At 64.1% G+C, this 56951-nt stretch carries 49 protein-coding genes and 1 riboswitch (2 of these 50 running past the window's edge); of the genes, 25 read left to right on the forward strand and 24 right to left on the reverse strand.

Annotation, left to right across the window (positions count from 1 at the left end; genetic code table 11):
• The 3 genes in view from DT070_RS14160 to DT070_RS14170 are tightly spaced (at most 7 nt apart) and all read right to left on the reverse strand, a layout consistent with a single transcriptional unit that may run on beyond the window.
• On the reverse strand, window positions 1–242 hold the 5' portion of the coding sequence (locus DT070_RS14160; RefSeq protein WP_122955981.1) for an FkbM family methyltransferase. It extends 643 nt beyond the left edge of the window; 242 of the gene's 885 nt are visible here — the first part of the coding sequence; its start codon is at window positions 240–242; the stop codon falls past the left edge of the window.
• 7 nt (window positions 243–249) lie between these two features.
• Window positions 250–1107 carry a 3-deoxy-8-phosphooctulonate synthase gene (kdsA, locus tag DT070_RS14165; RefSeq protein WP_122955982.1) on the reverse strand — a complete coding sequence of 286 codons (858 nt, stop codon included), beginning with the start codon at window positions 1105–1107 and terminating at the stop codon, window positions 250–252.
• Between the two features lie 2 nt (window positions 1108–1109).
• Window positions 1110–2801, reverse strand: a complete 1692-nt coding sequence (locus DT070_RS14170) for a CTP synthase (protein ID WP_122955983.1) — start codon at window positions 2799–2801, stop codon at window positions 1110–1112.
• Window positions 2802–2966: 165 nt separating this feature from the next.
• On the opposite strand from DT070_RS14170, the gene coaBC reads away from it, so the two are divergent.
• The 4 genes from coaBC (at window position 2967) to DT070_RS14190 (ending at window position 5909) form a co-directional block, all read left to right on the forward strand.
• On the forward strand, window positions 2967–4283 hold the full coding sequence (gene coaBC, locus DT070_RS14175; protein WP_122955984.1) for a bifunctional phosphopantothenoylcysteine decarboxylase/phosphopantothenate--cysteine ligase CoaBC: 1317 nt from the start codon (window positions 2967–2969) through the stop codon (window positions 4281–4283).
• Window positions 4280–4726 (forward strand): hypothetical protein, encoded by a 447-nt coding sequence (locus tag DT070_RS14180; protein ID WP_122955985.1) that lies wholly within the window; start codon window positions 4280–4282, stop codon window positions 4724–4726. Before coaBC ends, DT070_RS14180 begins: the two co-directional genes overlap by 4 nt.
• A gap of 3 nt (window positions 4727–4729) precedes the next feature.
• A complete protein-coding gene (gene dut, locus DT070_RS14185; protein WP_122955986.1) occupies window positions 4730–5176 on the forward strand; it encodes a dUTP diphosphatase in 447 nt (148 codons plus the stop codon).
• Between the two features lie 205 nt (window positions 5177–5381).
• Window positions 5382–5909 carry a glycine zipper 2TM domain-containing protein gene (locus tag DT070_RS14190; RefSeq protein ID WP_122955987.1) on the forward strand — a complete coding sequence of 176 codons (528 nt, stop codon included), beginning with the start codon at window positions 5382–5384 and terminating at the stop codon, window positions 5907–5909.
• Between the two features lie 42 nt (window positions 5910–5951).
• Here DT070_RS14190 and DT070_RS14195 read toward each other — a convergent pair whose 3' ends face one another.
• Window positions 5952–6476 (reverse strand): peptidylprolyl isomerase, encoded by a 525-nt coding sequence (locus DT070_RS14195; protein ID WP_122955988.1) that lies wholly within the window; start codon window positions 6474–6476, stop codon window positions 5952–5954.
• 14 nt (window positions 6477–6490) lie between these two features.
• Between DT070_RS14195 and DT070_RS14200 the strand changes: the two genes are divergently transcribed.
• A complete protein-coding gene (locus DT070_RS14200; protein ID WP_122955989.1) occupies window positions 6491–7711 on the forward strand; it encodes a JmjC domain-containing protein in 1221 nt (406 codons plus the stop codon).
• Between the two features lie 30 nt (window positions 7712–7741).
• Entirely contained in the window at window positions 7742–8254 is a 513-nt protein-coding gene (locus DT070_RS14205) for a hypothetical protein (RefSeq protein WP_122955990.1), read from the forward strand.
• Between the two features lie 246 nt (window positions 8255–8500).
• Here the strand turns inward: DT070_RS14205 and DT070_RS21515 are convergent, their stop codons facing one another.
• From DT070_RS21515 to DT070_RS14240, 7 genes are all read right to left on the reverse strand, one after another.
• Entirely contained in the window at window positions 8501–8728 is a 228-nt protein-coding gene (locus DT070_RS21515; protein WP_194965916.1) for a hypothetical protein, read from the reverse strand.
• Window positions 8729–8787: 59 nt separating this feature from the next.
• Entirely contained in the window at window positions 8788–9561 is a 774-nt protein-coding gene (locus DT070_RS14215; protein WP_122955992.1) for an MBL fold metallo-hydrolase, read from the reverse strand.
• A 46-nt stretch (window positions 9562–9607) separates the two neighbouring features.
• On the reverse strand, window positions 9608–10699 hold the full coding sequence (bamC, locus tag DT070_RS14220) for an outer membrane protein assembly factor BamC (RefSeq protein ID WP_122955993.1): 1092 nt from the start codon (window positions 10697–10699) through the stop codon (window positions 9608–9610).
• Between the two features lie 85 nt (window positions 10700–10784).
• Window positions 10785–11669: a 4-hydroxy-tetrahydrodipicolinate synthase gene (dapA, locus tag DT070_RS14225; protein ID WP_122957413.1), complete on the reverse strand. Its 885-nt coding sequence runs from the start codon at window positions 11667–11669 to the stop codon at window positions 10785–10787.
• Window positions 11670–11761: 92 nt separating this feature from the next.
• On the reverse strand, window positions 11762–12340 hold the full coding sequence (locus DT070_RS14230) for a bifunctional 2-polyprenyl-6-hydroxyphenol methylase/3-demethylubiquinol 3-O-methyltransferase UbiG (protein ID WP_122955994.1): 579 nt from the start codon (window positions 12338–12340) through the stop codon (window positions 11762–11764).
• Window positions 12337–13149, reverse strand: a complete 813-nt coding sequence (locus tag DT070_RS14235; protein ID WP_122955995.1) for an SDR family oxidoreductase — start codon at window positions 13147–13149, stop codon at window positions 12337–12339. Before DT070_RS14235 ends, DT070_RS14230 begins: the two co-directional genes overlap by 4 nt.
• Before the next feature lie 210 nt (window positions 13150–13359).
• A complete protein-coding gene (locus DT070_RS14240; protein WP_122955996.1) occupies window positions 13360–14589 on the reverse strand; it encodes an MFS transporter in 1230 nt (409 codons plus the stop codon).
• Window positions 14590–14802: 213 nt separating this feature from the next.
• Here DT070_RS14240 and DT070_RS14245 point away from each other — a divergent pair, with 213 nt between their 5' ends.
• The 4 genes from DT070_RS14245 to parC all read left to right on the forward strand — a co-directional run bounded on the left by DT070_RS14245 (window position 14803) and on the right by parC (window position 21379).
• Window positions 14803–16773, forward strand: coding sequence for a DNA topoisomerase IV subunit B (locus DT070_RS14245; protein WP_122955997.1), 1971 nt, complete (start codon window positions 14803–14805; stop codon window positions 16771–16773).
• Window positions 16773–17669 carry a lytic transglycosylase domain-containing protein gene (locus tag DT070_RS14250; protein ID WP_122955998.1) on the forward strand — a complete coding sequence of 299 codons (897 nt, stop codon included), beginning with the start codon at window positions 16773–16775 and terminating at the stop codon, window positions 17667–17669. Before DT070_RS14245 ends, DT070_RS14250 begins: the two co-directional genes overlap by 1 nt.
• Window positions 17670–17674: 5 nt before the next feature.
• The gene (locus tag DT070_RS14255; protein ID WP_153976361.1) at window positions 17675–18940 is read left to right on the forward strand and encodes a GGDEF domain-containing protein; all 1266 of its coding nucleotides are present in this window, start codon (window positions 17675–17677) and stop codon (window positions 18938–18940) included.
• An 84-nt stretch (window positions 18941–19024) separates the two neighbouring features.
• A complete protein-coding gene (gene parC, locus DT070_RS14260) occupies window positions 19025–21379 on the forward strand; it encodes a DNA topoisomerase IV subunit A (RefSeq protein ID WP_122956000.1) in 2355 nt (784 codons plus the stop codon).
• 103 nt (window positions 21380–21482) lie between these two features.
• Here parC and DT070_RS14265 read toward each other — a convergent pair whose 3' ends face one another.
• The 5 genes from DT070_RS14265 to DT070_RS14285 form a co-directional block, all read right to left on the reverse strand.
• Window positions 21483–21995 (reverse strand): 6,7-dimethyl-8-ribityllumazine synthase, encoded by a 513-nt coding sequence (locus DT070_RS14265; protein WP_122956001.1) that lies wholly within the window; start codon window positions 21993–21995, stop codon window positions 21483–21485.
• 128 nt (window positions 21996–22123) lie between these two features.
• Window positions 22124–22285: riboswitch (FMN riboswitch) on the reverse strand.
• Window positions 22286–22397: 112 nt separating this feature from the next.
• On the reverse strand, window positions 22398–22850 hold the full coding sequence (locus DT070_RS14270) for a RidA family protein (protein ID WP_122957414.1): 453 nt from the start codon (window positions 22848–22850) through the stop codon (window positions 22398–22400).
• Between the two features lie 182 nt (window positions 22851–23032).
• On the reverse strand, window positions 23033–23968 hold the full coding sequence (locus DT070_RS14275; RefSeq protein ID WP_122956002.1) for a transglutaminase family protein: 936 nt from the start codon (window positions 23966–23968) through the stop codon (window positions 23033–23035).
• Window positions 23969–23991: 23 nt separating this feature from the next.
• Complete coding sequence (locus DT070_RS14280) at window positions 23992–26787, reverse strand: circularly permuted type 2 ATP-grasp protein (protein ID WP_122957415.1); 2796 nt, start codon at window positions 26785–26787, stop codon at window positions 23992–23994.
• A 161-nt stretch (window positions 26788–26948) separates the two neighbouring features.
• Window positions 26949–30545 (reverse strand): DUF2126 domain-containing protein, encoded by a 3597-nt coding sequence (locus tag DT070_RS14285; protein WP_122956003.1) that lies wholly within the window; start codon window positions 30543–30545, stop codon window positions 26949–26951.
• Window positions 30546–30791: 246 nt separating this feature from the next.
• Here DT070_RS14285 and DT070_RS14290 point away from each other — a divergent pair, with 246 nt between their 5' ends.
• The 4 genes from DT070_RS14290 (at window position 30792) to DT070_RS14305 (ending at window position 36655) form a co-directional block, all read left to right on the forward strand.
• Window positions 30792–33299 (forward strand): DNA internalization-related competence protein ComEC/Rec2, encoded by a 2508-nt coding sequence (locus DT070_RS14290; RefSeq protein ID WP_122956004.1) that lies wholly within the window; start codon window positions 30792–30794, stop codon window positions 33297–33299.
• A gap of 85 nt (window positions 33300–33384) precedes the next feature.
• Entirely contained in the window at window positions 33385–34875 is a 1491-nt protein-coding gene (locus tag DT070_RS14295; RefSeq protein ID WP_122956005.1) for a circularly permuted type 2 ATP-grasp protein, read from the forward strand.
• Between the two features lie 2 nt (window positions 34876–34877).
• Window positions 34878–35840 carry an alpha-E domain-containing protein gene (locus DT070_RS14300; protein ID WP_122956006.1) on the forward strand — a complete coding sequence of 321 codons (963 nt, stop codon included), beginning with the start codon at window positions 34878–34880 and terminating at the stop codon, window positions 35838–35840.
• Entirely contained in the window at window positions 35837–36655 is an 819-nt protein-coding gene (locus DT070_RS14305; RefSeq protein ID WP_122956007.1) for a transglutaminase family protein, read from the forward strand. Before DT070_RS14300 ends, DT070_RS14305 begins: the two co-directional genes overlap by 4 nt.
• Window positions 36656–36668: 13 nt before the next feature.
• Here the strand turns inward: DT070_RS14305 and mltB are convergent, their stop codons facing one another.
• Genes mltB through DT070_RS14325 form a run of 4 tightly spaced genes read right to left on the reverse strand, consistent with a single transcriptional unit; the run spans window position 36669 to window position 41762 of the window.
• Window positions 36669–37745: a lytic murein transglycosylase B gene (gene mltB / locus DT070_RS14310; RefSeq protein WP_122956008.1), complete on the reverse strand. Its 1077-nt coding sequence runs from the start codon at window positions 37743–37745 to the stop codon at window positions 36669–36671.
• Between the two features lie 42 nt (window positions 37746–37787).
• On the reverse strand, window positions 37788–39800 hold the full coding sequence (locus tag DT070_RS14315) for a DUF3488 and transglutaminase-like domain-containing protein (RefSeq protein WP_122956009.1): 2013 nt from the start codon (window positions 39798–39800) through the stop codon (window positions 37788–37790).
• Window positions 39794–40813, reverse strand: coding sequence for a DUF58 domain-containing protein (locus tag DT070_RS14320; protein ID WP_122956010.1), 1020 nt, complete (start codon window positions 40811–40813; stop codon window positions 39794–39796). Before DT070_RS14320 ends, DT070_RS14315 begins: the two co-directional genes overlap by 7 nt.
• A gap of 28 nt (window positions 40814–40841) precedes the next feature.
• On the reverse strand, window positions 40842–41762 hold the full coding sequence (locus DT070_RS14325) for a MoxR family ATPase (RefSeq protein ID WP_122956011.1): 921 nt from the start codon (window positions 41760–41762) through the stop codon (window positions 40842–40844).
• A gap of 41 nt (window positions 41763–41803) precedes the next feature.
• Between DT070_RS14325 and DT070_RS14330 the strand changes: the two genes are divergently transcribed.
• From DT070_RS14330 to DT070_RS14365, 8 genes are all read left to right on the forward strand, one after another.
• The gene (locus DT070_RS14330) at window positions 41804–42757 is read left to right on the forward strand and encodes a histone deacetylase family protein (protein WP_122956012.1); all 954 of its coding nucleotides are present in this window, start codon (window positions 41804–41806) and stop codon (window positions 42755–42757) included.
• A gap of 10 nt (window positions 42758–42767) precedes the next feature.
• A complete protein-coding gene (locus DT070_RS14335) occupies window positions 42768–43571 on the forward strand; it encodes an enoyl-CoA hydratase (protein ID WP_122956013.1) in 804 nt (267 codons plus the stop codon).
• Window positions 43553–44917: a mechanosensitive ion channel family protein gene (locus DT070_RS14340; protein WP_228778493.1), complete on the forward strand. Its 1365-nt coding sequence runs from the start codon at window positions 43553–43555 to the stop codon at window positions 44915–44917. The genes DT070_RS14335 and DT070_RS14340 overlap by 19 nt, the downstream gene beginning before the upstream one ends.
• A 304-nt stretch (window positions 44918–45221) precedes the next feature.
• On the forward strand, window positions 45222–45971 hold the full coding sequence (locus tag DT070_RS14345; RefSeq protein WP_122956014.1) for an electron transfer flavoprotein subunit beta/FixA family protein: 750 nt from the start codon (window positions 45222–45224) through the stop codon (window positions 45969–45971).
• 11 nt (window positions 45972–45982) lie between these two features.
• Window positions 45983–46915: an electron transfer flavoprotein subunit alpha/FixB family protein gene (locus DT070_RS14350; protein ID WP_122956015.1), complete on the forward strand. Its 933-nt coding sequence runs from the start codon at window positions 45983–45985 to the stop codon at window positions 46913–46915.
• 91 nt (window positions 46916–47006) lie between these two features.
• Entirely contained in the window at window positions 47007–48797 is a 1791-nt protein-coding gene (locus DT070_RS14355) for an acyl-CoA dehydrogenase (RefSeq protein ID WP_122956016.1), read from the forward strand.
• Between the two features lie 105 nt (window positions 48798–48902).
• Window positions 48903–49865: a nitronate monooxygenase family protein gene (locus tag DT070_RS14360; protein ID WP_122956017.1), complete on the forward strand. Its 963-nt coding sequence runs from the start codon at window positions 48903–48905 to the stop codon at window positions 49863–49865.
• 211 nt (window positions 49866–50076) lie between these two features.
• Entirely contained in the window at window positions 50077–51192 is a 1116-nt protein-coding gene (locus DT070_RS14365) for an acyltransferase (protein ID WP_122956018.1), read from the forward strand.
• A gap of 80 nt (window positions 51193–51272) precedes the next feature.
• Here the strand turns inward: DT070_RS14365 and DT070_RS14370 are convergent, their stop codons facing one another.
• Entirely contained in the window at window positions 51273–51620 is a 348-nt protein-coding gene (locus tag DT070_RS14370; protein ID WP_122956019.1) for a DOPA 4,5-dioxygenase family protein, read from the reverse strand.
• Window positions 51621–51777: 157 nt separating this feature from the next.
• Here DT070_RS14370 and DT070_RS14375 point away from each other — a divergent pair, with 157 nt between their 5' ends.
• The 3 genes from DT070_RS14375 (at window position 51778) to DT070_RS14385 (ending at window position 53890) form a co-directional block, all read left to right on the forward strand.
• Window positions 51778–52875, forward strand: a complete 1098-nt coding sequence (locus tag DT070_RS14375; protein ID WP_122956020.1) for a PA0069 family radical SAM protein — start codon at window positions 51778–51780, stop codon at window positions 52873–52875.
• Window positions 52876–52943: 68 nt separating this feature from the next.
• Window positions 52944–53384 carry a GNAT family N-acetyltransferase gene (locus DT070_RS14380; protein WP_122956021.1) on the forward strand — a complete coding sequence of 147 codons (441 nt, stop codon included), beginning with the start codon at window positions 52944–52946 and terminating at the stop codon, window positions 53382–53384.
• Between the two features lie 20 nt (window positions 53385–53404).
• The gene (locus DT070_RS14385) at window positions 53405–53890 is read left to right on the forward strand and encodes a L,D-transpeptidase (RefSeq protein WP_122956022.1); all 486 of its coding nucleotides are present in this window, start codon (window positions 53405–53407) and stop codon (window positions 53888–53890) included.
• On the opposite strand, the gene DT070_RS14390 is transcribed toward DT070_RS14385, so the two are convergent.
• The 3 genes from DT070_RS14390 to DT070_RS14400 form a co-directional block, all read right to left on the reverse strand.
• Entirely contained in the window at window positions 53887–54555 is a 669-nt protein-coding gene (locus DT070_RS14390; RefSeq protein ID WP_122956023.1) for an amino acid ABC transporter permease, read from the reverse strand. The genes DT070_RS14385 and DT070_RS14390 overlap by 4 nt on opposite strands.
• A gap of 94 nt (window positions 54556–54649) precedes the next feature.
• On the reverse strand, window positions 54650–55435 hold the full coding sequence (locus DT070_RS14395) for a transporter substrate-binding domain-containing protein (RefSeq protein ID WP_122956024.1): 786 nt from the start codon (window positions 55433–55435) through the stop codon (window positions 54650–54652).
• Between the two features lie 131 nt (window positions 55436–55566).
• Window positions 55567–56951: the 3' portion of a phosphoethanolamine transferase gene (locus DT070_RS14400; protein WP_122956025.1), read on the reverse strand. 310 nt of this gene lie beyond the right edge of the window; only the last 1385 of its 1695 coding nucleotides appear in the window; its start codon lies beyond the right edge, outside the window — the gene reads right to left on this strand; it ends in the stop codon at window positions 55567–55569.

Consider the following 56951-nt stretch of genomic DNA (forward strand, 5'->3'; position numbering starts at 1 on the left):
CATCCGGTATCGCCCACCGCCTGGGAAAACCAGGTGGTGTGCGAGCCGATGTTGGAGCCGGCCTCCAGCACCGTGTCGCCGGGCCGCACGATCTGGGAAAAAAGGCTGACTTCGGCTTCCGACCATTCGCCGTAGGTTCTCAGGCTATGGCCGATATAGGTGTCGTTCACATTGGTCAGGAAGCGGCCGTGGCGGCACTCGTCCAGGCGATACAGCTGCGCTTCCTTGCTGGAACTGCTCATGGTGATGCTAGGCGGAGAAATTGTTCTCGAGGTAGCCGTTTTTCTTGGTCACGCGGTCCAGCGCCAGCAATGTTTCCAGCAGCGCCTTCATGTGTTTGAGCGGCACGGCATTGGGGCCGTCGCACAAGGCCCTGGCCGGGTCCGGGTGGGTTTCCATGAACAGGCCGGCAACGCCGACGGCCACTGCAGCACGCGCCAGCACCGGGACCATCTCGCGTACGCCGCCGCTGCTGGTGCCCTGGCCGCCGGGCAATTGCACCGAGTGGGTCGCGTCAAACACGACCGGCGCGTTGGTCTCGCGCATGATCGCCAGGCTGCGCATGTCGCTGACCAGGTTGTTGTAGCCGAAGCTGGCGCCGCGTTCGCAGGCCATGAAGTTGTCTTCCGGCAGGCCGGCCGCCTTGACGGCCGCGCGCGCCTTGAGGATGACATTCTTCATGTCGCCCGGGGCCATGAACTGGCCCTTCTTGATGTTGACCGGCAGGCCGGACAGCGCGACGGCGTGGATGAAGTCGGTCTGGCGGCACAGCAGGGCCGGTGTTTGCAGCACGTCGACGACTTTGGCGACCTGGGCGATCTGGTCTTCGGAGTGGATGTCCGTCAGCACCGGCACGCCGATGTCCTTTTTGACCTTGGCCAGAATCTCCAGTCCTTTTTCCGTGCCGAGTCCGCGAAAGGCCGTCTCGCTGGTGCGATTGGCCTTGTCGAAACTGCTTTTGAAGATAAAAGGGATGCCCAGCGAGGCGGTAATTTCCTTGAGGGTGCCGGCGGTGTCCATCTGCAATTGCTCGGACTCGACCACACAGGGGCCGGCAATCAGGAAAAACGGCTGGTCCAGGCCAATGTCGAATCCGCAAAGTTTCATGGTCAGGCTACCGCCTTCAGGGGCTTGGCGGCTGGTTTTCCGCCTTGCCCGGCGGTGGCGCGGTGCTGGAGCACGGCCGCGATATAGGCATTGAACAGCGGGTGGCCGTCCCAGGGCGTTGACTTGAATTCGGGGTGGAACTGCACGCCGACGAACCAGGGGTGGACGTCCTGGGGCAGTTCAACGATTTCGGTGAGCTGCTCGCGCTGGGTCAGCGCGGAAATGACCAGGCCCGAGGCGCGCAGGGCGTCAAGGTAGTTGACGTTGGCTTCATAGCGGTGGCGATGGCGTTCGGTCACCACGTCGCCATAAATCTTGTGGGCCAGCGAGCCCTTGGCGACGTCCGAGCTTTGCGCGCCCAGCCGCATGGTGCCGCCCAGGTCGGACTTGGCATCGCGTGTCTTGATGGTGCCGTCGGCGTCTTTCCACTCGGTGATCAGCGCGATCACGGGGTGCGGTGTGGCCGGGTCGAACTCGGTGCTGTTGGCATCTTTGAGGCCTGCAACATGGCGTGCAAATTCGATGGTGGCGACCTGCATGCCCAGGCAGATGCCGAGGTAAGGCATCTTTTGCTCACGGGCGAAACGGGCCGCGCAGATCTTGCCTTCGACACCGCGAACGCCGAAACCGCCCGGCACCAGGATGCCGTCGAAGCGCGCCAGGCGCGAGACGTTGTCGGGCGTGATGGTTTCGGAATCGACGTACTCAATGACCACCTTGGCGTGGTTTTTCATGCCGGCGTGGCGCAGGGCCTCATTGAGCGACTTGTAGCTGTCGGAAAGATCGACGTACTTGCCGACCATGGCGATATTGACTTCGGTTTGCGGATGCTCGGTCTCGTAGACAAGGTCGTCCCAGCGCCGGAGATTGGCCGGCGGGGTATTGAGACGCAGCTTGTCGCAGATCAGGCCGTCCAGGCCCTGCTCGTGCAGCATGCGGGGGACTTTGTAAATCGTGTCGACGTCCCACATCGAAATCACGCCCCATTCAGGGACGTTGGAGAACAGTGAAATCTTTTCGCGCTCTTCATTGGGGATGCGGCGGTCCGCGCGGCACAGCAGCACATCGGCCTGGATACCGATCTCGCGCAGTTGCTTGGCCGTGTGCTGCGTCGGTTTGGTCTTGAGCTCGCCGGCAGCGGCGATCCAGGGGACATAGCTCAGGTGCACAAAAGCCGTGTTGTTGGCGCCCAGGCGCAGGCTCATCTGCCGCACGGCCTCAAGGAAGGGCAGGGACTCGATGTCGCCGACGGTGCCGCCGATTTCGACGATGGCGACGTCGACCGCGTCGGGGGTTTCATAACCGGCGCCGCGTTTGACGAATTCCTGGATTTCGTTGGTGACGTGCGGGATGACCTGCACGGTCTTGCCGAGGTAGTCGCCGCGGCGTTCCTTTTCGAGGACGCTTTTGTAGATCTGGCCGGTGGTGAAGTTGTTGGCCTTGCGCATGCGCGTTTCGATGAAACGCTCATAGTGGCCAAGGTCCAGGTCGGTTTCGGCGCCGTCGTCGGTCACAAAAACCTCGCCGTGCTGGAAGGGCGACATCGTGCCGGGATCCACGTTGAGGTAGGGATCGAGCTTGATTAAAGTGACTTTGAGGCCTCGCGATTCCAGGATCGCAGCTAAGGAGGCTGAGGCGATTCCCTTGCCCAGGGAAGACACCACACCGCCGGTGACGAAGACAAATTTGGTCATGTCAGGTACGAACCGCAAGTTCGTAGAGGTGGTAAACGGAGATTATACGGGTTGAGTGCCGGCAGGCCGCCGCCAGGGCCATTGAATTTCGGCTCAAGGCCATTCCGGGCCCGCCGGGCGGCCGCGAGCGGTGTGGGGGCTTGGCTAGCTGATACATTGCGGAACATGACGAATCAAGCGAACTCCCCCGGTCCCCTCGGAAGCGGCGCAGGCCGCGATGAAGCCCTGGACCTGGCAGGAAAACACATCGTGCTGGGCCTGTCCGGCGGTATCGCCTGCTACAAGGCGGCCGAGCTGTGCCGGGCCCTGATCAAGGCTGGCGCCGCGGTGCAGGTGGTCATGACCGAAGCGGCCGAGCAGTTCATCACGCCCGTCACCATGCAGGCCCTGAGCGGCCGCCCGGTCTATACCAGCCAGTGGGACAGCCGCCCCTCCGGCGGGATGAGCAACAACATGGCACACATCAACCTGTCGCGCGAAGCGGACGCCATCCTGATTGCGCCCATGAGCGCCGACTTCATGGCCAAGCTGCTGCACGGCCGCGCGGACGACCTGCTCAGCCTGATGTGCCTGGCCCGTCCCATCGACAAGGTGCCCTTGCTGGTGGCGCCGGCCATGAACCGCGAGATGTACGCGCATCCGGCCACGCAGCGCAACTTTATCCAGCTGGACGCCGACGGCGCCACGGTGCTGGGCGTGGGAAGCGGCTTCCAGGCCTGCGGCGAAACGGGTGATGGCCGCATGCTGGAGCCGGAGCAGATCCTCGAAGACCTCATCGCTTTTTTTGCCCCTAAGGTGTTGGCCGGCCAGCGCGTGCTGATCACGGCCGGTCCCACCTATGAAGCCATCGACCCGGTGCGCGGCATCACCAACCTGTCGAGCGGCAAGATGGGTTTTGCCATTGCGCGCGCGGCCCGGGAAGCCGGCGCTGATGTGACGCTGGTCGCCGGCCCGGTGGGGCTGCCCACGCCGCGCGGTGTCACACGCGTCGACGTTAAATCAGCACAAAATATGCTTGAAGCCGTTACGGTGCATGCACATGCTGCTACTGTTTTTATAGCAACGGCGGCGGTGGCCGATTGGCGGCCGGCTGCGCCTTCGGCCCAGAAAATCAAAAAGGACGGCTCGGGCAAGACGCCGCAACTGACGTTTTCGGAGAACACGGACATCCTGGCCACAGTCGCCCAGTCAGCCGCCGCCCAGTCGGGGAAGCTGTTTTGCGTGGGCTTTGCCGCGGAAAGCCATGACCTGTTGGAGAACGCACAAGCCAAACGGCTTCGCAAAAAGGTGCCGCTGCTGGTCGGCAATATCGGCCCCGCCACGTTTGGGCAAGACCACAATGCCTTGCTGCTGATCGACGAGAAGGGCGCCACCGAGTTGCCCAGGGCCTCCAAACTCTCGCTCGCGCGGCGGCTGGTGCAGGAAATTGCCGGCAGGATGGCGCCCCGCGCGCAGCCTGGTAAAAAAGCGGCGGCGGCATGAATCACCCCTCGGACACGCCACCTGATGGCGACTTTGCGAGCTATGTCGAGCGCCTGACCGGCGCCAATGCCTCGGCGGGCGCCCGCGAAGACCTGCTCAAGCCTCAGGGGGCCAAGGAGGCCGCAACGCAGTCTTCGCCGCCATCCCGGTTTTCGGCGAGTTCGGGCACACCCTCCGTGAAACCAGCCGCGGCGCCCCTGGCCGGTATCTCGCTGCTGACGCACATCAAGTGGGTGGTCGGCCTGTGGATCGCCACCCAGGCGCTGAGCCGGCTTGTGCCGGGCGCCGGCTTCCTGTTTATTCCCGCGCTGCTGGTTTATGCCGCCTGGGTGATCTTCAAGGTCAATCGCAATTCTTCGGGCGCGCTGGTGCAGCGCTTGCGTGAGCTGGCCCGCCAGGCGGCGGAAGAAGCCCAAAAAAATCAACCATCCAGGAAAAAGTAGTTCATGCAAATCGACGTCAAGGTCCTCGACTCACGGCTTCAAGGCAACCTCCCCGCATATGCAACGCCCGGCAGCGCCGGCCTCGACTTGCGGGCCTGCCTGGATGCGCCCCTCACACTGGCGGCCAATGCCTGGCAACTGGTGCCTACCGGCATCGCCATCTACCTGCACAACCCCGGCTATGCGGCGCTCATCCTGCCGCGCTCCGGCCTGGGCCACAAGCACGGCATCGTGCTCGGCAACCTGGTCGGCCTGATCGACAGCGACTACCAGGGGCAATTGATGGTCAGCGCCTGGAACCGCAGCGACGTGCCCTTCACCATTGAGCCCATGGAGCGCATTGCGCAGTTGATGATCGTGCCCGTGGTGCAGGCGCAGTTCAATGTGGTGGCCGAATTTCCCGCGAGCGAGCGGGGCGAGGGCGGCTACGGCTCCACTGGCAAGGCTTGACCCTCGGGCTTCCTGCGATCAGTGGGGCTTCTCCTACATTCCCTGCAACAGGACTCCCACGTCCTGATGGGCGCAAACCCCACCCGGAATTCGCGGCGGTGTGTCCTTAATGAGCCATGGGAGTCCCTGGCCCCTGGTACAGCTTCTCGCAAGACAAGCAGTTGCAGGTGGCGGGATCTCATGAACTTATTAACAGGAGAGACTCATGCGAAACACATCCCGCCTTATTTCATCGACCTGTGCCGTACTGGCAATTGCCGGCCTGGCAGCGTGTGCTCCCATGAGCCCACCGGTGTCTGATGCCAACTACCCCGCCACCTACCCTAACGCCAGCTACCCGAATCCCAGCTATCCCGCTGCAAACTACCCTGCCAACCAGCAGAACCGCTATGTGGAATACGGGCGCGTCAGCAACGTCGAAGTGTTCCGCACCCAGGAACCTGCCAGGGGCTCAGGCGTAGGTGCCGTGCTCGGCGGTGTGGCCGGTGCAGTGGTCGGCCACCAGATCGGCGGCGGAACCGGCAAGGATATTGCCACGGTAGCCGGTGCAGTCGGCGGTGCGATGGCAGGCAATGCCATCGAGAAAAACCGCAACGCGACGGTCCGTGAAACCTACCGTGTATCCGTACAGCTCGACAACGGAACCGGCCGTGCTTATGACGTGCCGTCCACCGGCGACCTGCGTATCGGCGACCGCGTCAGGATTGAAAACGGCCTGCTCTACCGGATGTAAACACGCAGAGGCGAGTGGCGGGCAGAATGCGCTGCCGCCGCCTCAGTGCAGGGTGTTGTTGCCGGGCGTAATCGGTTCGAGTTTGAAGAAACCCGTGCCCAGGGAGCCTTGGCCAATTTCGTCCTCGGTGGCTTCGCGTACCGCTTCGACCTTGATGGCCAGGCGGATCGCAATGCCCGCCAGGGGATGGTTGCCGTCAAGCACAACGTGCTCTGGGTAGATTTCTGTGACTGTGTAAATATGGTCATGAGGCGCCAGTCCACTTGTGCCTTTGGGAAGGGCTGCACCGTCAAACGTCATGCCTTCTTCCAGCTCCGCCGGGAAAACCTGGCGGGGTTCCAGGAAGACCCGGTTTTCGTCATAGTCACCGAAGGCGTTTTCCGGCTCAAGGTGCAGCTCCAGCCGGTCACCGGCCTCATGTCCCTGCAAAGCCTCTTCAATTTTGGCGAGCAGGTCGTCGCCGCCCAGCAGGAACTCGATCGGCTCATCGAGTTCATCCAGCACATCGCCCAGAGTGTCTTTCAGCGTCCATGTGAGGGCTACGACGCATTGCGGGGTGATTTTCATCCGACAATTGTCCCATGGATGTAAATGAACCTCTAGCGCTTCTCGCCGGCCTGAGCCCGGCGCAATTCATGCGCCGGCACTGGCAAAAAAAGCCCTTGCTCGTGCGCCAGGCGATCCCCGGGTTCAAGCCACTGCTCAGCCGCAGCGCGCTGTTCAAGCTGGCCTCGCGTGAGCAGGTGGAGTCTCGCCTCATCACGAAGCAGCTCAAGGGCTGGCGCATGGCGCAAGGCCCCGTTGCCCCGCGCAGCCTGCCGCCGCTGAGCCAGAAAGCATGGACTTTGCTGGTGCAGGGCGTGGACCTGCATGAGCCTTCGGCGCATGCGCTTCTGCAGAAATTCCGTTTTGTCCCTGATGCGCGGCTGGACGACCTGATGATTTCATTTGCCACGGCGGGCGGCGGCGTGGGGCCGCACTTTGACAGCTACGACGTATTTTTGCTGCAGGCCAGCGGCCGGCGGCGCTGGAAGATCGGGCGGCAAAAAGACCTGAGCTTGCAGGAAGGCGTGCCGCTGAAAATTTTGCAGAACTTTGAACCCGAGGAAGAATTTGTGCTGGAAGCCGGCGACATGCTGTACCTGCCCCCGCGTTATGCGCATGACGGCATTGCAGAAACCGCGATGCAGGCGGACGGCAAGGCGGCGGATTGCATGACTTATTCCATCGGCTTCAGGTCACCGGGGCACAGCGAGCTGGCATCGGAGCTGCTGCAGCGCCTGGCCGAATTCAGCGAAGAGGGCGGCGATGACCCTGCATCCGGCGGTGGCCGTAGCGCGAAGGCGACGGTTCTCTACCGTGATCCCGGGCAAGCCGCCACGGCCACGCCGGCCGCCTTGCCGGCCAGCCTGGCCGTTTTTGCCGGACAGGCTGTCCAGGAGGCGCTCAAAGACCCCCTGGCGCTGGCTTGTGTCCTGGGCGAATACATGACCGAGCCAAAGGCTTCCGTGTGGTTTGACGAGGCCGTTCACGAGTGGGACGCCGATTCCGCGCAGGCAGGGCAGTCCGGTGTCCGGCTTGATCCCCGCACCCGGATGATGTATGACAGCGACCACGTCTTCATCAACGGCGAGAGTTATCGCGCCAAGGGAGCGGATGCAAGCCTTATGCGGCGGCTGGCCGACCAGCGCAGCCTGGCGCCGCGTGAACTGCGAAAAGCCGGCGCGGCCGCGCTGGCCTTGCTGGGTGATTGGCATGATGCCGGCTGGCTGCGGCAGGAGTTGCCGCCCGCTGAATCCTGAACTGCTGCCACTGACTCCGGGAGAAGCCTCATGGACACCGAAAAATCAGCGACCCCGCCTTTTGCCTTGCTGGAGGGCCGCTTCAGCGGCCTCACGGACTTTACAGCGCTGATCCGCCAGGCGTTCTCGGCGGCGGCCGCGCAGGGATGGCGCGAGATCATCGTCTGCGATCCTGATTTTGGCGATTGGCCCTTGGGCGAGCGCGCGGTGGTCCAGGCCTTGAATGACTGGTCCAGGACCGGGCGCAAGTTCACCATGCTGGCCAAAAACTACGACGAAGTACTTCGCCGGCACGCAAGGTTCGTTACCTGGCGGCGAACCTGGGCGCACATTGTGGAGTGCCGTGCCAACGCATCGGCGCCGGCCGACGATATGCCCAGCGCGCTGCTGGGCCCCCAATGGGTGTTCGAGCGCCTCGACCCGCAACGCTGCACCGGGGTTGCCGGCTCCGAGGTCGCCAGGCGGGTTGCGCTGAAGGAGCGCCTGAATGAACGCATGCTGAAAAGCTCACCGGCCTTTCCTGCAACGACGCTCGGGCTCTAAGCCGGGTATTGGTGCACAGGGGTCCGCCTTGCGGTAGCGATTGGCCGACTAAGGGTTTTCAGGCTTGCATTCATGTTTCTAATATCCGGCATATAATTTAAAGCTGGGTAGAAAGAGCTCGAGTCCTTTCCCCGGTCAAAAATACACTTGAATTCCGGTTCAGGTTTTTTTTTGGCAATTTCCGGAAATTGTTTTCTTAAATATCATCAAGGATCGTAAAAATGAACAAGTCACTCGTCCTGGCAGCTATCGTTGCCGCTGTTGCTCTGGCTGCTTGCGGCAAGAAGGAAGAAGCTCCTGCGCCAGCACCCGCACCAGCTGCTGCTCCAGCACCTGCCGCTGCTCCAGCACCTGCTGCTGACGCATCCGCACCAGCCGCTGCTGCTCCTGCAGCCGACGCAGCTGCTGCTGCCGCCACTGCTGCTGCCAGCGCCGCGAAGTAATTTCTTCAGCGATTCGAAAAAGCCGCCTCATGGCGGCTTTTTTTATGCCTGTTTGTTTTTTTACGCGTGTAGCGTCCGGTCTTCAGGCCTTCAGACGCTGAGCCAGGGGGTGCCGGTGTCGGGTTTTGCCACGACGATGTCTTCCGCACCGCAAGACAGGGTTTCAGCCATCAGGCTTTGAACCAGCGCCGGCCGGTTGTTCTGCGCGCTCAGGTGCGCTGCTACCACGTGCTTCAAGCCCTTATGGGTGACCAGGCGTGCGATGTCCGCCGCCGCCACATTCGAAAGATGGCCGTACTGGCCGCCTACCCGGCGTTTCAGGAAGGGCGGATAAGAGGATTGGGCCAGCATGTCCGTGTCGTGGTTGCACTCCAGCAGCAAGGCATCACAAGCGGCAAGATGCGCCATCACGTGGGCGGTGGCGTGGCCAAGATCCGTCAGGATGCCCAGCTTGGCCGAACCGTCGGTGCAACTGAGCTGCAGTGGTTCACGCGCGTCGTGGGGCACGGTAAAGGGTGTGAGCTGCATGCCGCCCAGGTCGATGACCTGGTTATCGCGTGCCGTGCGAAGCAAGCCGTCAAAATCCGGCGACCCAATGGCGGCGTGGGTGCCGCGGCTCATCCAGACCGGGATGCGGTAGCGCAAGGCCAGTGACCGCGCGCAGCCAATGTGGTCGCCGTGCTCATGTGTCACAAATACGGCGTGGATGTCTTGCGGCTGCAGGCCGGCTTCACCCAGGCGATAGAGCAGGTGCTTGAGGCCCAGCCCGCAATCGATGAGGACACGCAAGGGAGCGGTCCCCACCGCTTCGACCACTGTGGCATTGCCCGAACTGCCGCTGCCCAGGCTTTTGAACCTTAACACCGCGGTGGAAGACCTCTGTCTGGGGAGCCGGGCCGCGAGCGGGTTCTTATTTCAGGTCGTCGGCGATCACCTGCACAATGCGCTGCGCATTGGCAGACGCTTCAGGCGCGCCCTGGGCGTTAAGGACCGCCACCGTGGTGCTTTCACCCTGGCTCTTGACGGTGATCTGGTACTTCAAAGGTGGTACGGCAGCAGGGGAGCCGCTGAACAGCTTGCTGAAGAAACCAGGTTCGGTCTTGTTTGCGACGGGCTCGACATAACGCACGAAGTAAGTACCTTTGCTGCGGTCGCGGTCTTCGACGGTGAAGCCGGTGCGGTCCAGGGCCAGGCCGACCCGGCGCCAGGCGCGCTCAAAACCTTCGTCGATCTGGACGACAGGCTGGTTGTTGACGGTGGCGATGCGGGAGGTCTGCCTTGGCGTGCCGGCCGCCACCAGGGCTTTTGATTGCTCTTGCGTCACGCCCAGTTTGACCATCAGGCGGCGCAGGAATTCGGCCTCAAGTTCAGGGTCTGCGGGGCGGGGCTGCCATACCGTGCTGTCGCCGGTAGACGCGCCGCTTTTTGCGCCGGTGATGACTTCCACCATGCCGCGGTGGCTGACATAAATTTCGGTGCCGCCGTCGGTGCGGCGCTCCAGCCGGGTGCGGAACTTGTCGCGCTCGCCGGTCGAGTAAAGGCCGTCAAGCACTTTGCCCAGGGCGCTGCGGATGAAGTCTTGCGGGAGCTTGGCGCGGTTCTCGGCGTAATCTGTTTCCATGATGCCGAGGTTTTCCTGGTCTTGCGACAGCAGGAAGCCGCTCTCCAGCCAGAAATCACGGACAGGGCCCCAGAGCTTGTCGGCGGGACGGTTCACGACCAGCCAGCGCTGGCTGCCCGCGCGTTCAATGCGCACGTCGCCCACGCTCACCGCTGCGGTTTGCACCGCCTGGGCGGGTTGCCCCACCTGGTAGTTGCTGGCGGACACCGCCGTGCCGGGCACCACGTAACGGGTTTCACGGCTGAGCTGCGTGAGGTCGGGAGGAACATCCAGGGATGGGCCCTTCGCGCCGCTCGTCTTGTAGTCGACGCGCTCGCCGTCCATGACATCCCTGAGGGTGGAGCAGCCGGCGAGCAGGCTGAGGGCAACCAGTGCAGACACGGTTGCGGTGCTCCGGGCTTTTGAAAATGCAGGACGTGTTGACGATATCTTCACTTGGGTTCCCTTAAAAATCAGATCAGGCAAGTCAAATCAGGCCGCAGGCGCGCAGCGCGCCTTCGACGGCAGCTTCGTTCGAAGTTTCCAGCGGCGTCATCGGCAGGCGCAGCGTGCCACCGCAAAGGCGCATGCGGGCCATGGCCCACTTGACGGGAATCGGGTTGGCTTCGACAAAGAGGTTTCGATGCAGCGGCAGCAGCTTTAGTTGCAGTTCCATGGCGCGCCGGGCGTCGCCTGCCACGGCGGCAACGCACAGTTCGTGCATGAGGCGCGGCGCGACGTTGGCCGTCACGCTGACATTGCCCTGGCCGCCGCACAACATCAGCGCCACGGCGGTCGGGTCGTCGCCGGAATACACGGCAAAGCCCTTGGGCACTTCCTTGATCAGCCACTGCGCACGTTCGATGTTGCCGGTGGCTTCCTTGATGCCGACAATGCCGGGCACCTGGGCCAGGCGCAGCACGGTGGCATGCGCCATATCGGCCACGGTGCGGCCGGGGACGTTGTAAAGCACGGTCGGCAGGTCGCCCACGGCCTCGGCGATCGCCTTGAAGTGGCGGTACTGGCCTTCCTGGGTGGGCTTGTTGTAGTAGGGGACGACCTGCAACTGGCAGTCGGCGCCGACCCCTTTGGCGAATTTGGCGAGCTCGATGGCTTCGGCGGTGGAGTTCGCGCCGCAGCCGGCCATGATGGGCACGCGCTTTTTGGCCTGCTCGACCGACACCCGGATGATTTCGCAGTGCTCTTCGACATTAACGGTAGGGGACTCGCCAGTGGTTCCCACCACGCCAATGCAGTCGGTTCCCTCGGCGATGTGCCAGTCGACCAGCTTGCGCAATGTGGGGTAATCAACGCTGCCGTCTTCGTGCAAGGGCGTTGCCAGTGCAACGATGCTGCCAGTAATGGGTTTCATGCTTTGCTTGTAATCGTTCGCGGCCTGGGGAGGGTCTGGCCGCATGACTGCCGGCCGGCTCCAGAAAGCCAATCCTGCATTCTACCCAGAGCCTAGGGCAGTAAATACCGGGCCGGGGCGGGCAAACCCGCAGTCGCGGGGGCGTCACGCACGGCGGCGATGCGCTGGATGAAGCGCGGCGGGGTTTCATGGAAACCTTCTTCGAAAGCCACCACCCGCAAGCCTTGGCAAACCTCGAGCAATTCACCGGGCCGCAGCAAAAAGTCGGGCCGCGACGGCTTGCCGACCGTTTCATTGCCCTGCGTAAAAGTTTCGTAAATCAGCACGCCGCCCGGCGCGAGGCTGGCCACGAGGGTAGGCAGCAGCGGGCGCCAGAGGTAATTGGTGACGATGACGGCGTCAAACTGGCGGCCCGCAAAAGGCCAGGGGCCGCCTTCGATATCCGCCACCACGGCTTCAAAGGCCGTGGCGGGAAGCTGGTTTGCTATGAAATCGATAGCGTCTTGTGCACGATCCACAAGGGCCAGAGGGTGATTTCGTTCATAAAACCAGCGTGCGTGGCGTCCGTGGCCGCAGGCGACGTCCAGCACGACGCCGCGCTTGGGCACCAGGTGTGACCAACGTTGCACCCAGGCGGAGGGCGGCTCCGTTCCGTGCAAAGCTCCCGTCATGTTGGTTTGACGTCGTCTTTCAGCGCCGCCAGCGCCATCGCTTCCACCCGGCCGGGCGCAATCAGCTTGAGCCAGCGGCCCAGCTTGCCCTTGGCCGTCATGACGACTTCGCGGTCCCGGCTCGCCATGCCCTGCAGGATGAGGCGGGCGCATTCTTCGACGCTCATGGCGCCGTCTTCTTTCAGGCCGCTGGATCCCGCCGGCACGCCGGCCGCATTGAAGCCGCGGTGCCGGATGTTGGTGGCGACCACGCCCGGGTAGGCCGTGGTCACGCTGACGCCGGCACCCTTCATTTCGGCGCGCAGCGCCTCAAAAAAGCCCACCATGGCAAATTTGGTGGCGCTATAGGCTGTGCGGCCCGGCACGCCGATCAGCCCGGCCAGGCTGGACACGGCCACGATGCTGCCGCGGCGCAGTTTCAGGTGCGGCAAGGCGGCATGGGTGCACCACACGCTGCCCCACAAATTGATGCGCATCAGCTGCTCATACCAGGCAAGATCTTCGGCTTTGACGTCTTCCAGCAGGGCCTGCGCCGACATGCCGGCGTTGTTGATGAGCGCGTCGATGTGGCCGAAGCGCCCGGCGGCGGCGTCGATCAGGTGGCGGCATTGGGCCTCGATGGAGACATCGGTTTTGACGACCAGTGTTTGTGCGCCGCGCGCGGCGCATTGGCCAGCGACCTCCTGGAGCAGCGCTTCGTTGCGCGCGGCCAGCACCAGCGCCACGCCGGCGCCGTGGGTTTGGGCGAGTTGCCGCGCCATCTCGGCGCCTATGCCGTCGGAAGCCCCTGTAATTACTATCGTTTTCATAGCAGCTAGTGCACGTGTTTATTGGGCTGGAGCCCGAAATAACTTAAAAATTCCGGGCCGGCCTTACTTGGAACGCAAGAGTGCAAAGGCTAGAAGCAGGCCCAGATCTGGTTGGCGAGTGTGACCAGGAAATCGGGCCGTGTGTAGAGGGCAAACACCCCCAGCGACGCGATGATCGCGAGCGCCCACAGGCCGATGGTTTTGGCCATGTCAGGCCCCTTGCGGCAGTTTGCCGAGCCCGCCGCGAACAATCGGCGTCTCGCGTACCGGCAGGTTCACCAGCGCGGCAAACACGCCCAGCGCAATGGCGATGTACCAGACGATGTCGTAGCTGCCGGTGCGGTCATATAGATAGCCGCCCAGCCAGACACCCATGAAGGAGCCGATCTGGTGGCTGAAGAAGATAAAGCCGCCCAGCATCGACAAATGCTGGATGCCGAAGATCTGCGCCACCACCGCATTCGTCGGCGGAATCGTCGACAGCCACAAGAGGCCCATCAGGCTGGCAAAGATATACACGCTCAGCGGGCTGAGCGGCGCGGCCAGGAACACGGCGATCACCACGGCGCGCGCGAGGTAGATAAATGCCAGGATCTTGCGCTTGGCGATTTTTTGGCCCAGCGAGCCGGCAATGTAGGTGCCAAAAACATTGAAGAGGCCGATCAGCGCCAGCGCGTAGCTGGCCACCTGGGGCGACAGGCCCTTGTCTTTCAGGTAGCTGGGCATGTGCACGCCGATAAACACCACCTGGAAGCCGCAGACAAAGTAGCCCGCCATCAGCAATTGAAAGCTCGGGTATTTGAAGGCTTCGCGCAGCGCCTGGGCGATGGTTTGCTCACGCTTGGCGGGCTGGCCGCCGGTAAAGCCGCCTTCACGCAGGCCCAGCGCCAGCGGCGCGATCAGCAGCACGGCGCCGCTGAGCACCAGCAGGGCTTCCTTCCAGCCCAGGCCGCTGATCAGGAAACCTTCGACCGGCACCATCAGGAACTGGCCGAAGGAGCCCGCCGCCGCGGCCACGCCCATGGCCCAGGAGCGTTTTTCAGCCGGGATATTGCGCCCGATCACGCCGTAAATGACGGCGTAAGTCGTTCCGGCCTGTGCCGCGCCGATCAGCACGCCGGCCGTCAGGGTAAACAGCAAGCCGGTCGGCGACAAGGCCATGCCGACCAGGCCCAGTGCATAGAGCAGGGCCCCGACCACGATCACACGGAAGGCGCCGAAACGGTCGGCCGCCATGCCGGCAAAGATGCCGAAAATGCCCCAGGAGAGGTTTTGCACCGCCAGCGCAAAGGCAAATGTCTCGCGCGTCCAGCCCTGCGCCTGGGTGATGGGCTGCAGCCAGAGGCCGAAGCCGTGGCGTATGCCCATGGAGAGCGTGACGATGGTGGCGCCGCAGATCAGCACCTGGAGCATCGAGAGTTTTTTGGTGTCGGAGGTCATGGGTGGGTCGCCGGACGGCGCAAAAGAAAGCGAAAAGTAGCTATCCGCCGACTGTAACGAAAATGGCAAAACGCTGCCGCCGGGCTCGCTGTTCGTGCGCAGCGAAGGCCTAGGACCGATCCCGCGAAAACGATCAGCAATAGCGTGGAGCTGTACGTCCATACAGTGACTTTCGCAGCCCCGACTACAATTGCGGCAATTCTTTCATCTGCCATGGCTGACAAACTACCCACCGACTATTCCGAAGGCTCGATCCGCGTGCTCAAGGGCCTGGAGCCCGTCAAGCAGCGCCCGGGCATGTACACCCGCACCGACAACCCCCTGCACATCATCCAGGAAGTGCTGGACAACTCGGCCGACGAAGCGCTGGCCGGCCAGGGCAAAAAAATCAAGGTCACCCTGCACACCGACGGCTCGGTGAGCGTGGAAGACGACGGCCGCGGCATCCCGTTCGGGCTGCACCCGGAAGAAAAAGTGCCGGTCATCGAGATCGTCTACACCCGGCTGCATGCCGGCGGCAAGTTCGACAAGGGCAAGGGCGGCGCCTACAGCTTCTCGGGCGGCCTGCACGGCGTGGGCGTCAGCGTGACGAATGCGCTGTCCAAGCGGCTCGAAGTCACGTCCTACCGTGAAGGCATGGTCGCCCACCTGGTGTTCTCGGGCGGCGACGTGATCGAGAAGCTGCACCTGCGCAAAAACGGCGAGGGCGACCGCAAGACCGGCACCACCGTGCGCGCCTGGCCCGATGCCAAATACTTTGAGTCGGCCACGCTGCCCATGGCCGAGCTCACGCACCTGCTGCGCAGCAAGGCCGTGCTGATGCCCGGCGTCACGGTGACGCTGACCAACGAGAAAACCAAAGACGTCCAGACCTGGCTTTACAAGGGCGGCCTGCGCGACTACCTGATGCAGACGCTGACCGGCGACCCGGTGATCCCGATGTTCGAGGGCGAAGGGTTTGCCGACGCCTCGCACGAAAGTTTTGCCGAAGGCGAGGGCGCGCAGTGGTGCGTGGCCTTCACCGAAGAAGGCCAGCCGGTGCGCGAAAGTTATGTCAACCTGATCCCGACCAGCGCCGGCGGCACGCATGAAAGCGGCCTGCGCGACGGCCTCTTCAATGCCGTCAAGAGTTTTGTCGACCTGCATTCGCTGCTGCCCAAGGGCGTCAAGCTCCTGCCCGAAGACGTTTTTGCCCGCGCCAGCTATGTCCTGAGCGCCAAGGTGCTGGATCCGCAGTTTCAGGGCCAGATCAAGGAGCGCCTCAATTCACGCGATGCGGTGCGGCTGGTGTCCAGCTTTGTGCGCCCCACGCTGGAGCTCTGGCTTAACCAGCACGTCGACTACGGCCGCAAACTGGCCGAACTGGCCATCAAGGCCGCCCAAACCCGCCAGAAAGCCGGCCAGAAGGTCGAAAAGCGCAAGGGATCCGGCGTGGCCGTGCTGCCCGGCAAGCTGACCGACTGCGAAAGCCGGGACCTGGCGCACAACGAAGTCTTCCTGGTCGAGGGCGACTCCGCTGGCGGCAGCGCCAAGATGGGCCGCGACAAGGAAAGCCAGGCCATCCTGCCCCTGCGCGGCAAGGTGCTCAATACCTGGGAGGTCGAGCGCGACCGCCTCTTTGCCAACACCGAAATCCACGACATCGCGGTCGCCATCGGGGTCGACCCGCACGGCCCGAACGACACGCCCGACCTTTCGGGCCTGCGTTACGGCAAGGTTTGCATCCTGAGCGACGCCGATGTGGACGGCTCGCACATCCAGGTATTGCTGCTGACCCTGTTTTTCCGCCATTTCCCCAAATTGATCGAATCGGGTAATGTCTATGTCGCCCGGCCGCCGCTGTTCCGGGTGGACGCGCCGGCGCGCGGCAAAAAGCCGGCCTCCAAGGTCTACGCCCTTGATGAAGGCGAATTGACCGCCATATTGGACAAGTTACGCAAAGATGGCGTAAAAGAGGGGGCCTGGAGCATCAGCCGCTTCAAGGGGCTGGGCGAAATGAGTGCGGAACAATTATGGGAAACCACACTCAATCCTGATACCCGCCGCTTGTTGCCCGTGCAACTGGGCAACCAGGATTTCCTGCAAACCGAGACGCTCATCACCAAACTGATGGGCAAAGGCGAAGCTGCGGCGCGCCGCGAACTGATGGAGCTGCACGGCGACGCCGTGGAAATTGACATTTGATGAAACTGCCTTTGGCCTTGCGCCTCCCATTTCCCGCATTTATTTCGCTGCTGCGCAGGCCTTTGCGCACCGCCGGCCTGCCCGCCATGGTGTTGGGGCTGGCCGCACTGTTTTCCGCCCCGGCCCATGCCGACATCTGGGGCTATGTCGACAAGGACGGCATTGCGCATTTCTCCGCCGCGCGGCTGGACGACCGCTATGAGCTCTTTTTCCGCGGCGCCGAAAGCTTCAGCGCGGGCGGCAGCAACGCCGGGCGCAGCGGCAAGGCCGTGGGCAGCGGCGCCAACCGTGCCACGGGTGTGGCCGCCGCGCCGCCCAAGCTGCTGGCCTACTTTGATGTGTCGCCCAATTACAAGGCCGTCAAGCACCTGCTGCGCGAGGCCTCGGCCACGCACGGCATCGACTACGAACTGCTGCAGGCGCTGATTGCCACCGAGTCGGGCTTCAATACCCAGGCGGTATCGCCCAAGGGCGCGGTCGGGCTGATGCAGCTGATCCCGCCCACGGCGGAGCGTTATGGCGTTCGGGCCACCAAGGACTCCACCGTCCACAAAAGGCTGACCGACCCCAAGACCAACATCCGCGCCGGCTCCAGTTACCTCAGCGACCTGATCGCCATGTTCCCGGGCCAGCTCGAGCTGGCCATCGCCGCCTACAACGCGGGCGAGGGCGCCGTCCAACGTGCGGGCAACAAGATTCCGAACTACCCGGAAACCAAAAACTACGTCAAGACCGTGATGCAGCTCTACAACCACCTCAAGCCGCCCAGCATGATGGCGTCTTCCGGTGGCCGGGTGCGCATGGAGATGATGGGCGGCACCGGCCGCGGCAACATGGTGCCCGCGACCACGGTGGCATCCACCGTCACGCCAGAGGTTCAGCCCGAGCAGAACTGACGCCCATGCACCTTGTGTTCAATCCCGGGATGTTTGCGCTGGGTGTGGCGGTCGGGGTGTTGGGCCTGGTGCTGCTTCTCAGTTTGATCATCGCTTTTGCCTATGACGAGCGCACGCTGCTGGCGTTGGGCGCCTACGTGTCGCTGATGGTGGCGGCGGTGATCGCGGGCCAGCAGTTTGCAGACGATACCGGGCGGGTGGAAGACCTGTTGCTGGTGGCCGGCCCCTCCTTGCTGGCGGGGCTGCAGGCCTGGCTCCTGAAAAACCGGCACTTCTCCACGGCGGCCAAAGTGATCATCGCCGTTGTCGTCTTGGCCAGTCTGGTATTGCTGGGCCTTGTCGCCGGCGTGGCATCGCCTTCGATTTCGCAAATCGCCGCGCTGGTGTGGGGCGTTTTGCTGCTGGCGTTCCATGCTTACCTCATGCAGCAATCATGGGACTCGGCCGGGCCCTGGAAATGGTGGCTGCTGTTTGGCTTGTTGGCCGGGCTGGTGATTTCCGTGTCTTCCCTCGCCGGATGGACCGATACCCGGCAGCCCTACTGGCCGGTGGTGTTGATGCTCCTGTTGCAGGTGCCGCCCATCTACCTGTCGCTGGTCTGGCGCAGCCGCCTCCTCAATGAAAGCCGCCTGCGCAGTTTCTCTGCCAACGTCACTGATCCATTGACCGGCCTGGCCACCACCAGTGTGCTGGTCGAGCGCCTGATGCGTGTGATGTCGCGCGTGCACCAGACGCCGGGTAGCAACGCGCTGTTCCTGATCGAGGTGCAGAACTGGCAAGGCCTCCTCAACGAACTGGGGGCTGAGTTCAACGAAAAAATGCTGCTCGAAGCGGCCATGCGACTGCGCCGCACCGTCGGCGACAACGACCTGGCCGCCCGTATCTCCGGTGGGCACTTTGCCGTAGTGGCGCAGGGCCTGCAGGGCGCGGAAGAGGTCAACTCCCTGGCCACCCGGCTCGTGGTCAGCGGGCTGCGCATTGACAGCCCTTTGCTGCAAGGTGTGGAATTCAAGTTTCGCGTCATCGTGAGCCTGCTGAAGAACAGCAAACCGATGACATTGCCCGAGACCCATGAATGGCTGGGCCGCATGGCCGATATCTTCAGGGACTGGCCGCGCAGCCACCGCAACCGCAGCATCCTGGTGGTGACTGAAGACCAGTTGACCAATCCAGACAGCCCAGGTGGCCCCAATGGTACGAACGGTTCCAAGGGCTCCACGAACTCAAAGCGCGACTCGATCTTTTCATTCCTGCCCCCCATGAGCCGCTGAGGCCTGGTCCGATAATCCGCGCTGCCGCACAATTTCCATCCCCTTATCCGTCAATCACGCAAAGCCAAGCAAAGCAATTCCAAGATGGACCTCTTTACCCCCGACGCCGTTGCCCCCATCCCCGAACCCGCCGACCAGGATTCATTGGCTGCGTACGCGCAGCGTGCCTACCTGGAATACGCGCTGAGCGTCGTCAAGGGACGGGCCCTGCCCGACGTCTGCGACGGCCAGAAGCCGGTGCAGCGCCGCATCCTCTACAGCATGCAGCGCATGGGCCTGGGCTTTGGCGGCGCCAATGGCGCCAGCGGGGCCAAGCCCGTCAAGAGCGCGCGCGTGGTCGGCGACGTGCTGGGTAAATACCACCCCCACGGCGACCAGGCTGCCTACGACGCCATGGTGCGCATGGCGCAAGACTTCAGCCAGCGTTACCCGCTGGTCGACGGCCAGGGCAATTTCGGCTCACGTGACGGCGACGGTGCCGCCGCCATGCGTTACACCGAAGCGCGGCTGGCGCGCATCACCACACTGCTGCTCGATGAACTCGACGAAGGCACGGTCGACTTTGTGCCGAATTACGACGGCTCCTTTGAAGAGCCGCGCCAGTTGCCGGCGCGCCTGCCGTTTACGCTGCTCAACGGCGCCAGCGGCATTGCCGTGGGCCTGGCCACCGAGATACCCAGCCACAACCTGCGCGAAGTGGCCGATGCCTGCGTTGCACTGATCAAGACACCGAAGCTGGCCGACGAAGAGCTGTATGCGCTGATCGCCGGGCCCGACTACCCGGGCGGCGGGCAGATCATCTCGAGCAGCGCCGAAATCGCGGCGGCTTACAGCACGGGCCGCGGCTCGCTCAAGGTGCGCGCCCGCTGGAAGATCGAGGAACTCGCCCGCGGCCAGTGGCAGCTGGTGGTGCAAGAGCTCCCGCCCGGCGTCAGCACGCAGCGTGTGCTCGAGGAAATTGAGGAGCTGACCAACCCGAAAATCAAGACCGGCAAAAAGGCGCTGAGCCAGGACCAGGTCCAGCTCAAGCAGACCGTGCTGGCCGTGCTCGATGTGGTGCGCGACGAGTCCAGCAAGGATGCCGCGGTACGCCTGGTGTTCGAGCCCAAGACCAGCAAGATCAGCCAGTCCGAACTGATCAACACGCTGCTGGCCAACACCAGCCTGGAAAGCTCTTCGCCCATCAATCTGACCATGGTCGGGCTGGACGGCAAGCCGACGCAGAAAAACCTGCGCCAGATGCTGACGGAGTGGATCGAGTTCCGCCAGACCACGGTGCAGCGGCGTTCGCAGCACCGGCTCGACAAGGTGCTGGACCGCATCCACATCCTTGAGGGGCGCCAGCTGGTGCTGCTCAATATCGATGAAGTGATCGCCATCATCCGCCAGTCGGACGAGCCCAAGGCCGCGCTGATTGCGCGCTTCAAACTGAGCGACCGCCAGGCTGAAGACATTCTTGAAATCCGCCTGCGCCAGCTGGCGCGGCTCGAAGCCATCAAGATCGAGCAGGAACTAAAAAACCTGCGTGAAGAACAGGGCAGGCTCGAGGAAATCCTGGGCAGCCCGGCCGCGCTTCGCCGCCTGCTGATCAAGGAGATCGAGGCCGATGCCAAGCAGTTCGCCGACGCGCGCCGCACGCTCATCCAGGCCGAGAAAAAAGCCGTGCTGGAGGTCAAGGTGCTGGACGAGCCGGTGACGGTGGTCATCAGCGACAAGGGCTGGGTGCGCGCACGCAGCGGCCACGGGCACGATGCGGCGGGTTTTGCCTTCAAGGCCGGCGATGGGCTGTACGGCACCTTTGAATGCCGCACCGTCGACACGCTGCTGGCCTTCGGCTCGCGCGGCCGGATTTATTCGGTGCCGGTGTCTGCGCTGCCCGGCGCGCGCGGCGACGGCCAGCCGCTCACCACCCTGATCGACCTGGAGTCCGGCACGCAGCTGGTGCATTACTTTGCGGGCCCGGCCAACGCCGCCTTGCTGCTCAGCGCCAGCGGTGGCTACGGTTTCCTCGCCACGGTCGAAAACATGACCTCCCGCCTCAAAGCCGGCAAGGCCTTCATCAGCTGCGCCGAAGGCGAAACCATTTGCAGGCCGTCGCACGCCGCCTTCAGCAGCGGTGCGGTGCCATTGGTGCCCGCCACGCATGTGGCCTGCGCCTCCACGGGCGGCCGCATCCTGACGTTCGAGATTGGCGAGCTGAAGATGCAATCCGCCGGCGGGCGCGGCCTGATGCTGATCGACCTCGAAGCCAAAGACACCCTGGCGGGCGCTGCGGCCTACACCCGCAGCGTGAAGATCGAAGGCATAGGCCGCGGCGGCAAGGCGCGTGAAGAGACGCTGGAAATCCGATCGCTGAACAACGCCCGTGCCGCGCGCGCCCGCAAGGGCAAGGCGGCCGACCTCGGCTTCAAGCCGAGCGGCATCACCCGGGTTGAGTAGAGCTTTAAGTAGAAAATACGGTTCCAGCCCAGGCAGCGCCTGGGCTTATAGCTATCAATTTGGTAGCAACCGGGCTATCGGGCTGCCGGGCCCGGCCACCGCATCAGGCCACGAGCAGCGATTCCAGCTTCTTCAGGCCGGCCACCGTCTCCAGGCAGGCCTGCGCCACTTCCTTGCCTTTGGTCAGGAAGTGCGCGGTGAAGAACTTGCGGTGCTCTTCATGCTCATGAAAATGCTGCGGCGTCAGCACCGCTGAAAACACCGGCACGCCGGTTTCCAGCTGGATGCCCATCAGCGCGCTGATGACCGCATCGGCCACAAACTCATGGCGGTAGATGCCGCCGTCCACCACCAGGCCGCAGCAGACGACGCCGGCGTAGCGGCCCGACTGCGCCAGCTTTTTGGCGTGCAGGGGGATTTCAAACGCGCCCGGCACTTCAAAGGTGTCGATGGCATCGCTGCCCACACCTTGCCGGGCCATCTCGGCCAGGAAGGCGCCGCGGCCCTGGTCCACGATGTCTTCGTGCCAGGACGACTGGATAAAGGCGAAACGCGCCTTGGGAGGGGAGCCGCCGGACTGGCTGGCGGAAACCGGGGATTGGGTTGACTGACTCATGGATGGCCTTTAGTGAGGTGTTACCAGAATCAGGGCGCACGAGCCTGCGGCTTTGCACGTGAACGCGCAAACAGCCGGAGCGGAAAACCCGCCGCCAGTCGTAGGCGCCCACGGCACAGCCGTCGACATCGCGCTCTCTTTCATCCGGACTGTGACCGTCGGCTTCGGAGTTGAACCGAATCTGCTGACCCTTGTTGCCGCGTGAAGCACGGTAACAAGGCGCTCGCGGGCTGATGCAGTTGCCTGCAAACACCGCCGGTGGGGAATTTCACCCCGCCCTGAGAACGCTGCCCCGGCGAAATGGCCGGAGCGGGTTGAGTTTAAGCCGCAGCGCAAGCCGGCGCTTGTCGCCGGTTTGCCGGCCCCACAGCCATTGCGGCTGCTCGGCTGCGGTGGCCGGGTTTATTCGACTTCCACCACCAGGTCGATCTCAACACAAGCGCCCATCGGCACTTGCGCCACGCCGAAGGCGCTGCGCGCATGCTTGCCGGCGTCGCCGAAGACTTCGGCAAAGAGTTCGCTGGCGCCGTTGGTCACCAGGTGCTGCTCGGTGTAGTCGCCGGTGGAGTTGACCAGGCTCATCAGCTTGACGATGCGTTTGACTTTGGCCAGGCCGACGGCGGCTTCGAGCGTGCCCATCAGGTCGATGGCGATGGAGCGCGCCGCGGCCTTGCCTTCTTCAGTCGTCATGTTCTTGCCCAGCTGGCCGACGAGGGGCTTGCCGTCCTTCTTGGCGATGTGGCCGCTGAGGAACACCAGCTTGCCGGTCTGCACAAAGGGCAGGTAGGCGGCGACGGGGACGGACACAGGGGGCAGGGTGATGTTCAGTGCTTTCAGCTTGTCATGGGCGCTCATGGGGAATCCTTTGATGATGAAAAAGGTCTCCAGCCCAATATCCACCTTGGCAGGCAGCTATGTTTTTGATAGCAGTTGCGAGGTTGGGAAGGCCGGTGGTGCAGGGAATTGTAGGACAGGCCCTCTGGCGGCGGGGCCTGTAGCGGCATGAAAGGAAGTGATGGAAGGCCGGGCGGTGAGGCTCAGTGGTCCGCCGTGCCGGGCTGGGCTTGCGCCGCGGGCAGGGGCTCCACCGTCACAGCCACATCCAGGATGTGCTGCGCCCCGCCGCGAATCACGCCGCGCATGGGCGAGACGTCCAGGAAGTCGCGGCCGGTGGCCAGCGTGACGTAGTCTTCGCCCGGCGCGCGGTTGTTGGTCGGGTCGAAATCCAGCCAGGCCCCCAGGCCCGGGCAGTAGACCGAGGCCCAGGCGTGCGAGGCGTCGCTGCCGACCAGGCGGGGCTGGCCCGGTGGCGGGCTGGTCAGCAAATAGCCGCTGACATAACGCGCTGGCAAACCCATCGCGCGGCAGCAGGCCACCATGATGTGCGCGAAATCCTGGCACACACCTTTGCCTTGCTGGAGTGCCTCCAGCGCCGGCGTGTTGACTTCGGTGCTTTCGCTTTCATACGTCATGGTGGTATGGATGCGCTCCATCAGGTCGCGCGCGGCTTCGGGCAAGGGCCTGCCGGGCAGAAAGCTGGGGCGGGCAAATTCGACAAAGGCTTCGTCGCGCGGCACGTACGGCGACGCGAAGAGGAATTCAGAGGCGCTGTCGTAGGCCGCGCCCGCGCGGTAGCGGAACTGGTCGCGCACCTGCTCCCAGGGCGGCGATGCCGGCCTGCCGGTAGACAGCGATGCTTCGGATTGCAGCGGATTGGCGACCGAGGTGGACACAACGCTGTCGGCCACCACGGTCAGGCTTTCATGCGCCGTCTGCAACGAGAAATAGCTGCGTGTGTTGCCATAGACATCCACCGTTTCGCGCAACTGCACAGGCGCCGGGTTGATGCGCAGGTCGTAGCTCAGCAGGCTTTGGCCGCTGCGGTTGGCGGGTTTGAGGTGCACCACGTGGTGTGCGTTGACGACCGCGGGGGCATAGCGGTAGCGGGTTTCGTGGACGACGTGAAGCAGCATGGGATGACTTTGCTCAGCGAGGGCTAAGCGCCCAGGCTCTGGCTGCCCGACGCTGCGTGGCTGAAATAGCGCCGGCTCAAGGTGTCCGACAGGTCCAGCGCCGCGTCGCAGCATTGCTCCAGTAGCTGGACCAGATGCCCATACTGCCGGCTGCCGTGCCCGGCGTCCTCATCGCCTTCCGCATCTTCACGTGCAGGCGAGTCCTGGCACAGATCGGCCAGCGCCCAGCTGCCGGGGTCGGGCAATTCCATGGCCAGGTCGGGCATATCGCCGGGGGCGCTGCCGGCCAGCTTGGCCAGGCGCCCGCGCAGGGTCTGCACCACCCAGCCGAGGGAGCGCGGGTTGTCGCGGTCCAGCACCAGCAAATCGAGCAGGGCCGGGATGTCGCGGCGCTGCTGGTATTGCGCGTGGAAGGTGATGGTGCTGTCAAACAGCGCCACCATCGCGTTAAAGCCGCCTTCTTCAAAGACCGACCCGGTCTCAAAGCCGCGCACCAGCGCACCGGCCAGGGTGTTGAGCCGCTCGATCAGCCGGCCCATGCTCAAAAGGCGCCAGCCGTCGTCGCGGGTCATGCGGTCGGTTTGCGCGCCCGTCATGGCCGAGAGAAAGCCGCTGGCCGATTCGAGTGCCCGCAGGGCTTCGACGGAGGAGTATTCGGGTGGATAAGCGGTGAGAGCGCTCTGGCTTTGACTCTGACCGGTTTGATGCTGGCTTTGGCTGGTGCTGGAGGCCGCGCTGAAAATCGCGCAGCGCTGGAAGAAGTCGGCCTCGGTGCGCACGATCATGTGCCACTGCTCTTGCGACAGGCGCTCGCGCACGGCCGAGGCGGCGCTCTTGAGCGCCCGCAGGTTGTAGCCCACGCTGGCGGCTTGTTCGGTGTCGGCCAGGTTGGCGATCAGCGCGCGCTCGAACACGCGGCGCGCCTGCGTGGCCGGCGGCACGGTGTCCAGCACCAGCGCGTTGCCGACCGCCATGCTGGTCACCCAGGCCAGCAGCGGCTGCGAGGTCTGGTCTTCGCCGCCCAGGCACTGCAGCGTGATCTGCGCCAGGCGGGTGGAGTTTTCGGCGCGCTCGGTGTAGCGGCCCAGCCAGAAAAGATTTTCGGCCGCGCGGCTGGTGACTGGCGGGCGGTGACGCAGCGGCGCTGTGGCCCAGGCGGATGCGAGTGCGGGTTGCTCGCTGCGCGCAGCCGTTGCCTTGCCGGCGGAGGCGTCGCCGAGCACCCACACATCGGCGCTGCTGCCGCCATGCTGCATCGACGACATGTTTTCGTTCTTGCCGGCCAGCCGCGCCAGGCCACCGGGCAGCACCTGCCACGACCCATTGCCGTCGGCCACCGCAAACACGCGCAGCATGGCCGAACGCGGCGATATGCGCTCGCCCTGCCAGGTCGGCGTTTGCGGCAGCGGCAGGTAAGCCTGCACGGTGTAGTCCTCGCCGCGGCGCAAGATGCGGCCGGCCCATTCGTCCAGCGCGCGCCGCGACAGTGTGTGGCCGATGACCGACTCCATGCCCGAGCCCGGGTAGGTCGGCTTGATCACCGAGTTCTTGAGCTGGCCCAGCACATCCTGCATGACGGCCTGCTCACCGCACCACCAGGTGGCCAGCGAAGGCAATGCCAGCGTTTCGCCCAGCAAGTGCCTGGAGAGTGCCGGGAGAAAGCCCAGCAGCGCGCTCGATTCGAGGAAGGCCGAGCCCGGCGTGTTGACCACCAGCACATTGCCCGCACGAATGACCTGCAGCAGGCCGGGCACGCCGAGTGTGGAATCGGAGCGCAGCTCCAGCGGGTCGAGGAACTCGTCGTCCAGCCGCTTGAGCAGTCCATGCACACGCTCCAGGCCGCGCAGGGTCTTCAGGTAAAGCTTGTCGTCGCGCACCAGCAGGTCGCTGCCTTCGACCAGCGTCAGGCCCAGGAAGCGCGCGAGGTAGGCGTGCTCAAAATACGTTTCGTTGTAGGGGCCCGGCGTGAGCAGCACCACGCGGCTTTCTTCGTGGCTGTCGCCCGGGCTCATGGCTTTGAGGCCGTCTACCAGCGCCTTGTACGACGCGGCCAGCCGTTCCACTTTCATTTCGCGGAAGGCTTCGGGAAAAAGCAGCGAGATAGTCAGGCGGTTTTCCAGCAGGTAGCCCAGGCCGGAAGGCGCCTGCGTGCGCTGCGACACCACCGACCAGCGGCCGTCCGGGCCGTGTGCGATGTCGAAGGCCGCAATGTGCAGGTAGGTGCCGCCGGCAGGCTTCACACCCTGCATGCCGCGCAGGTAGCCCGGGTGGGCGTGCACCAGCGCGCTGGGCAGCAGGCCTTTGGAGAGCAGTTCCTGCGGGCCGTAAATGTCGGCCATCACGCGGTCCAGCAGGCGGGCGCGCTGCTGGATGCCGGCCTCGATGTGCGCCCAGTCGCTGGCCGACACCATCATGGGGAAGAGGTCCAGCGCCCAAGGCCGCTGCGGGCCGTTGGCGTCGGCGTAGACGTTGTAGGTCACACCGTTGTCGCGGATCTGGCGGCGCAGGTTGGCGGTGCGGTGGTTCAGGTCGTAAAAACCGTCGGTGCCCAGGAAATTGAAGAAGCGCGTCCACTCGGGCGACAAGCTGTCGTCAGCGGAGGGCGGGGCTTCAGCAGAAGGCGCGGCGGCTTCCGGGGCGCTGCCGGCGGCGCGCAGTACGGGCTGCGCCGGCGCGGCCGCTTCCGCAGGGCCCTCAGACACACGGCCCCGCAACTCGTCGAAATGCCCCGCCGCCGCATGCGGCGCCAGCGCAGAGGCCAGGGCGCAGGGGGATTCGAGCGCCTGGGCGGCAAAAAGTGACTCGGTGTTATTTTCCACGTCCTGCAAGTATGCCTGCGGCCTGTGCGTCCCAAGGCGCGGGGCAGGCCCAAGGGCCCGGCAAAGCGCTATTTATGCCGCCTCGGCATGCAAATGTTGCACCCATAAGACAGACTGATGGGCACTTCTGGCAGGGCGCCGCAGGCACCCCGCCCGCGCCCCTAGCGCAAGTCGAGCGTGAACGGAAACTCGCGGCTAGGCTGTGCCGGCGCCACGCGCATCTTGCCGGGCGTGTGGCCCATGCGGAAGAAGCGTGTGAGGCGGCGGCTTTCCGCCTCGTACGAGTTGACGGGCAGGGTGTCGTAGTTGCGCCCGCCGGGGTGCGCCACATGGTATTGGCAGCCACCCAAAGAGCGCTCCATCCAGGTGTCGACGATGTCAAACGTCAGCGGCGCATGCACGCCGATGGAAGGGTGCAGCGCGGAAGGCGGGTTCCAGGCCTTGTAGCGAACGCCCGCCACGTATTCACCGACACGGCCCGTGCTTTGCAGCGGCAGCGCGCGGCCGTTGACGGTGACGACATAGCGGTTGTCGTTCAGGCCTGTCACGTGCACCTCGATGCGCTCGAGCGACGAATCGACATAACGCACGGTGCCGCCGGCTGAGCCTTCTTCGCCCATCACATGCCAGGGCTCCAGCGCGCTGCGCAATGTCAGTTCGATGCTGTTGGACAAGACCCGCCCGATCAGCGGAAAGCGGAACTCGAAGTGCGGCTCGAACCAGGCCATGTCGAAGGCGTAGCCGGCTTCGCGCAGCTCGGTCAGCACGTCTTCAAAATCCATGCGGATAAAGCCCGGCAGCAGGAAGCGGTCGTGCAACTCGGTGCCCCAGCGGGTGACGCGGCCGTGGTAGGGCTTGTTCCAGAAGCGCGCCACCAGCGCGCGCAGCAGCAGTTGCTGGGCAATGCTCATGCGCGCATGCGGCGGCATCTCAAAGGCACGCAATTCCAGCAGGCCCAGGCGGCCCGTGGTGGAGTCGGGCGAGTACATCTTGTCGATGCAGAACTCGCTGCGGTGCGTGTTGCCGGTCACGTCGACCAGGATGTTGCGCAGCGTGCGGTCGACCAGCCAGGGCGGCATGTCGGCGCCGTACTTCTTGCGGTTGTTCTCGATCTCGCGCAGGGCGATTTCCAGCTCGTACAACTGGTCGTTGCGGGCTTCGTCCACACGCGGCGCCTGGCTGGTCGGGCCGATGAACATGCCCGAGAACAAATAGCTCAGTGACGGGTGGTTGTGCCAGTAGGCGATCAGGCTGCCCAGCACCTCGGGCTTGCGCAGGAAGGGGCTGTCGGCCGGCGTGGCGCCGCCCAGCACAAAGTGGTTGCCGCCGCCGGTGCCGGTGTGGCGGCCGTCGGTCATGAACTTCTCGGCCGACAGGCGCGTTTCGTGCGCGATCTTGTAGAGGAACTCGGTGTGCTCCACCAGTTCGCCCCAGTTGTAGGCCGGGTGGATGTTGACTTCGATGACGCCCGGGTCCGGGGTGACCTGCAGCATCTTCAGGCGCGGGTCGCGCGGCGGCGGGTAGCCCTCGAGCACGATGCTCACGCCCAGCGATTGCGCCGTGGCTTCCACCGCAGCCAGCAGGTCGAGGTAGTCTTCGAGGCGCTCCATGGGCGGCATGAAGACGTAAATCGCGCCCACTTCGCCGCGGCCGGATTTGTTGGCCTTGCTGTCCGGGTCGGCCTTGGGTTTGTCTTTGGGGCCGTTGGCGCGTGAGGGGTCACGCACCTCGACGCAGAGCGCCGTGCGCGTGAGCCAGGCGGCCGATTCAAAAGGCTTGGGTGCGCGGTCATCGGCCGGTGCGGCGGTTTCTGCGGCCGGCTTGTCGCCCGGTTTCCCGTTCGCACCCGCATTGCCCAGCGGGCGGAACTGCAGGATACGGCTGGCTTGCGTCAGCGCGGTGTTGCCCGTCAGGTAGCGCGCCATGTATTGCGCCAGTGAACTCGCGCTGCCGCCTGCCGACGGGGCAGCCGGCGTGGCGCCCTGGGCGGCGGTAAAGCTGCCGTTGTAGCGCGCGGCCATCGCCGAAGCGGCGGGCAAATCCTGGCGCGGCGCAAACGGGTCGGACTCGATCATGTAGGGGTAGTCGGTCTTGGACACCCAGGGCACTGAATCGAGCGGCAGGCGGTAGCCCATGGGCGAGTCGCCCGGCATCAGGTACATGCGCTCGTCGCGGAAAAACCAGGGGCCGGTCGTCCACTTCGGGCCGGCCAGCGAGGGTGATGCACCGGCGTTTCGTTGTTTGAGCTGTTCCTTGGTCTGCAGCGGCAGCACATAGCCCACCACCGAATCAAGGCCTTGCATGAAGACGCGGCGCAGGCGCTCACGCTCCATCGCGTCGTCCAGCTTCGAATCAAACGGGTCCACATTCACCGGCAGCCGGCGCTCGCGCCAGAGGTAGTACCAGGTGTCTTCATAGCCCGGCGTGATGTAGGTGGTGGCCAGGCCCAGTTTGCCCGCCAGCGTCTGCACAAAGCGTTGCGCGTCGGCGCTGGTGTAGTTACAGGGCTGGCGCTCGTCGGCAAACAGCTCCGGGTTCTGCCAGATCGGCTGGCCGTCCTTGCGCCAGAAAATGCTGAGTGCCCAGCGCGGCAATTGCTCGCCCGGGTACCACTTGCCCTGGCCGAAATGCAGGAAGCCGCCTTCGCCGTATTCGGCGCGCAGCTTTTGCACCAGCTCGGTGGCGTAGCCGCGCTTGGTGGGCCCCAGCGCGTCGATGTTCCATTCGGCGGCGTCGCGGTCGGTGGTGGCCACAAAGGTCGGCTCGCCGCCCATCGTCAGGCGCACGTCGCCGGCGGCCAGGTCTTTGTCGACTTTTTCGCCGAGCGACAGCACCTCTTGCCATTGCGCCTCGGTATAGGGCTTGGTTACGCGCGGTGACTCGTAAATCCGCTGCACCGCCATGTGGTGTTCGAACTCGACTTCGGATTTGTCGACACCGCCTTCGACCGGCGCGGCGCTCGAGGGCTCGGGTGTGCAGGCCAGCGGGATATGGCCTTCGCCCGCCATCAGGCCGGAGGTGGGGTCAAGCCCCACCCACCCGGCGCCGGGCAAAAAGACCTCGCACCAGGCATGCAGGTCGGTGAAGTCGGTCTCTGCGCCGCTCGGGCCGTCAATCGATTTGACGTCGGCCTTGAGCTGGATCAGGTAACCCGAGACAAAACGCGCGGCCAGGCCCATGTGGCGCAGCAGTTGAACCAGCAGCCAGCCCGTGTCGCGGCAGGAGCCGCACGCCAGGCGCAGGGTTTCTTCGGGCGTCTGCACGCCGGGCTCCATGCGGATGGAGTACTTGATGTCCGACTGCAAGCCCTGGTTCAAGCCCACCAGGAAGTCGATGGTGCGTTTGGGCGTGCGGTCGATTTTCTCGAGGTAGCGCTTCAGCAGTGGTGTGACCGGCTGGGTGGCCAGGTAAGGCGCCAGTTCGCGGGCCTGCAGCGCGTTGTAGGTAAACGGAAATTCTTCGGCGGCGGGCTCCAGGAAGAAATCAAACGGGTTGAACACCGCCATCTCCACGACCAGGTCTACCGTGACCTTGAATTCGCGCGTGGGCTCCGGAAACACCAGCCGGGCCTGGTAGTTGGCAAACGGGTCTTGTTGCCAGTTGATGAAGTGCCCGGCGGGCTCGACTTTGAGGGAGTACGAGAGCACCTGGGTGCGGCTGTGCGGCGCGGGCCGCAGCCGGACGACCTGCGGCCCGAGCTTGACCAGGCGGTCGTATTTGTAATGGGTGATGTGGCTCAGGGCGACGTGGATGGACAAGGCAGCCTCGCTTTAAATAATGACAATACGGCCGCCACATCTTGCGGCCTGGGGAAACACCATGCGAGCAGCTTACCCGCATTTGGTGATGTTCTGAAAGCAAGAGCTGCGCCATCGATCCGATGGATATTTCTCTGGCGCTTTAGTGCTCTTGCTGGCAAGGTCGCGGCTTGCCGATAAAAACAAGCCGAAAAAGGGGAGGGCGCCTTGACGCGACCAGGATCAAACGGGCCAGCGTACAGCGCCATGGGCCCCGGGCCGGCCTGTGCCGGTTTCATCGCGGGCGTTGCCCTGCAACTTCAACAGCCTGCGCTGTGGCCCGCCACCTGGTACGCGGCGGCTGTCCTGCCGGCCTGTGCGCTTGCCGGCTTGCTTTGGTGCCTGGGTGGCCGTGTGCGGATGGCATCGTGGGGTCGTGTTGGGCTCGCCTTCGTTTTGGCCGCCATGCTGGGTTTTGGCGCAACGGGCTGGCGGGCCGGCGTTTTCCAGTCTGCCGGGCTGGACCCCGCCCTGGAAGGCCGTGATATCGAGGTCATTGGCCGTGTGCTGGCGATGCCGCAGCCGGGCGAAGACGGCGTGCGGTTTCGGCTCGGTGTGGAGTCGGCACGCCTGGATGGCCGCGCCGTCACCTTGCCGCCGCAAATCCTGCTCGGCTGGTATTCGGGTTTTGGCGGCCGTGAAGCGGCTCTGCCGGCGCAGGACGCCGACCCCTCCGAGGTGGTGCTGGCGTTGCAGCGCCAGCCGCAACCCCTGCGCGCAGGGGAGCGATGGCAGATGACCGTGCGGTTGAAGGCCCCGCACGGCAACAGCAACCCGCATGGCTTTGACTACGAGCTCTGGCTGTGGGAGCAGGGCCTGCAGGCCACCGGTTACGTGCGCGCCGGCGTGCACGATGCGCCGCCCGCCAGGCTTTCCGGCAGCTGGCACCATCCCGTCGAGCAGGCCCGGCAGGCGGTGCGCGAGGCGATCTTTGAGCGGGTGGAAAACCGGCAGCTTGCGGGTGTGATCGCCGCCCTGGTGGTGGGCGACCAGAACGCGATCGAGCGCGCCGACTGGGATGTGTTTCGCGCAACGGGCGTGGCGCACCTGATGAGCATTTCGGGCCTTCACATCACCATGTTTGCATGGGCTGCGTCGCTGCTCATCGGCGGCCTTTGGCGGCGGTCGGCGCGCCTGACGCCCCGGCTGTGCCTGGCCTTGCCGGCCGGCGCTGCAGGCGCGCTGGGCGGGCTTTTGCTGGCAGCCTTGTACGCGCTCTTTTCCGGCTGGGGTGTGCCGGCGCAGCGCACGATCTGGATGCTGGCCGTCGTGATCCTGCTGCGCCATGGCGGGCGGCAGTGGCCGTGGGCGCAAACCTGGGTGCTGGCCATGGCTGTGGTGGTGGCGCTGGATCCGTGGGCGCTGATGCAGGCCGGGTTCTGGCTTTCATTCGTGGCCGTCGGTGTGCTGTTTGCTACAAATTCAGGAGCGGCAACCCAAGGTGGGGTATGGGCTGGAGGCCAATTTGGCATTGAAGATTCAGCGCCGGCGGTGCGTTGGCGGCGGCACCTGCCTCGCTGGCTGGCGGGCCTGGCCGGCGCCCTGCGGGAGCAATGGGTCGTCACGCTGGCGTTCACGCCCCTGTCACTGCTGCTGTTCAACCAGGTTTCGCTGGTGGGGCTGGTGGCCAATGCCGTGGCGATTCCGCTGGTGACCCTGGTCGTCACGCCGCTGGCCTTGCTGGGCGTCGTGTGGGCGCCGGTCTGGCTGGCGGCTGCGTGGGTGGTGGGGGTGCTGGCTGCTTTCCTGCAAGGGCTGGCCGGCTGGCCTTGGGCGTCCGTCAGCGTGGCGGCGGCGCCGCTGTGGTGTGCCGTGGCCGGCGTGGCAGGCGGCGGGTTGCTGGCCACCCGGCTGCCATGGCGCTGGCGTGCGCTGGGCTTTCCGCTGCTGCTGCCGGTGGTGTTGTGGCAGCCGGCGCGCATGCCGCCCGGCCAGTTTGAGCTGCTGGCCGCCGACATCGGCCAAGGCAATGCGGTGCTGGTGCGCACGGCAAGCCACAGCCTGCTCTACGACGCCGGCCCGCGCTTTTCACGCGAAAGCGATGCCGGCCACCGTGTGCTGGTGCCGCTACTGCGCGCGCTGGGGGAGCGGCTGGATGTGCTGATGGTCAGCCACCGCGACACCGACCACATCGGCGGGGCGGCCACGGTGCTGGCCATGCAGCCTGAGGCCCGCCTGATCAGCTCGATTGAAGAGACGCATCCGCTGCAGGCTTTGCGCAAGGCCGGCCGGTGCGTCGCCGGCCAGCGTTGGGAATGGGATGGCGTGGCGTTTGAGGTCTTGCATCCGGCGGCTGCGGACTATGGCGTTGTTGGCGGCAAGTCCAACGCCATGAGCTGCGTGCTGCGCATCGGCAACGGCAGCCGCACCGCCTTGCTGGTGGGCGATATCGAGTCGCCGCAGGAGCTGGCGCTGGCCACGGCGAACCCGGCCGGCCTGAAAGCCGACGTGCTGCTGATGCCCCACCACGGCAGCAAGACATCGTCCAGCGCGGTGTTCCTGGATGCCGTGAAGCCGCAATGGGCCGTAGCCCAGGCCGGTTACCGCAACCGCTTCGGCCACCCGGTCGATTCGGTGGTGGCGCGCTATGAAGCACGCGGCATACGCCTGGTGAAGTCGCCGCAGTGCGGGGCAGCTTCATGGAGCAGCCAGCAGCCGGAAATTTTTCAATGCCAGCGGGAAGAGGGCAAGCGCTACTGGCATCATGTGCCTTAAAAACAGGGTGAGGTGCACCGCCTTGGCGCATTACTTGCTAAGCTACGTGAAAAGCCATGCGCATAACTTGCTGGAGATCAAGCCAATGAGCCGACCGATGTTTGATGAGATGAACGCCACGGAATCCAGCGTCCGTGAGCATTACCAGGGTTACCAGCGTTGGCTGGCCAAACAGCCTGCCGACGTGATGGAGGCGCGCCGCGCCGAAGCCGAGATGATTTTCCGCCGCGTCGGCATCACCTTTGCGGTGTACGGCGCCAAAGACGAAGACGGCGCCGGCACCGAACGGCTGATTCCTTTTGACCTGATTCCCCGCATCATCCCTGCCCACGAATGGGCCAGCATGGAAAAAGGCCTGATCCAGCGCGTCACGGCCCTGAACCGCTTCATCCACGACGTGTACCACGGCCAGGAGATCATCAAGGCCGGTGTCGTTCCTTCCGAGCAGATTTTCCAGAACGCGCAGTTCCGCCCCGAGATGATGGGCGTGGACGTGCCCGGCAACATCTATTCGCACATCAGCGGCATCGACATCGTGCGTGCGCCCAATGCGCAGGGCGAGGGCGAATACTACGTGCTGGAAGACAACCTGCGCGTGCCCAGCGGCGTGAGCTACATGCTGGAAGACCGCAAGATGATGATGCGGCTGTTCCCCGAGCTCTTCAGCCAGAACCGCGTGGCGCCCGTCGCCCACTACCCCGACCTGCTGCTCGAAACCCTGCGCGGCATGGCGCCGCCCGCCACGGCCGAGCCCACGGTGGTGGTGCTCACGCCCGGCATGTACAACTCGGCGTACTTTGAGCACGCCTTCCTGGCGCAGCAAATGGGCGTGGAGCTGGTCGAAGGCCAGGATCTTTTTGTCAAGGACAACTTCGTCTACATGCGCACCACACGCGGCCCCAAACGTGTGGATGTGATTTACCGCCGTGTCGACGACGACTTCCTGGATCCGCTGGCCTTCAGGCCCAACTCCACGCTGGGTTGTGCGGGCCTGCTCAATGTCTACCGCAGCGGCAATGTCTCGCTGTGCAACGCCATCGGCACCGGCGTGGCCGACGACAAGTCGATCTACCCCTATGTGCCCAAGATGATCGAGTTCTACCTCGGTGAAAAACCCATCCTGAAAAACGTCCCCACCTACATGTGCCGCAACAACGAAGACCTGCAGTACACCCTGGCCAACCTGAAAGACCTGGTCGTCAAGGAAGTGCACGGTGCGGGCGGTTACGGCATGCTGGTCGGCCCGGCTGCGACCAAGGCCGAGATCGAAGACTTCCGTGCGGCCTTGCTGGCCAACCCCTCGGGCTACATCGCCCAGCCCACGCTCAGCCTTTCTACCTGCCCGACCTACGTTGAAAGCGGCATTGCGCCGCGCCACATCGACCTGCGGCCTTTTGTGCTGAGCGGCAAGGAAGTGCAGATGGTGCCCGGCGGCCTCACGCGCGTGGCGCTGAAAGACGGTTCGCTGGTGGTCAACTCTTCGCAAGGCGGCGGCACCAAGGACACCTGGATTCTTGAGGGCCCGTCATCACCCGTCGCGTCTCAATCGCAGTCGCAGTCCCAAGGAGGGAAATAATCATGTTGTCTCGCACTGCTGACCACCTTTTCTGGATGTCGCGCTATACCGAGCGTGCGGAGAATACGGCGCGCATGCTGGATGTCAATTACCAGACATCCTTGCTGCCGCAATCGGCCGCCGTCGTGCAAGGCGGCTGGCAAAGCCTGCTGAGCATCAGCGAGCTCAAGCCCAGCTATGCCGCCAAATACGGCGACAGCGTCAACCCGCGTGAAGTGATGGACTTCATGGTGCGCGACGAGCAGAACTCCTCGAGCATCGTCTCGTGCCTGCAGAACGCCCGTGAAAACGCCCGCGCTGTGCGCGGCACGCTGACCACCGAAGTCTGGGAAACCCAGAACCAGACCTACCTCGAAGTCATCCGCATGCTGCGCAATGGCGACTTCGAGCGCGACCCCGGCCAGTTCTTTGAATGGGTCAAGTTCCGCTCGCATCTTTCGCGCGGCGTGACGGCCGGCACCATGCTGCAGGACGAAGCCTTTCACTTCCTGCGCCTGGGCACCTTCCTGGAGCGGGCCGACAACACCGCCCGCCTGGTGGACGTGAAATTCCATGCGGTGCAAAACGACTTCCTCGGTACCGACGGCGAGAAAGACCAGGAGTACGACTTCTACCACTGGAGCGCGATTTTGCGCAGCGTCTCCGGCTTCGAGGTCTACCGCAAGGTCTACCGCGACGTCATCAAGCCCGAGCGTGTGGCCGAGCTGCTGATTCTGCGGCCTGACATGCCGCGCTCATTGCTGGCCTGCCTGAACGAGCTCATGAGCAACCTCGCCATGGTGACCAGCGACACCGCCAGCGAAACCCAGCGCCGCGCCGGCAAGCTGCGCGCCGACCTGCAGTACGCCCGCATCGACGAAATCCTCGCAACCGGCCTGCATGCGTTTTTGACCCAGTTCCTGGACCGCGTCAACGAGATCGGCGCGCACATCAGCCGCGAGTTTCTTGTACCGGCGACGCATTGAAACTTCATATTCGGCACATCACCGACTACCGGTATACGGAGCCGCTGCGCTACGCCCTGCAAACCCTGTGGCTCACGCCGCAGTCCGGCCCGGCGCAGACGGTGAACTTCTGGAGCCTGGGCGCACCCGAAAAACTGTTTACCCAGCGCGACGCCTTCGGCAACACCATCAGCGCCTACACCTTTGTCGGCAAGGCCGTTGACAACGTGCGCTGGAGTCTGGTCAATGCGGCGGGCGATGTAGAGACTTTCGGCGTGGCCGAGTTCAATGACCCGCAAACCCTGCCGCACCCGTACTTCTTTTTGCGCGCCACCCACCTGGCCGAGCCGCACTTTGAGCTCGCTGAATTCGGCCGCCGCTTTATCCCGCAAAGCGTGGACGGCACCGCCAGCCTGCCGGCCTTGCTGGCGCTGAGCCGGGGCGTGGCGGATGCGGTGAGCTACCGCAAAAACAGCACCAGCGTGACCACGACCGCGCTCGAAGCTTTCAGGTCAGGCGCCGGGGTGTGCCAGGACCAGGCCCATGTCATGGTCGCCATCTGCCGCAGCCTGGGCTATCCGGCGCGCTATGTCAGCGGTTATTTTTATGCGGCGAATGAGCCCGACCTGGCCAGCCACGCCTGGTGCGATGTCTGCCTGGACGTTGCCACCCGCCGCTGGGTCAGCATCGACGTGACCCATAGCTGCCTGATCGACGAACGCCACGTGCGCCTGGCCATGGGCACCGACTACAACGCCTGCCCGCCCATCAAGGGCGTGCGGCAGGGCGGCGGGGAAGAATCGATGACGGTGGAGATCACCATTCAGCCGGTGTGAGCGGCTTTGGGCCCTACCTGACCCGCGCCGCCACTTCCCGCCCCAACTCAATCACCGCCATCGCGTAGTAGCTGCTCCAGTTGTAGCGGGTGATGGCATAGAAGTTCTCGGTGCCCGCGACGTATTGCGGGGCGTCCTGGCCGTTGAGCAGCTCAACCAGTGCCAGCGGGCCTTGGTGCTGCAGGGCGGGGCCTTCGAGTACCGCGCCTTTGTCGGTGAAGCTGGCGACGCTGAAGGTCGGCAGGATGTCGGGCGCCATCAGCGCATCCATATTGAGGCGGCTTTTGTCAAAGCTCACCGGGTAATGCGTGGGCATGCCGGGCTGCCAGTTGAAGGCCTTGAAATAACTCGCGACCGAACCGATCACGTCGGCCGGGCTGGCCCACAGGTCGATGTTGCCGTCTCCATCGAAGTCGACGGCGTACTTGATCCAGCTGGAGGGCATGAACTGGGGCATGCCCATGGCGCCGGCAAAACTGCCGCGTGCGTCGAAGGGGCTGGCTTCACGGCGGCTTTGCAGCGTCAGGAACTGCTCGATCTCGCCTTTGAAGAATTCGCTGCGCTCTTTGGCGCGCGGATGGTTGGCCGGGAAGTCGAAGGCCAGCGTGGTGAGGGCATCGATCACGCGAAAGCTGCCGGTGTCGCGGCCGTAAATGGTTTCGACGCCGATGATGCCGACGATGATTTCAGCCGGCACGCCGTATTCTTTTTCGGCGCGCTCCAGCGTCTGCTGGTTCTCCAGCCAGAACCGCCGGCCGGCCTCGATGCGCACCGGGTCGATGAAACGGCTGCGGTACACGCGCCAGTTCTTGACGAAGGCCTTTGTCGGCGGCTGCATGAGGCGCACGACGGTGGCGTTGTAGCGCGACTGGCCGATGGCGTCGCGCACCCAGTCGGGGTCGAGATCACGCCGGGCGGCCATGTCGTCGGCAAACTGCATGGCTTCCGGGCGGGTCGAATACAGCGGGCCTTGCGCCGGCGCCGCCTTGGCGGACACGGGTTTTTTTGCGGGTTTTGCGTCTGTAGCCCAGGCGGCGCCTGCAGTAGCTGCTATCAATAAAAGAGCAAATCCGGCGCGTTGAAAGGGCATTGGGCAGTCAGGTGTAGAAGTGAAAAGGTGGGAAGGCCGATTTTAGGCGGGCCATGCCAGGCGGTCGAATTCCCGGCGAAGCTGGTTCAGTTCAAGCCGGTTGCCGGAGGCGCCTGTATAACGCTGCAGCTCCAGCCGCACCAGCCAGTCGTGCAGGGCCTGGCCCGGGCTGCCGCGCTCGAGGCCGTATTTTTGCTGCACCAGCAGGGCCAGCTGGCGCGGTGAGGTTGCGTGCGTGCTTTCAATGCCGGCCGGCGCCAGCCGCTTGCGCGCCCGTGCCAGCAGGCGCAGCCAGGGGTCGTGCTGCGCGCGGTCCCACAGCGTCCAGCCGGCGCCGAGCAGTGCAGCCACCACGACGATGCCGAGCAGGACGTAACTCAGGTCTTCCCAGCTGGGTGATTCAAAGCCGATGTTCTTGAGCAGATCGAGCTGTTTGCCCTGGGTGTAGTTGAGGATCCACTGGTTCCAGCCGTTGTTGACGGCCTCCCACGTGGCGCGCAACTGGGCCGCCAAGGTGGGGCTGAAGTTTCCCAGCGCCTGCGCCACCACGCCCTGCGGTGCGGCCAGGCGCTGGAAGGCGCCGGTGCGGCCGGGAAAGACTGCCGACGTTGGGTCGACCCGCACCCAGCCCTGGCCTGCCTGCCAGACTTCGGCCCAGGCGTGGGCGTCGCTTTGCCGCAGCACCCAGTATCCATCGACCGAATTGCGTTCACCCCCCTGGTAGCCGGTGACGATGCGGGCGGGAATATCCATCGCGCGCATCAGGACCACAAAGGCCGAGGCGATGTGTTCACAAAAGCCTGCCTTGCGGTCGAACCAGAATTCATCTGCCGTGTGGGTACCGTATACGCCGGGTTCGAGGGTGTAGGTGTAGCCGCCCGTGCGCAGGCGGTCGAGCGCAGCCTGTACCAGCCGTTCGCTGCCCGCGCCGGCATTGCGCGGGTCGTTGCGTATTTCCTGCGCCAGCGCGCGGGTGCGCGGGTCGAAGCCGGCGGGCAAGTCCACAAATTCCTGCAGCCCGGGGACGCGCTGCTGCGGCCCATGCTTGAAGACCGGGTAGCTTTGCGCCTTGTAGCGCACCAGGTCGACGATGGGGCGGTTGACCATCCATTGCAGGTCGTTGCGCATGGTGGGGCTGTAGCCGGGCAACTGGGGCACCTCGGCGGCTGCCTCCATCACAAACAGCCAGGGCCGGCTGGTAGGCGCCAGCGTCACCTCGTAGCCCACCGGCGCGCCGAGTACGTTCAAGCTGGCGGTGACGCCAAAGCGCTGGGCGGTGTCAAAGCGCGGCGGCCTCCATTCGCGGCCGTCAAAGCTCGACATCACGGGGCCGCGAAAGTACAGGTCGCGTTGGGGCGGCGGCTCACCCTCGAAGCGGATGCGCATGGCCACGCTTTCGTCCAGTGCCAGGCTGGTGATGGTGCCGACCTCCATGCTGGCGCTCAGGCCGCTGCGGCCCGTCATCGCGTCGCTGGGGATTCCCCACAACGGGGCCAGCCGCGGGAACAGCAGGAACAACACCAGCATGATGGGCGCACCCAGCAGGGCCATCCAGCCGGCGGTGCGGGCAGCCTGTGACAGCGGCGGCCTGCCGACCGGCAGGTGCGCGTTGACCAGCACGGTGAGCAGCCCCAACAGCCCCAGCAGCATGCTGAAGGCCGTCAGCAGGGATTGCGAATAAAAGAAATTGCTCAGCATGCAGAAAAAGCCGAGGAAGAACACCACAAAAGCATCGCGCCGGGCGCGCAGCTCCAGCGTCTTGAGGGTCAGTAACACCACCAGCAGCGTCACGCCGGCGTCGCGGCCCAGCAAGGTTTTATGCGTAGCCAGCGTCGCGGCGATGGTCACCGCCAGCAGGGCCAGCAGCCACCACCTGCCCGGCAGCGGGCGCGCCTGCACCGCCAGCCATCCCCGCCACAGCAGCACGGCGCCCGCCAGCGCGCTGCACCACAGCGGGAGGTTGCCCACTTGCGGCAGCAGCACCCAGGCGATCACCAGCAGCAGGAACAGCGTGTCGCGGGCGTCGCGGGGAAGGGCGGTGAGGCGGTTCAACATACGGCCAGCGCCTCCAGGCAAAGCCGTTTGTGCGCTTCGCCGCTGGACGGCTTGATCTCCAGCGAAGGCAGCCTCAGGCCGTAGTCCAGGGCGAGCTTGTCGGCCAGCAAGACCCAGGCACACAGCCGCGAGAGTTTTTGCTCGACACCCGCGGAGCCGGCCTGCATGAAGTCCAGCCAGAGCTCGTGGCGCTGTGCCTGCTGGGTATCGCGCACCACGAGGCCGTTGCCTTGCTCGTCGGCCTTGGCGGCTTTCTTCCAGACCACCAGCTTCATCGGGTCGCCGCGGCGGTAACCGCGCACGCCGTCGAACTCCCCGGTGCTTTGCGCGCGGGCTGCCGCAGCGGCCCCGCCGGAGCGGGGCTCGCCCGGCGGGAGCGGCGGCGGGTGCAGCTCAGGCGCCGGGTACACCAGGATTTGCGCGGCCGGCCGCCACACCGTCCAGACGCGAAAGGTGCCCAGCGGAAAGCGCGTCTCGGCGGTGAGTGTGGGAAGGCGGTGCAGGCCGCGCCGCGGCGGCGTGAAAGCGATCTGCACCACGCTGCTTCCCTGGGCCGGTACATCCGTCCAGGCCCAATGCCGTTCGCTGCCTTTTTCGGCGTCCACGTCATGGGGGTTGAGCACACTCAGGCCTATGCCGTGGCGCGCGGTCCGCCGGGCATTCATGAGCTTTACGTCAAAAACGGCTGTAGCCCCCGCGTATTGTGCGCTTGGTGCTATCAAGTTCATAGCAAGGCCGCGCAGCGTTCCGTGGCAGACGTGCATGCCCACCAGTGCGCTGCCCGCCAGCAGAAAGGTCAGCATGTAGCCCAGGTTGAGCTGGTAGTTGATGGATGCGACCAGCAACGTCAGCAGGGTCACGCCCAGCATCCAGCCCGGCCGCGTCGGCAGGATGTAGACGTTGCGCTGGGTCAGCGCGACGCTGTCGGTAAAGGGCAGCTTGCTTTGCCACCATGCCTGGAAGCGCCCGCGAATGAAGGCAAAAGGATTCGGGATGGATGCCGGGGCGGCCATGGAAAACGGCTTTCGGGCGGATCAGGGATTAGGGGAGGGGCACGGCTTCGAGCATTGCCCGTACCTGCTCCACAGATCCGCGCCCGGCATCGCTGACGGGGATAAGCCGGTGCGCAGCGGTTTGCGGCAGCACGGCGGCGATATCGTCCGGCGCCACGTAGTCCCGCTTGCTCAGAAAGGCCTGCGCTTTGGCAGCCCGCATGATGGCGATACCGGCGCGCGGGCTCAGGCCCTGCAAAAACCAGCGGCCCGAACGGGTCGCTGCCACCAGGTCCTGCAGGTAATTGAGCAAGGGCTCGGCCGCGTGGATTTGCGCCACCATTTGCTGCAGCTCCAGCAGGTCGTGCGGCGTCAGCAGGGCGGGCAATTGCTCGACCATGTCGCGGCGGTCGGCACCCCGCAAGAGCTCGCGCTCAGCCGCGCGGTCGGGGTAACCCAGCGAAATCCGCATGTGAAAGCGGTCCAGCTGCGATTCGGGCAAGGCATAGGTGCCCAGCTGGTCGTGCGGGTTCTGGGTAGCGATCACAAAAAACGGCAAGGGCAGGGGACGGGTTTCGCCTTCCACGGTGACCTGTTTTTCTTCCATGGCTTCGAGCAAGGCGCTCTGGGTCTTCGGGCTGGCACGGTTGATTTCATCGGCCAGCAGCACCTGGGCAAAAACCGGCCCGGGATGAAACACAAAGCTTTCCTTCTGGCGCTCGTAAATCGACACGCCCGACAAATCGCTGGGCATCAGGTCGGCGGTGAACTGCACCCGGGAGAACTGCAGGCCGAAAGAGCGTGACAGCGCGTGGGCCAAGGTGGTTTTTCCCACACCGGGGACATCCTCAATCAGCAGGTGGCCGCCGGCCAGCAGGCAGGCGACACAATCCTGCACTTGCGCGGGCTTGCCGACAATGACCGTGTTAAGCTGATTCAGGAGCGATTGAAGTTTTTCTTTGACGTTCATGGGCGTCAACCATACCGTAATTTTTTACAAATTATTTCCCGATGAGCACGACTGGTTATTTCAGCCACCCCGATTGCCATAAACACGAAATGGGCCCCGGCCACCCCGAGTGCCCGGAGCGGCTTGACGCCATTGAAGACTGGCTGCTGGCCACCGGCGTCAAGGACGCGCTGGACGTCCGCGAGGCGCCGCTGGCGTCGATCGGCGACATCGAACTGGGCCATGACCGCATGATGGTGGCGGCGATCCGCGGCCTGAGCGACAGCCTGGGCGACGACATCAATGCGGGTGGGCCTGCCTACGCCCAGATCGACCCCGACACCGCACTCAACATACACAGCTGGAACTCCGCCGTGCGCGCCGTGGGCGCCGTCCTGTCGGCCACCGACGCCGTCATGGCGGGTGAGATGGAAAACGCGTTTTGCGCCGTGCGCCCGCCCGGCCACCACGCGACCCATCGAAGGTCTATGGGGTTTTGCATCTTCAACAGCGTGGCGATTGCCGCCAAATATGCCCTGGAGCGCCACGGCCTCAAGCGCGTGGCGGTGATTGACTTCGACGTGCACCACGGCAACGGCACCGAAGACATCCTGAGCGGCGACGAGCGGGTGTTGATGGCGAGCTTTTTCCAGCACCCGTTCTACCCCTATACCGGCACCGAAAGCCACGCCGGCAACATGCTCAACCTGCCCGTGCCGGCCTACACCAAGGGCATGGCGGTGCGCGAGCTGATCGAGGCGACGTGGATTCCGCGGCTCGAGGAATTCAAGCCCGAGATGATTTTTATCAGCGCCGGTTTCGACGCGCACCGCGACGACGACCTCGGCCAGATGGGCCTGGTCGAGCAGGACTATGCCTGGATCACCCAGCGCCTGAAAGACGTCGCCCGGCGCCATTCGCAAGGCCGCATCGTCTCGTCGCTGGAAGGCGGCTACAACCTCAACGCGCTGGCGCGCAGCGTGGAAGCGCACATTCGCGTCCTGGCCGACCTGTAGGGGCCGCTTGATGAGTGCTGCGACCGCCGACCTGTCGGCTCCCGTGCTTCACACACAGGATGCACGTGGCGTGCACCGCCTGGTGCTCAACCGGCCTGCCAGTTTCAACACGCTGGGCGAGGACGTGCTGGCGGCGCTGCAGGCCGCGCTGGACGCGATTGCGCTTAACCCCCTGGCGCGTGCGGTGGTCATCTCGGCGCAAGGCAAGGCGTTTTGCGCCGGCCACAACCTCAAGGACATGCGCGCCCAGCCGGAGCTGGCGTACTACCAAAAGCTTTTTGCCCAATGCACGCGCATGATGCTCAGCATCCAGAAGTTGCCGGTGCCGGTGATCGCGCAGGTGCAGGGCCTTGCGACGGCGGCAGGCTGCCAGCTGGTGGCGCAATGCGATCTGGCGGTGGCGGCCGGCAATGCCAGCTTTGGCGTCAACGGCATCGACGTCGGCCTGTTTTGTGCCACGCCCAGCGTGCCGCTGGTGCGCAACATGCCGGCCAAGCAGGCCATGGAAATGCTGATGACGGGCGACTTCATCACCGCCGACGAAGCGCGCGTGCGCGGGCTGGTCAACCGTGTCGTGCCGCTCGACTCGCTGGACGCCGAGGTCGAACAACTTCTGCAATCGCTGCTGCTCAAACCGCGCGAAGCGCTGGCCATGGGCAAGGCGCTTTTTTACCAGCAACGTGAAACCGGCATCGAGGCCGCCTACCAGCTGGCGGGCCAGTCCATGGCCTGCAACATGGCCGATGCCGTTGCACAGGAGGGCGTGCAAGCCTTCATCGAAAAAAGGAAACCCCAATGGCCGCCGGCGCCCTGACGAACCGTCCCCCTGCCCGCATCGACACCCTGGACGGCTGGTTTGCCGCACTGGCCCAGCCCAGCTCCCTGACGGAGCTCGCCACCCTGATTGGCTGCGCGCTGCTGGCCTGGCTGGTGGTGCGCGTGGCGGGCCGTGCGCGCATGGCGGTTGACGGCACGTCCATCCTCTTTGGGCGGCGCGTGATTGACGGCGTGCTGTTTCCCTTGCTGCTGCTGTTCTTTGCGTACACGGCGCAGGCGCTTCTGGCCAGGATTTTCCCCACGGCCGTGTTCAAGGTCGCCATCCCGGTGCTGCTGTCGCTGGCGGTGATACGCCTGGGCGTCAAGGTGCTGCAGGTTGCCTTCAAGGACGCGCCGGTGGTGCGTGCGCTGGAGCGCACCATCTCCTGGCTGGCCTGGATCGCCATGGTGCTGTGGGTCAGCGGCCTGCTGCCCGTCGTGCTTGATGAACTGGACGACATCAAGTGGAAGGTCGGCAATTCCAACCTGTCGGTGCGCACCATGCTTGAAGGTGCGGTGACGGCCGGCGTGGTCTTGCTCATCACGCTCTGGATTTCTTCGGCCATCGAGGCGCGCCTGCTGCGCAAGGCCACCGGCAACGAGCTTTCACTGCGCAAGGCGGTGGCCAATGCGGTGCGTGTCGTGCTGATGTTTGTCGGTTTGCTGATGGCGCTGTCCTCGGTGGGCATCGACCTGACGGCTTTGTCGGTACTGGGCGGCGCCATCGGTGTGGGCGTGGGTTTCGGCCTGCAAAAGCTCGCCGCCAACTATGTCAGCGGCTTTGTCATGCTGGCCGAGCGCAGTGTGCGCATCGGCGACAACGTTCGCGTCGATACCTTCGAGGGGCGTATCACCGACATCAATGCGCGCTACACCGTGGTGCGCGCGCCTTCAGGGCGAGAGTCCATCGTACCCAACGAAATGTTCATCAGCACGCGTATTGAAAACCTCTCGCTCAGCGACACGCAGGTCTTGCAGTCCACCGTGATCTCGGTGGGGTATGACAGCGACGTCGAACTGGTGATGCGCCTGCTTACCGAGGCAGCGCTCAAACAGGACCGCGTCATGCGTGACCCCGGTCCCGGCGTCAACCTCACCAATTTCGGCGCCGATGGGCTGGAGTTCACCCTCAATTACTGGATGACAGACCCGGAAAACGGCCAGCAAAACCTGCGCTCCCGCGTCAACCTGGCCGTCCTGGCGTCCTTGCGGGCGCACGGCATTGACATTCCTTACCCTCAGCGGGTGGTGCATACCCGTGTGAGTGTTGCCGAAGAGGCAAAAGGAAAAGATGACGCCGGCGGCAGCAAGGCCGGCCACGCCACCCCGGCCAAACCATCCTGAGCAGGGCTGTTTCTGCCTTTCCTCCGCCCCAATTGACGCCTGAAAGACACCTGCAGGACAGGGGTTGGGCAGGATGCTCTAATTCCTTGTGTCCGGCCCTCTATAATGAAAAATAGAACGACCGTTCTTTTTCTGCCTGGTCCTCCTGAATACCCTCCGGCAACCAGTCCAGCGCCCCGCACCCGGGGCGCCGCAGCATAGAATGCAAAGCTTACGTTTACGTCAACGTCAATTCGATCCCGATTTCGTTTCGATTTCATCCGATTTCAATTAGTACTCAATCCATCAACTCTGGAGTCCTCTCATGAAGGTCTTGGTTCCCGTCAAACGCGTTGTGGACTACAACGTCAAAGTCCGCGTCAAATCCGATGGCACCGGTGTCGACATCGCCAACGTCAAGATGAGCATGAACCCGTTTGACGAGATCGCCGTCGAAGAGGCGACCCGCCTGAAAGAAAAAGGCGTCGTGACCGAGGTCATCGCCGTCAGCTGCGGCGTGCTGCAGTGCCAGGAAACCCTGCGCACCGCCATGGCCATCGGCGCCGACCGCGCCATCCTGGTCGAAACCGCCGAAGAGTTGCAGCCGCTGGCCGTGGCCAAACTGCTCAAGGCGCTGGTCGAAAAAGAACAACCGCAGCTCGTCATCCTCGGCAAACAGGCGATTGACGACGACTGCAACCAGACCGGCCAGATGCTGGCTGCGCTGCTGGGGTGGCCGCAAGCCACCTTCGCCTCCAAGGTTGAAGTCGAAGGCACGAGCGCCAAGGTCACGCGCGAAGTCGACGGCGGCCTGGAAACCCTCTCGCTCACGCTGCCGGCCATCATCACGACCGACCTGCGCCTGAATGAACCGCGCTACGTCACCTTGCCCAACATCATGAAGGCCAAGAAAAAGCAGCTCGACAACATCAAGCCCGAAGACCTCGGTGTCGACGTCAAGCCGCGCATCAAGACCTTGAAGGTCAGCGAGCCGCCCAAGCGCAGCGCCGGCATCAAGGTGGCCGACGTGGCCGCCCTGGTGGACAAGCTCAAGAACGAAGCCAAAGTAATTTAAGGACTGATGACATGACCGCACTCGTTATTGCAGAACACGACAACGCCAGCATCAAGCCAGCGACGCTGAACACCGTGACCGCAGCCGCCCAGTGCGGCGGCGACGTCCACGTGCTGGTGGCCGGCAAGGGCGCCGAAGCCGCCGCCAAGGCTGCCGCCGCCATCGCCGGAGTGGCCAAAGTCATTCACGTCGAAGGCGAGCACTTCGCCCACGGCCTGGCCGAGAACATGGCCGCGCAAGTCGTAGCCATCGCCTCCGCTTATTCGCACATCCTGTTTCCCGCCACCGCCTCGGGCAAGAACATCGCCCCCCGCGTGGCTGCCACGCTGGATGTCGGCCAGATCTCCGACATCACCAAAGTCGATGCCGCCGACACCTTCGAGCGCCCCATCTACGCCGGCAACGCGATTGCCATCGTGCAAAGCCTGGACGCGACCAAAGTGATTACCGTGCGCACCACCGGCTTTGATGCCGCGGCCGCTACCGGTGGCTCCGCTGCGATTGAAACGCCCGCAGGCGTGGCCGACAGCGGCAAGTCGACCTTCCTCGGCTCCGAAATCGCCAAGAGCGACCGCCCTGAACTGACGGCCGCCAAGATCATCGTCTCCGGCGGCCGCGCCATGGGCTCCAGCGAGAAGTTCAACGAAGTGCTGACGCCGCTGGCCGACAAGCTGGGCGCAGCCCTCGGTGCTTCACGTGCCGCGGTCGATGCGGGCTACGCCCCCAACGACTGGCAAGTGGGCCAGACCGGCAAGATCGTGGCGCCCCAGCTCTACATCGCCGCCGGTATCTCCGGCGCGATCCAGCATCTGGCCGGCATGAAAGACAGCAAGGTCATCGTCGCGATCAACAAGGATCCTGAAGCGCCGATTTTCAGCGTCGCCGACTACGGCCTGGAAGCCGACCTGTTCACGGCCGTGCCTGAGCTGGTCGCAGCACTGTAATTGCAGTCAGCAAAGGGCGTCTTCTTGACGCCCTTTTTGTATCCGGACTTGCCGCGCACCGACGGCAGCCATCGACTACGTGGAGAGACAAATGAGCTACATCGCCCCCCTCAAGGACATGCTGTTTGACATCAAGCACCTGGCCAACATCGAACAGATCGCACAAATCCCGGGCTTTGAAGAAGCCGGCTTCGACACCGCGCAGGCCGTGCTTGAAGAATGCGCCAAGTTCAACGAAGGGGTGCTGGCGCCGCTGAACCGCGACGGCGACATTAATCCTTCCAGCTGGAAGAACGGTGAAGTCACCACCACGCCCGGTTTCAAGGATGCCTTCCGCCAATACGTTGAAGGCGGCTGGCAGGGCCTGCAGCACCCGGCTGATTTTGGCGGCCAGGGCCTGCCCAAAACCATAGGCGCGGCCTGCGGCGAGATGCTCAACTCCGCCAACATGAGTTTTGCGCTGTGCCCGCTGCTAAGCGACGGCGCCATCGAAGCGCTGCTCACAGCCGGCTCCGACGACCTCAAGGCGGTCTACCTCGAAAAGCTGGTGAGCGGCCAATGGACCGGCACCATGAACCTGACCGAGCCGCAGGCCGGCTCCGACCTCGCGATGGTGCGCAGCCGTGCCGAGCCGCAGCCCGACGGCACCTACAAAGTCTTCGGCACCAAGATCTTCATCACCTACGGTGAGCACGACATGGCCGAGAACATCGTGCACCTGGTGCTGGCCCGCGTCACCGGCGCGCCCGAAGGCGTCAAAGGCATCAGCCTGTTTGTCGTGCCCAAGTTCATGGTCGGCAAAGACGGCGCCCTCGGCGCGCGCAACGACGTGCACTGCGTGAGCATCGAGCACAAGATGGGCATCAAGGCATCGCCCACCGCTGTGCTGCAGTACGGCGACCACGGCGGCGCCGTCGGCTACATCGTCGGTGAAGAAAACCGCGGCCTCGAGTACATGTTCATCATGATGAACTCGGCGCGCTACGCCGTCGGCATGCAGGGCATCGCGATTGCCGAGCGGGCTTATCAAAAGGCTGTGGCATTTTCCAAAGACCGCGTGCAGAGCCGCCCGGTCGACGGCTCCATCAAGGCGAGCGCGCCCATCATTCACCACCCGGACGTGAAACGCATGCTGATGACCATGCGCGCCTACATTGAAGGCTGCCGCGCCATGGCTTCAGTCGCCGCTGCCGCTTACGACGCAACGCACCACCATCCCGATGCCGACGTGCGCAAGCAGAACCAGGCGTTTTACGAGTTCATGGTGCCGCTGGTCAAAGGCTACAGCACCGAGATGAGCCTTGAAGTGACATCGCTGGGCGTGCAGGTGCACGGCGGCATGGGCTTTATTGAAGAAACCGGCGCGGCCCAGTACTACCGCGACGCCAAGATTTTGACGATCTACGAAGGCACGACGGCCATCCAGGCCAACGACCTGATCGGCCGCAAGACTTCGCGCGACGGCGGCCAGACGGCCAAGGCGATTGCCGCGCAGATTGAAAAAACCGAGAACGAGCTGATCAAGCAGGGCAGTGCCGATGCCGTCGCCGTGGCCAGGCGCCTGAAGGCTGCGCGCATTGCGTTCATTGACGTGGTCGACTTTGTGGCCGGCAATACCAAGGCCAGCCCCAACGCCGTGTTTGCCGGCAGCGTGCCTTACCTCATGCTCGCGGGCAATGTGGTGGCCGGCTGGCAGATGGCGCGCTCGCTGTTGGTGGCACAAGAACAAATCGCGCAAGGCGTTGACGTCGCCTTCATGCAGGCCAAGATCACGACCGCACGCTTTTACGCCGACCACCTGCTGACCAAGGCGCCCGGCGTGCGCGACAGCATTGTGGAAGGCGCAGACAGCGTGACGGCGCTGGCGCTGGAAGCATTCTGAGCTTCCGGCCGCCGCCTTCTGCTATCAAATAAATAGCTATCAGCCCAGGTGCTTATTGGGCTGGAGCACGTTTTTACTTAAAACCAAGAGACACACGGAGCCACCATGTCCAGACTGCCCGGCGCATTGAACAAGCTGCCTTTGCCCATCATCGGCTCGCCGCTCTTCATCATCAGCAACCCGAAACTGGTGATTGCGCAGTGCAAGGCTGGTGTGGTCGGCGCCATGCCCGCGCTCAACGCACGGCCTGCGTCGCAGCTTGACGAATGGCTCGCCGAAATCACCGAGGCGCTGGCCGCCCACAACAAGGCCAACCCCGACAAGCCCGCCGCGCCTTTTGCCATCAACCAGATCGTTCACAAGTCCAACGACCGGCTCGAGCACGACATGGAGATGTGCGTGAAGTACAAGGTGCCCATCTACATCACCAGCCTTGGCGCGCGTGAAGACATCAACGCGGCAGCGCACAGCTACGGCGGCGTGGTGCTGCACGACATCATCAACAACAAGTTCGCCCGCAAGGCGATTGAAAAGGGCGCCGACGGCCTTGTGGCCGTGGCCGCCGGAGCAGGCGGCCACGCAGGCGTGAAGAGCCCGTTCGCACTCATCCAGGAAATCCGCCAGTGGTTTGACGGCCCGCTGGCCCTCTCCGGCGCCATCTCTACCGGCGGCGCCGTGCTGGCCGCGCAGGCCATGGGCGCCGACTTTGCCTACATCGGCTCGGCCTTCATCGCGACGGAAGAAGCGCGCGCCGCCGACGCCTACAAGCAAGCCATCGTCGACGGCAACTCCGACGACATCGTCTACAGCAGCCTCTTCACCGGCGTGCACGGCAACTACCTCGCGCCATCGATTCGCGCCGCCGGCATGGACCCGGACAATTTGCCCGAAGGCGACGTCAAGACCATGAACTTCGGCGGCGGCGAAGGCAGCAAGTCCAAGGCCTGGAAAGACATCTGGGGATGCGGCCAGGGCATTGGCTCCGTCAGCAAGGTGCAACCCGCTGCGGACTACATCGCCCAGCTCAGCCGCGAATATGAGCAGGCGCGCCAGCGGGTCTGCGCTTAATTACTGTCCGTTTCATGAATCCGTTCGGGCTGAGCCTGGCCTGCCCTGAGCTGCCTGTCCTGAGCTCCGTCGAAGGGGTCGAGGGGTCGCAGCTTTGTCCGCCATCAGAGCCGCTCGCCCTGAGCCTGTCGAAGGGTTCGCCTTACGGGCAAAGCTTCGACAGGCTCAGCCCGAACGGCTTCGATGGTTGGCGCTTGACTCTCTCGACTTGATGACAGCCCCAACACGCATCCCCGGCATCGATGCCCTCAAGGGCCTGGCCTGCGTCCTCATTGTTCTGCATCACCTGGCCTTTTACGGCCCGATGTCGGATGTGGTTCACCCCTTTGCGCCCGCGCTGATGGGCTGGCTTTACGGCTACGGCCGCATGGCCGTGCAGGTCTTCCTCGTCGTCAGCGGTTTCCTGGCGGCCGCCTCGCTGGCGCCGCAGGGCGTGGCGGTGTTTGATTCACCCGCCCAACTGATCCTTCGCCGCTACTGGCGGCTCGTCAAGCCTTACCTGGTAGCGCTGGCTGTCAGCGTGATGGTGGCCGCACTCGTCAGGCCCTGGTTTGCGCATACATCCGTGCCTGCAGCGCCCACGCTGCTGCAGCTTCTGGCCCATGTGTTTTTGCTGCAAGACCTGCTCGGGCAGGAAGCGCTTTCCGCCGGCGTCTGGTATGTGGCCATCGACTTTCAGCTGTATGCGCTGGTGGTTCTGGTCTTTGCGTTTGCACGGCGGTTTCAGTTTCAGCAGGGCGAAGATGGCGATGCAGCGCACCCCACATCCACCTCGGCTCAGCTCGGCGTAAGCCTCATCTTGCTGCTCGCGCTGGCCTCGCTGCTGTTCTTCAACCGTGCGACGGCCTTCGACATCACCGCCCTGTATTTCTGCGGCTCCTACGCACTCGGCATGCTGGCCTTCTGGGCATCCCGCAATCTGGGCGCACGGCGCGGCTTCTGGTTCGCCACCATGGCGGTCATGGGTGCTCTGGCCCTGGCGCTCGATTTCAGGGGCCGCCTCGTGGTCGCGCTGGTCACCGCCTTCGGGCTGGTGGGGCTTTCCAGTCTTCAATCCGACGCCTGGCCGGTGCGCTGGCTGCAGCAGCGCCGCCTGGTGCAACTTGGCCGCATCTCGTACTCGGTGTTCCTCATCCACTTCCCGGTGTGCCTGTTGGTCAACGCTGTCGTTGGCTACTTCTGGCCAACGCAGCTTGCTGCCAACGTGGCGGGTTTGCTGTTGGCGTTCATGCTTTCGCTGCTGGCTGGCAGCGTGCTCTACCGATGGGTAGAGTGCCGGCCCGTGCTCGAGGGCCATGGCTGGATTCGCCGCATTTTTGCGAACTAAAAACGGCTCTAGCCCAGACGCCACCTGGGCATCTAGCTATCAAATTGGTAGCGCAGCCGGTTGCGGCCCAACGCACAGGCTCAGCGCCTGAACATCTCCAGCTTCAACTCCGCAGGCTCGCCCAGCCATGAGGCATGCGTCGTGTGGTCCGCCAGGTCATCGCCGGTCAGGCCATGCACAAACACATCGAGCCCTTTGCGTTCGCTCTCCAGCCACGGGATGAGGCGGTCAAACTTCTCACTGTCAAACGCCAGCTGGCAGCTCCACCGCGGATGCGGCCCGACCTCGCGCTCATGCACACGCCCCACGGCCACGCCAAAAAGCTCGCCCGCCTTTTCGCACAGCGCGCGCGCCTGCTCGGTCTTTCCGGGGCCGAAATAAACATGGGCGTGATAGCGGGCGAAGAGGTTTTCGGGGCGTTGGGTCATGGGTGGCGAAATGCGTTGTCGCTGATCTGGGAACCCATTATTTGCGGCCTGCGCAGGCTGTGTTGCGAAAGGGGCTTTGACTGCATATACTGTATATATATACAGTTTTTACTCGGCCATTTCCAGTCTCCACACGCCCATTTCCAGGCAACCCACCATGTCCGACGCCACCATCCCCATCCACGCCATCAAAGGCCGCGGCACGGCCACGCGCATGCCGCACCGGTTTGAAAAAGACGTGCGCAGCGCGTGGGACGACGGCTGGGGCACGCTGGAGGGCGATGCGGCGGGCGAGGCGCCGCGGATTGAAACCAGCGTGACGATGGAAGACGCGCGCAGCGCCATCGTCGGCAACGACTCGCCGGACATCTTTTTTGACTACAGCATCAACCCCTACCGTGGTTGTGAGCACGGCTGCGTGTACTGCTATGCGCGGCCCACGCACAGCTATCTCAATCTTTCGCCCGGGCTGGACTTTGAAACGAAGATCATCGCCAAGCGCAACATTGCCGAGGTGTTGCGCGCCGACCTGCGCAAGCGCAGCTATGTGCCGCGCCTGCTCAATATCGGCTCGGCCACCGACTGCTACCAGCCCGCCGAGCGCGAGCTGCGCCTGACGCGCAGCATCATCGAGGTGATGCAGGAAGTGAAACACCCGTTCTCGCTGATCACCAAATCCAGCGGCGTAGAGCGCGACCTGGATTTGCTGGCGCCGCTGGCCGCCGACAAGCTGGCCGCAGCCTACGTGACCATCACCACACTCGACGGCGAGCTGGCGCGCAAACTGGAGCCGCGCGCGGCCGCGCCGCACCGGCGGCTGCGCACCATTCGCACGTTGGCAGAGCACGGCATTCCAGTCGGCGTGAGTGTGGCGCCGCAAATCCCGTTTGTGAACGACGACATGGAGCATGTGCTGGAGGCGGCCTGGGAGGCGGGCGCGCGCAGCGCCTTCTACACCGTGATCCGCCTGCCCTGGGAGGTGGCGCCCATCTTCAAGGAATGGCTGGAGCTGCACTACCCGCAGCGCGCCGCGCGCATCATGGCCCGCATCCACGAGATGCGCGGCGGCAAGGATTACGACGCCGATTTCGCCACGCGCATGAAAGGCCATGGCCTGTGGGCAGAGCTGATCAAGCAGCGCTTTGAGAAAGCCTGCAGCCGCATCGGCTTTAACCGCCAGCGCATTGAGCTGGACCTGAGCCGTTTTCAACCGCCAGGCCCGCCCGGCACGGCGGGGCAGGGCAGCCTTTTCTGAGGGAAGGCTATAGTCCAAAAAACGTGTGCATCACACCTCATGCCGTCTAAAGATAAAAGGAGTTCATCTTGGCCCTAGAGTGGAAATATTCATCGGAAGGCATGACCGCTGCGGACTGGGAAGAGTTGTCGAACCTCTACCGCATTGCGCCGCTCGGCGAGAAGAAGCCCGCCGACCTCCAGCTTGTGTTTTCCAACAGCATGTTCAAGTGTTTTGTGTATGACGCGGGCAACCTGATTGCGGCCGGGCGCGCCGTCGCAGATGGAAAAGACTGCTCTTACATCTGCGACATCGCGGTTGCACCCGACCGCCAGGGCTCTGGCCTGGGCAAGGAGATGGTGGCGGCGCTGGTGCGGCTTTCCCAGGGCCACAAAAAGATCATCCTGTATGCGGTGCCCGGCAAAGAGCCGTTCTACCGCAAGCTCGGCTTCAAGCGCATGGCGACGGCCATGGCGATCTTTGCCAACCAGGAGCAGGCGCTCAAGGACGGCTTGCTCACCGACAACTGAGCGCGCAGGGATTCACCCAGGTGGAAAGCACCCGCATCCTCATCAGCCTTCAGGAGCAGACCCTGCGCCTGTTCCGCAGCAGCGAGCTGCTGCGCGAATACCCGGTATCCACCGCCCGCAACGGCGCAGGCGAAATGCAGGGCAGCGCCTGCACGCCGCGGGGTCTGCATGTCGTCCGCGCAAAGATAGGCGCGGGCCGCGAGATGGGCACGGTGTTTGTCGGTCGCAGGCCCACGGGCGAGGTGTGGAATGCCGAGCTGGCCGAAGCCAATCCGGAACGGGACTGGATACTCACCCGCATCCTCTGGCTGTGCGGCCGCGAGCCCGGCAAGAACCGCTTTGGCGAGGTCGACACCATGCGCCGCTATATCTACATCCACGGCTGCCCTGACGATGCGCCCATGGGCGAGCCCTTGTCGCATGGCTGTGTGCGCATGCGCAACGCCGATGTGGTTGAACTGTTTGATCTGGTGGCGCCCGGCACCGAGGTGGTGATCGACTGTTAACGCAGGTAGCTTCGGTTCAGCCGCACTTCAAGCTTTTTCTGCAGCGTCTCAAACGAGGCGCTCATCGCCCAATAAATGCCTGCTGCCGCCAGGTACAGCGGAAAGGGCTGGAAGGTCGTGGCAATCACTTCCTTGGTCGCCAGCATCAGCTCGCCCACCGCAATCACCGACACCAGCGAGGTGTCCTTGATCAGGCTGATCAGGCTGTTGGAGAGGCTGGGCACGGCCAGGCGCAGGGCCTGTGGGCCGATCACGTAGCGCAGCGTTTGCGCCTGCGTCAGGCCCAGGCTGCGGGCCGCATTCCACTGGCCGTGTTCCACGCCGTTGATCGCGCCGCGAATCGTCTCTGACAGGTAGGCGCCTACGTTCAGGCTCAGGCCCAGGATGCCCGCGCTGATCGGGTCGAACTGGATGCCGATGCTGGGCAGGCCGAAGTAGATGACAAAGAGCTGCACCAGCAGCGGCGTGCCGCGCATGCAGCTGACATACAGCGTCGCAAACTGCGAAAGCACGGGCACCTTTGCCAGCCGGGTGACGGCCACGAGGGTGCCGATGATGGCACCGAAGAAAACAGACGCTACCGCCAGCAGCAGCGTCCACGCCGCTCCCTTGAGCATCAGCGGCAAAGCGTCGCGCAGCAACTGGGTCAAGCCGGTCAGGTCCATACGGGGTCTCCACAAATAAAAACCCCGGCGCAGAGCCGGGGTGTATCAGGCACCTGCCAAAGGGCGGCGCGCGGCTGATCGAATGTTACTTCGCTTATTTCGTTGCGACAGGCGGCTTGCTCACGTCGCGGTCAAACCACTTGGTGGAGATCTTCGCGAAGCTGCCGTCGGCCTGCAGATCGGCCAGGGCCTTGTCGATGGCGGCCTTGAACTTCGGGTTGTTCTTCACGAAAGGAATGCCGGACTTTTCCAGGTCGCCGACCGGCGCGCCGGGCTTGAGCGGCAGCTTGGTCTGCTTGACGATGTAGGGGATCAAGAGGCTGTCGTTCAGCGCTGCGTCGATACGGCCCAGTGCCAGGTCCTGCAGGTACTCTTGCGCGCCTGGGTAGGTCTTGACGTCGATGCCGCCCACCTTCTTGGCGATGTCGGCGTAGTTGGTGCCCTGGCCGAGGCCGAGCTTTTTGCCTTTGAGGTCGGCCAGTGATTTGAACTCGCGTTTTTCGTCCTTGCGGATGATCAGCTGCGGGGCCGAGATGGTGTAGGGCTCGGAGAAGTCAAAGGTCTCCTTGCGTTTGTCGGTGATGCCGACCTGGTTGATCACCACGTCGTACTTGCCGGCCTGCAGGCCCGCAAGGATGGCGCTCCATTCGCTGGTCGAGAACTCGGCCTTGACGCCCAGCTTTTGCGCGAGCGCATTGGCCAGTTCCACTTCAAAGCCGGCGAGCTGGCCGCCTTCCTTGTAGTTAAAGGGCGGGTAGGTGCCTTCGAGTGCGACCTTGAGTGTGCCGCGCTGCTTGACGGTGTCGAGCAGGTCGGCGGCGCTGGCGCCCAAAGCGAGTGTCAAAAGGAGCGTGGAAGCGACAGCTTTACGGATATTCATATTCAACCCTTGCATAAGAGAATTGTTATTGAGATGAAAACTGAATATTAAATCTGCCGCCACTTTGGTGCATGGCGAGGGCCAAAGGCCCTACAGGGAATCCGGGTGCTTCACGCGTGGCGCATACCGGCTCAGGGCTTGGTGCAGTTCGCGTAGATATCCAGCGCGGGTTTGTAGACACTGGTCTGCACATTCATCAGGCCGAGCACTGAATGAAAGTAGTTGTCGTGGCTCACCATGGTGTCCAGCTGTTGTTTCAGGCAGGCAGTGGTCAGCTTGTTGCGCTGCTCGAATTCGGGCGAGAGCCAGGTGATCCACGGCACGCGCTTTTGCACTTCAGGCGCAATGCCCCAGGGCATGCCGTGGAGGTAGAGGTTGTTCTCGCCCAGCGACTCGCCGTGGTCGGCCAGGTAGAGCAGGGCGGGTGCACTGCGCGCTTCCTGCTTTTTCAGCCACTGGATGGAAGAGGCCAGCAATTTGTCGGTGTAGACGATGCTGTTGTCATAGGCATTGAGCAGGCCTTCGCGGCTGCAGCTTTGCAGCGCGTTGTCGGTGCACTCGGGCAGGAATTTTTTGTCGGCTTGCGGCGAGCGTTTGTAATACGCCGGGCCGTGGCCGCCCATCTGGTGCATCACCACCACCACGCCTTTGGCGCGCCGCTCGGCCGGCAATGCGGCGATGCGCTCGTCAATGCCGTGCAGCATCACTTCGTCAAAACATTCGCCGCTGTCGCACAGGCCCGGCACCTTGAGTGCCACCGTGTTCACGTTGGGCACGCGGTCGCACACGCCTTTGCAGCCTGACTGGTTGTCGATCCACAGCACGGCCAGGCCCGCACGCTGCAGCACGTCCAGCATGCCTTCGTAGTTGGCGGGCCGGGAGTCATAAGCCTCGCGGCCGAAATTGGAGAACATGCAGGGCACCGATGCTGCGGTGCTGGTGCCGCAAGACCACGCATTGCGCAGGCTCACCACGTCTTCTTTTGCGAGCAGGGGGTTGGTGGGCCGGCCGTAGCCGTTGAGCGAAAAGTTGGCGCTGCGCGCTGTCTCGCCCAGCACCAGCAGCAGTAACGGGGGCTTGGTTTGCGCGGTGTAGCGGGCCCCCAGTTTGGCGTCTTCACCCAGCGGCAGCACGATGGATTCGTCGCGCTGGAAAGGTTTGGCCGCGATGGAACCCAGCGCGTAGAAGGAGTTGAGCGGGTTGATCAGGTAGCGCACATGCGTGTAGTTGCGCATGACCGAGGCGATGCTCTGGAAGAACAAAAATACCACCAGCACCAGCAGCACGCAGGCGCCTGTGGAGGTGGCCGCGTTGGCGAGCACTTGCCGCGCGGCGCCGGCGCGCCTGACTTTTTGCCGCCACACAAAAATCATCGGCAAGACCGCCAGCACCAGCACCGTGGCCAGCAGGCGCCAGTTCATCAGGTCGCGCGTTTCGCGCACATCGGTCTGCAGCGTGTTGACCATCATGGTCTTGTCGATGACGACGCCGTAGGCCATCATGAAATACGCGCCGA

The sequence above is a fragment of the Polaromonas sp. SP1 genome (genome assembly GCF_003711205.1).
Taxonomy (GTDB): domain Bacteria; phylum Pseudomonadota; class Gammaproteobacteria; order Burkholderiales; family Burkholderiaceae_C; genus Polaromonas.

What these genes read in the sequence shown, in the direction of transcription:
- DT070_RS14320 (WP_122956010.1), bottom strand. Translation starts at nt 40,813, where the DNA reads ATGGCCGCCCCGGCATCCATCCCGAATCCTTTTGCCTTCATTCGCGGG.
- mltB (WP_122956008.1), bottom strand. Translation starts at nt 37,745, where the DNA reads ATGCCCTTTCAACGCGCCGGATTTGCTCTTTTATTGATAGCAGCTACT.
- DT070_RS14300 (WP_122956006.1), top strand. Translation starts at nt 34,878, where the DNA reads ATGTTGTCTCGCACTGCTGACCACCTTTTCTGGATGTCGCGCTATACC.
- DT070_RS14235 (WP_122955995.1), bottom strand. Translation starts at nt 13,149, where the DNA reads ATGAAAACGATAGTAATTACAGGGGCTTCCGACGGCATAGGCGCCGAG.
- DT070_RS14330 (WP_122956012.1), top strand. Translation starts at nt 41,804, where the DNA reads ATGAGCACGACTGGTTATTTCAGCCACCCCGATTGCCATAAACACGAA.
- DT070_RS14365 (WP_122956018.1), top strand. Translation starts at nt 50,077, where the DNA reads ATGACAGCCCCAACACGCATCCCCGGCATCGATGCCCTCAAGGGCCTG.
- DT070_RS14230 (WP_122955994.1), bottom strand. Translation starts at nt 12,340, where the DNA reads ATGACGGGAGCTTTGCACGGAACGGAGCCGCCCTCCGCCTGGGTGCAA.
- DT070_RS14240 (WP_122955996.1), bottom strand. Translation starts at nt 14,589, where the DNA reads ATGACCTCCGACACCAAAAAACTCTCGATGCTCCAGGTGCTGATCTGC.
- DT070_RS14195 (WP_122955988.1), bottom strand. Translation starts at nt 6,476, where the DNA reads ATGAAAATCACCCCGCAATGCGTCGTAGCCCTCACATGGACGCTGAAA.
- dapA (WP_122957413.1), bottom strand. Translation starts at nt 11,669, where the DNA reads ATGAAACCCATTACTGGCAGCATCGTTGCACTGGCAACGCCCTTGCAC.
- DT070_RS14395 (WP_122956024.1), bottom strand. Translation starts at nt 55,435, where the DNA reads ATGAATATCCGTAAAGCTGTCGCTTCCACGCTCCTTTTGACACTCGCT.
- DT070_RS14200 (WP_122955989.1), top strand. Translation starts at nt 6,491, where the DNA reads ATGGATGTAAATGAACCTCTAGCGCTTCTCGCCGGCCTGAGCCCGGCG.
- DT070_RS14360 (WP_122956017.1), top strand. Translation starts at nt 48,903, where the DNA reads ATGTCCAGACTGCCCGGCGCATTGAACAAGCTGCCTTTGCCCATCATC.
- kdsA (WP_122955982.1), bottom strand. Translation starts at nt 1,107, where the DNA reads ATGAAACTTTGCGGATTCGACATTGGCCTGGACCAGCCGTTTTTCCTG.
- DT070_RS14170 (WP_122955983.1), bottom strand. Translation starts at nt 2,801, where the DNA reads ATGACCAAATTTGTCTTCGTCACCGGCGGTGTGGTGTCTTCCCTGGGC.
- DT070_RS14355 (WP_122956016.1), top strand. Translation starts at nt 47,007, where the DNA reads ATGAGCTACATCGCCCCCCTCAAGGACATGCTGTTTGACATCAAGCAC.
- DT070_RS14340 (WP_228778493.1), top strand. Translation starts at nt 43,553, where the DNA reads ATGGCCGCCGGCGCCCTGACGAACCGTCCCCCTGCCCGCATCGACACC.
- DT070_RS14180 (WP_122955985.1), top strand. Translation starts at nt 4,280, where the DNA reads ATGAATCACCCCTCGGACACGCCACCTGATGGCGACTTTGCGAGCTAT.
- DT070_RS14190 (WP_122955987.1), top strand. Translation starts at nt 5,382, where the DNA reads ATGCGAAACACATCCCGCCTTATTTCATCGACCTGTGCCGTACTGGCA.
- DT070_RS14375 (WP_122956020.1), top strand. Translation starts at nt 51,778, where the DNA reads ATGTCCGACGCCACCATCCCCATCCACGCCATCAAAGGCCGCGGCACG.
- DT070_RS14350 (WP_122956015.1), top strand. Translation starts at nt 45,983, where the DNA reads ATGACCGCACTCGTTATTGCAGAACACGACAACGCCAGCATCAAGCCA.
- DT070_RS14270 (WP_122957414.1), bottom strand. Translation starts at nt 22,850, where the DNA reads ATGAGCGCCCATGACAAGCTGAAAGCACTGAACATCACCCTGCCCCCT.
- DT070_RS21515 (WP_194965916.1), bottom strand. Translation starts at nt 8,728, where the DNA reads ATGAGGCGGCTTTTTCGAATCGCTGAAGAAATTACTTCGCGGCGCTGG.
- DT070_RS14295 (WP_122956005.1), top strand. Translation starts at nt 33,385, where the DNA reads ATGAGCCGACCGATGTTTGATGAGATGAACGCCACGGAATCCAGCGTC.
- DT070_RS14390 (WP_122956023.1), bottom strand. Translation starts at nt 54,555, where the DNA reads ATGGACCTGACCGGCTTGACCCAGTTGCTGCGCGACGCTTTGCCGCTG.
- DT070_RS14325 (WP_122956011.1), bottom strand. Translation starts at nt 41,762, where the DNA reads ATGAACGTCAAAGAAAAACTTCAATCGCTCCTGAATCAGCTTAACACG.
- dut (WP_122955986.1), top strand. Translation starts at nt 4,730, where the DNA reads ATGCAAATCGACGTCAAGGTCCTCGACTCACGGCTTCAAGGCAACCTC.
- DT070_RS14275 (WP_122956002.1), bottom strand. Translation starts at nt 23,968, where the DNA reads ATGCTGCTTCACGTCGTCCACGAAACCCGCTACCGCTATGCCCCCGCG.
- DT070_RS14265 (WP_122956001.1), bottom strand. Translation starts at nt 21,995, where the DNA reads ATGAGTCAGTCAACCCAATCCCCGGTTTCCGCCAGCCAGTCCGGCGGC.
- DT070_RS14315 (WP_122956009.1), bottom strand. Translation starts at nt 39,800, where the DNA reads ATGTTGAACCGCCTCACCGCCCTTCCCCGCGACGCCCGCGACACGCTG.
- DT070_RS14345 (WP_122956014.1), top strand. Translation starts at nt 45,222, where the DNA reads ATGAAGGTCTTGGTTCCCGTCAAACGCGTTGTGGACTACAACGTCAAA.
- coaBC (WP_122955984.1), top strand. Translation starts at nt 2,967, where the DNA reads ATGACGAATCAAGCGAACTCCCCCGGTCCCCTCGGAAGCGGCGCAGGC.
- DT070_RS14370 (WP_122956019.1), bottom strand. Translation starts at nt 51,620, where the DNA reads ATGACCCAACGCCCCGAAAACCTCTTCGCCCGCTATCACGCCCATGTT.
- DT070_RS14255 (WP_153976361.1), top strand. Translation starts at nt 17,675, where the DNA reads ATGCACCTTGTGTTCAATCCCGGGATGTTTGCGCTGGGTGTGGCGGTC.
- DT070_RS14290 (WP_122956004.1), top strand. Translation starts at nt 30,792, where the DNA reads ATGGGCCCCGGGCCGGCCTGTGCCGGTTTCATCGCGGGCGTTGCCCTG.
- DT070_RS14205 (WP_122955990.1), top strand. Translation starts at nt 7,742, where the DNA reads ATGGACACCGAAAAATCAGCGACCCCGCCTTTTGCCTTGCTGGAGGGC.
- DT070_RS14245 (WP_122955997.1), top strand. Translation starts at nt 14,803, where the DNA reads ATGGCTGACAAACTACCCACCGACTATTCCGAAGGCTCGATCCGCGTG.
- parC (WP_122956000.1), top strand. Translation starts at nt 19,025, where the DNA reads ATGGACCTCTTTACCCCCGACGCCGTTGCCCCCATCCCCGAACCCGCC.
- DT070_RS14250 (WP_122955998.1), top strand. Translation starts at nt 16,773, where the DNA reads ATGAAACTGCCTTTGGCCTTGCGCCTCCCATTTCCCGCATTTATTTCG.
- DT070_RS14335 (WP_122956013.1), top strand. Translation starts at nt 42,768, where the DNA reads ATGAGTGCTGCGACCGCCGACCTGTCGGCTCCCGTGCTTCACACACAG.